We start from the raw sequence: 44,170 nt of genomic DNA, 5'->3' as shown, positions 1-44,170 counted from the left end.
GACCACATGTTCCGCAACTACGACGGTGTCCTGAAGGTGGACGGCGAAGTGGGCAACAAGAAGACCTACGACCCCCGCGTCTGGGGCGCCTCCGCAGAAGCCGGCCTCGCAGCCCGCGTCGTGGAAGCCACCAGGCAGCTCGGCTCGGCCGGAAAGAAGCTGTGACACATGGGCCACCATCACCGGAATAATCTGCTCGAGACCGAGGTAAACCTCCTCGCGGAGTTGGAGCCATGCGCTGCGAAGCGTCAAAAAATAGTGCCACGGATTGACCTGCCTGTGGAGCTGGATGAAGGCGCCGCCTCCACACGAAAGCCCGAGCCGGCCGGCGAGGGGGAGGTATACGGCAAACGGCTGATTGACGGTTTTGACGGGGTACTCGCGGACCTGGACGGCGTCGTCTATACCGGGCCGCAGGCGATCGACGGCGCCACTGAAGCACTCGACAGGCTCGCCGGTGAGGGCAAGAGCCTGGCATACGTGACCAATAACGCTTCGCGCTCATCCGAGGAGGTTGCTGCCCATCTGCGCGAACTAGGAGCACCTGCCACCGCTGAGCAGGTGTTCGGGTCTGCCTTGGCCGGTGCAGAGCTGCTCGCCGGCACGGTTGAGGCCGGCGCGTCTGTACTCGTCGTCGGCAGTCGGATCCTCGCGGACTCCGTCCGGTCACAAGGTCTCGTCGTCGTACCCAGTTCGGATGACCGGCCAGACGCAGTCATTCAGGGATTTTCGCCCGAACTCGGCTGGAAAGACCTGGCAGAGGCTGCCTACGCGATCACGGCGGGCGCTACGTGGGTAGCTACGAATCTGGACATGACACTTCCGCAGGAGCGGGGGTTCGCTCCCGGAAACGGATCACTGGTGGCAGCGGTTGCCGCCGCCACCGGAAAAGCGCCTCTGGTGGCAGGAAAACCAGAAGCAGCCCTGTTCGAGACGGCCGCGCGCCACTCAAGCGTCAAGCGCCCTGTGGTTGTTGGCGATCGACTGGACACCGACATTTTGGGTGGAAACCGCGCAGGGATGGCCACAGTCCTCGTCCTCACGGGCGTGGATTCGGTCCAAACGGCACTCGTTGCCCCCGTAGACGAGCGCCCAAGCTACGTGATCCGTTCCCTGCGCGAACTCTACGAGGAGTACCCGGCAGTTACAGCCGAGGACGGTGCCTACTCCTGTGCCGGGGCAGTGGCCAGGGTGTTGGGTTCCGTGCTGAGCATCAACGGCCCTGAAGATGACCTCAACAGCTGGCGGGCAGCCTGCGCCGCATGGTGGGCGGCCCACGCTGATACGGCACCGGCCGCTAAACCGGAGATCGTGTTCACTCCGGTTCTTCGACAGCCAGGCTGAGCCGGTCCACCCCGTGCATGGCGTCGGCCGCCCTGACGAGGGTCAAGTGTGAGAATGCCTGGGGAAAGTTACCGGCCATCCGACCTTCATCGCTTGCGTACTCTTCGCTCAGCAGGCCGAGCTCGTTTGCGAGCCCCACGAGTTTGTCCATCAAGGTCTTTGCCTCGCCGTGCCGACCTGTGCGTGCGTATTGTTCCACCAGCCAGAATGAGCATGCGAGGAAAGGGTGTTCGCCCGGCTCCAAACCGTCAACGCCGCTCTCTGTCCGGTAGCGGAGCAAAAGGCCGTCGCCGGTAAGGAGTTCCTGCTCCAACCGTGCGACCGTGCCGAGCATGTGTTCGTCGTTGTACGGGAGGAAACCGACCTGGGGCATCACCAGTAACGCTGCGTCTGTTTGAGTTCCACCGTAGGTTTGCGTGAATGAGCCGATGCTCCTGTTGAATCCCTGGCGCATGATCTCCTCACGCAACCGGTCACGAAGGTGCTCCCACTTCTCAACATCGCCGGTCAGCCCGTGCAGCCGCACCGCCCGGACCGCGCTGTTGAAGGCGGCCCACATCATGACCCGGGAGTGGGTGAAGTATTGTGCTTCGCCGCGCATCTCCCAAAGCCCGAAGTCCCTGTCATCGATATGCTTTTCGACGAAGCCCAAGAGTGCCTGCTGAAGTGCCCAGGAGAAATGGTCCTCTTTTCCTCCGGCCATACGCAGTCTCTCCAGGGCCACCATCACTTCACCAACAACATCCGCTTGGAACTGCGATACGGCGGCGTTGCCAATGCGCACTGGCTTAGAGTCGGCGTAGCCAGGAAGGTGGGTGAGTTCGCGTTCCGGAAGTTCCCGCTCGCCCCCGACCCCGTACATGATCTGCATTTGCTCAGGGTCACCGGCGAGGGCGCGAAGGAGCCAGTTGCGCCACTGAAGGGCCTCTGTTTCATAGCCGTGGGTCAGCATCGACTCCAATGTCAGGGCTGCGTCGCGCAACCAGCAGTACCGGTAGTCCCAATTCCGCGGTCCACCGAAGTCCTCCGGAAGGGACGTGGTAGGCGCTGCGACGATGCCGCCGGTTTCCATGTGCGTGAGGGCGCGAAGTACCAACAATGACCGCTTAACGGCGCCTCCATAGGCGCCGTCTTGCCTGCAGTGGCTTCCCCACCGGCTCCAATACTCGGTAGCTACTTCGAGGGCGGCGTCAACGTCCGTCGCAGCCGGCACGGGGCGGTGTGAAGGGAACCACGCTAGTTCGAAATCCACCGTCTCGCCTTCGGAGACGAGGAAGGTTCCTTCATGTCCGTGCGCATGGGCTTGTGGCAGATGGGGTCCTCGCAGTGCGAAAGCATCCGGACCCGCCATTGCCAACAGAACCAACGATGCTGTCGGCCCACTGTCGATAACACGGCTCATCCACGGCAGGACAGTGGAATATCCTGGCCGGATCCGGAGTTCCTGCCGCATTTCCATGCTGCCGGCCAAACCTGTGACACGACGGACCAGGGAGGAACTGCTGTCTCCCAGGGGCATGAAATCCGTCACCAGGATGCGCCCGCCGGAAGCTTCCCAGACCGTTTGCAGCACAAACGTGGATTCGACGTAATGCCGGTCGACAACGGCTGCACCTGGATCGCTCGGGGCTAACAGCCAGTGACCGTGTTCATCAGAACCTACAAGGCGGCTGAACACAGACGGTGAATCGAAGCGCGGGAAACAAAGCCAGTCCACGCTGCCTTCACGGGAGATGAGAGGACCGGTCTGAAGATCCGAAAGCAACGCGTAATCCTCGATGAGTGCAGCCATGTCCACACTTTTTCACATTTCAGCATTGCCTCGCAGTAAGAAGGTGAATCCAGCCGTTCCCGCCGCTGAAGCGGACGTCACCGCGGCAATCAGTGCACCGCCATTTGCCCTGGAACCACTGCCGCCCAGCTGTACTGCGGCAAGGGCTTATTTCCCGACTATCAGCTTCAGCACTGGACTGCACCATTGCAGTCAACATGCCCCTGATGTCGGTTTCGTAGTTGTCCAACGCGTGGAAGTCGCGAAGTTCGCATAGGCGCCCGTAAAGGCATGCCGCGTCGTGCAATCGAAGGGCAATCGTAAGAACTGCCTCGTCGTTGACCGAAACAGTCAAGACTGGGGAAGTGGAGTCCGCTGCCGGGCAGGCCAGGGGCGTTGGGAGGTCTTCGAACGAGCCCTCGGCCATGTCGTTGATGGTGGCGGTCATCGGTGCTCCTTTGCGCCGTTTGTTGCTTTGCTTTTAATTGTGTGGCGGCCGGGGCAGGCACCTGAAAAAATCGGGCTGCTCAACGGGCACAAGCGGGACTACGAGCCACTGGCCACCGTAAAATTCGACGTACGAATCCGAGGGGCATCGTGCGTAAGCTTCTTCTCGTGTCATGCCGTGTCTGCCTTTCTTGCTGGAAGTTCCTGGAATGTCTTGGTCACCGGATACATACGCGAACTGCCGCACGAATCAAGCAGTCCAGATGTGATTCCTGTCACCCTTTTTATGTACTAGCAACTGTACGGCACTATAAAACCTATAGTCCAGCTTTTTTTATCGATTAATCGTGTTGTCTTGCCCGCATGGCTTCGGGTATGTGGCGCTAGGGGACACAGTCAAAGGAATCGCCCCGAATGGGTCGATTCAGGCTTCAACGCAAGCGAGCAATGAAGTCTTCACGGGAGGTTATGGCGGCACTGCTGCCCCTCGGGACCGGCCAGCCCTTCTATGGGGCGCGGCCAGAGGGCGGGCGCAGGCAGGCGCGCGGCCGTCTGGGCCTTTGGCCCGGAGTCCGCGCGAATAATCAGAGGGTGGCTGCCTTGGCGAGAAGAACCGCTTTTTGTTGTTCGTTGGCGGTGAGCGCGGCGGCCTGCAACAGTTCGGTTTTGGCTTCGTCGGTTCTTCCGAGTTTGGAGAGCAGCTCTCCGCGGATGCTTGGCAGCAGGTGTGAGTGGCGGAGGGTGCCTCCGGCAACGAGGCGGTCCACGATCTTCAAGGCGGCTGCAGGGCCGGTGGCCATGGACACTGCTACGGCGTGGTTCAGTTCGACGATGGGGCTGGGTGCCAGCCGTCCCAGGGCCTCGTAGAGCAGCACTATTTTGTTCCAGTCGGTTTCTTCGAAGCTGCGGGCGGTCGCGTGGCATTGCGCGATGGCCGCCTGAAGGCAGTAGTTGCCCCTTCCGCGGCCGAGCGCATCGGCACGTGCCAGTGATGCCAGGCCACGTCCTATTTGCGTCCTGTCCCAGCGTGACCTGTCCTGGTCAGCGAGCAGGATCGGGGTGCCGTCGTGCTTGACGCGAGCGGCGAACCGGGACGCCTGGAACTCCATCAACGCCACGAGGCCGTGGACTTCGGGCACCTGCGGAAGCAGGCCGGCAAGCACACGCCCAAGGCGCAGCGCTTCGTTGGCGAGGTCGGTCCGGATCCACTGGTGACCTGCTGTGGCGGCATAACCTTCGGTGAAGATGAGGTACAGCACCGCCAGCACCGAGCCCAGCCGCGCGTTCCACTCGTTCGGCTTGGGGGTGTCAAAGGGCACACGGGCGGCCGACAGGGTCTTCTTTGCCCGTACGATGCGCTGCTGGACGGTGGCGACGGGAACCAGCAGCATCCGGGCAATCTCCCCGGTGGTCAGCCCGCCCACGGTGCGAAGGGTCAGGGCGACCTGCCCCTCACGGGAGAGCACCGGGTGGCAGGCGATGAAGACCAGCCTGAGCACATCATCGGGGATGGGCTGCCACTGGTCCTCGGTCATCTCCGTAAGGTCGTGCGCGATTGCACGGTAGCGTTCGTCGAGCCGGTCCCGGCGGCGCCAGTTATCTATTGCCTTGCGTTTTGCCACGGCCGTAAGCCAGGCGCCCGGGTTATCCGGGACGCCTGACCCGGGCCACTGCGTGAGGGCGTCGATCAGGGCTTCCTGGGCGAGATCTTCCGCGAGGCCGACGTCGCCGGTCATCCTGGCAAGCGTTGCGATGATCCGCGCGCTTTCGATCCGCCACACGGCGTCCAGCGTGCGCTGGATCGCCGGTGTGGAGGTGCTTGAGGGTGTGTCGGCCACGCGGCTAGGGCTGGTTGAGTTCCTCGCGCCAGCCGGCTTCCTTTTGGAGGAATTCGTTGTCCGAGAAGTCTTCAAAGTCGCTCATATCGGTGACGCGGCGAACTTCGAGCTTGTTGCCCGGGCCCAGCGGGCAGCGGCTGGCCCACTGCACAGCTTCTTCCTTACTGGCGGTCTGGATGATCCAGAAACCATTGAACATTTCATGGGTCTCCCCGTAGGGGCCGTCGGTAACAATGGGGTTCTCGCCTGAAAAATCAACAACGAAAGCCTCGCTCATATCGTCGGCGAGCCCTTCACCGGCGAGCAGCACTCCCGCCTTCATGAGCGATTCGTTGTAGGCGCCCATGGCATTGATGATCTGTTCAATGTCCGCCGCTTCGTAGGCCTTTTTTGCCTCTTCGGTAGCGCGCATAATCAGCATGAACTTCACGGTTCTTCTCCTTCGTACTGAGAACGCCTGATGCGTCCTTCTACTATCGCGTCGAACGGGCCGGCATCAGATCGACAAGACAGGAAAAATTTTTTAGTCCGTCGGCTGCTCCGAAGGGGTCGTGCAGTCGGATCGGTCATTCTCTCGGGCAACCCGATCGTGGTGGATGCGCTTCGGTGCCCCGACCAGATCGGCGGGTACAGGAGGATCCTTCTCGTCATCAGATGTCATGAGGGTCATCCTAGGGGTTATCCATAAATGAACGCAGTACGTGTAGCCGTTCCCGCCACACAGGCGCGTCCACCTCAACAAGGACGCCACCACGGCAGGCGGGACTCCCGTTAAGCTCTACGTATGGAGGTTCGAGATTCTCCGGGAGATGCGACCAGGGACATTAATCAGGAGCTTAGCCAGCGGCGCGGCTGGCTTCTGACAGTCGCCGTCGGATTCGCCCTGCACATCCTCAGTTTTGTTATCGGGCTGAAGACGGTGGGGCCGCTGTGCGGCAGTCCTCTGCTTCCGAACAGCACCGCAGCCGAAATGGCCGACGTGCAGATGCGGACTACCGGGTTGGCGGCAGAGTGCTACCGGAATATCGATGCCGCTACGGTACCGGTCTGGATTCTGATGACGCTGGGAATCAGCCTCGTCCTTGTGGGGGTCGCCGTCCGGATAGTTGGTATCCGCCGGTCAGTTGACCGGTCCGAGAAGCCGGCCGCCGCGGGGCAGGACTAGGCGGCCTGCCGTTGGGGAGCAGGTGAAGCTACGCTGCGCGGGGCGCGTCAATAATGGCCATTTGGCCGGTCTCCGGGACGCCAGGGAACTGCGCCTGCGGTGCTTCGCCCCCAGTAGCCGCAGCCTCGTCCCCGGAGCGCATGCGGAACAGCGCTACAGCTGAGATGAGGAACCACGCAATGTTCGTGACCACGGACGGCCATGCCTCATGAAATGCACCGTTCACGATAAAGGCGCAGGAACCGAGGAGGTTCGCGATCTGGAAGCCCTTGCCGGCTTTGAGCCAACCCATGGATACGGCGAGGTACGCGCTGAGTATTGCAACCGCGCCTGCCCAGCCCGCAATTTCCCACAGCAGTTCCATGATGTCCCTTCACAGTTGATGCCCAGCCGATAATCACCCGGCGTAACTAGCCCTTTAGCAGCAATTATGAGCAGGCCCAAGCTTTAGATCAATTGCATTCCTCTGAAGACATGGTTTAGAACTGCTTAACATGGATATCGATCCGCGCCGGCTCCGTGTGCTCCTTGCGATTGCCCGTACCGGCGGCGTGCTCGCCGCCGCTGATGAGCTGGGAATTACGGCCTCTGCGGTCTCCCAGCAGCTCAACAAACTGGAGGAGGAAACAGGGCACTCGCTGGTCCTGCGCACACCCAAAGGGTCGGTGCTGACACCCGCCGGTCTGGCGATAGCCGAAGCCGGAGAAGAGATTGAACGCGCCCTCAGCGTCGCCCGCGCCCGGATCGAAGGCGGCGCCACCATTGCAGGCGTGGTGCGCGTCGGCGGCTTCACCAGCTTTGTCCGCACCGTGGTGATCCCGCGCCTCCCTGAGTGGCGAGTCCAGTACCCGCAATTGCAGATCCGGATGATTGAGGACGACTTCCCCGCCCTCATGCGGCTCCTCCGGCAGCGTGCCCTGGACGCCGTGGTGGTGGAACTCGATTCGACGACGTCCGGTGAACGTTCGCTGTCCGCCGGAATGACCGAGGAGCCCCTGCTGGACGAGCCCTGGAAACTGGTGGTTCCCGCCGGCGCCCTCCTTACCACCGAGAACATTGACCTTGGCCGCCTGCCATTTCCGTGGCTCGGCGTCGAGCCGTCAGCCGCCAACGCCTCGGTGCTCGGCCGGCTCCGCCAGTCAACGGGTGTCCCGATGGAAACCGTGCATCAGTATCAGGACACGCTGACCGCGCTGGCACTGGTGGCTGCCGGCGAGGGCGCAGCCATCGTGCCCACCCTGGCGCTGACGGGCGTTGTCCAGGACGGGGTTGACGTCCTGGACGTCCCCGGGCTGGGTACGCGGCGCATCGTCCTTCGGCGCTTCGACAGGCGGCGGTCCGCCGGCACGCCCGTGGACACGGTGGCCCGCCTTCTGCGGGAATCGGCCGCGGCCTTCGACACGCGCTCTACATCTTCCTAGCGGCGTCCCTACTTCTTCGTCAGCCGGTACCGTTCGATCTGTTTGAGCCGCCGCAGGAGGCTGTCCCGCCGCGGGTGCGGGACGGCGTCGGCCGGTTCTGCGGTGAGGTCGATGTGCTTGGTGCCGTACTGCCACAGCAGCAGGTCATCCAGCAGCCGGTCCGGGCCGGGGGAGTAGCGGTGGTCCAGCGCCTTGCGGACCTCGGTGATGCGGTTGGCACTGAGCAGCCCGGCCAGCTGCATGGTCTGGTTGAGGCCGTGGGCGGCGAGGAGCTCGGCAGCCCAGCCCCAGTCGTCGTCCACTTTCCGGTCCACGTGCGGCAGCAGGGTGCGCCACACGTCGCGGATCCGGTTGGGGGTCAACGGCGCCGCTCCCTCGCCGTCCGTGTCCCAGAAACTGCGCACTTCCTCGTACCGTTCGTGCAGGTCGGCGAACGCAGTTTCCACGGTTTCCAGCATGGCCGCCGTCGCGGTGAACTGGCGGTCGAAATGCGGGGTCCACGCCCTTGGGTCCTCCGCCTTGAACCGGATGTCGTGCTCGATCTCGCTCCAGGCGTGCGCGAAGATCGTGCGGATCTGGCATTCAAAAAAGTAGCTGCCGTTAGGCGCGATGTCCGGGTTGAAGACCTGCTGGTACTCCTTGACCGCCTCGTTCTGGATGGTCCGGAGGATCAGGTGGCGGCTGGAATACCCGTAGGTGCCGGACTCGATGGATCCGATGTCCTTCTCCCGGTCCCCCCGGCAGTCAAACAGTTGGCGCTGGCGCTTGATGATGTTGGCCACCGCGGCATTTTCCGCCGGCAGTTTGGTGATGACGCGGATCCCCACCATGTCGTTCAGGGTGCGGAACGGGTCCGGGAACTTCAGCACGGGAGGTCCGCCCGGCTCGAGCGGTTCTTCCGTCCGGGAAATCTTTTCCTTGAACGATTCCACGGTTTTGGTCCGGCCGGTCACGAACAGCGGGGTAACTTCGGAGTCCTTCAGCATGTCCCGCAGGATCAGCAGGACATCGCGCGTGACCAGCTTCAGGGCAGGGCGGACGCGCTCGTAAATCTCCACGTTGTGCTGCACGGATTCGCGCAGCGGCGCGTCCAGGCTTTCCCAGTGACTCGGCATGCTCCCAGCTTACGGCCGGGCTGTGACAGAACGACGGCGGCAGTAACCTTCAGCGTCCCGCGAGCGTTGAACCCCGCACCACCAGGGAACTTTCCAGGGTCAGGTCCGTCGGCTCCAGCGCCCGTCCTTCCATCAGCCGGCGCAGCTGTTCACCGGCCTTCAGGCCCAGGGGAGTGGCGGGCAGGTGCACGCTGGTGAGGCCGGGGCTGCTGGTGGCGGAGTAGGGAAGGTCGTCGAAGCCGGCCACGGCCAGCTCCTCCGGGATTTTCACCCCTGCCACGCGCGCTTCCTGCAGCACACCGTAGGCGTGCGTATCGGTGGCGCAGACGACGGCGGTGATCCCCTTCCGCTGCCAGTCCGGCCAGGCGTCGGCGAAGGCAGCCGCTGCCGCGCCGACGTCGATGGTTGTGCTCCGCACGTCGGCGGAATCCACCGTCATGCCGCGCGCCGCCGCCTCGGCCAGGAATGCATCGCGGCGGATGGCGAAGGTTGTGGTCCCGGTAACGCTGTCTAGGTAGGCCACCCGACGATGCCCGGCGTCGGCAAGATGCGCGGCCAGTTCCCGCGCTCCAGAGGCCACGTCCAGGTTCACGGCCGGCGCGAACGACTCCATCCCGGGTGCGTCCAGCAGCACCAGCGGCCCGGCGACGGACAGGTCCTCAAGGAAGTCGGCGTTCGGCGCATCCACCAGGAGCCCGGCCGGCCGTAGGGACATCAGCTTGCGGACGTCGGCTGCCTTCGGAAACTCGCCCGAGTCGGTGACGGACAGCAGCAGCTGGTAGCTGGGGCCCAGCGATTCGCGGACCCCGGCGATGACCTTGGCGAAGAACGGGTTGGAAATGTCCGGGGCCACCAGGATCACAATGGAACTGACGCCCCTGGCCAGGGAGCTGCCGATGCCGTCCACCACGTAGCCCAGCTCGGCAATGGCGTCCCGCACCCGGGAAATGTTGTCCTCGGAAACGCGGCCCGCGGTCTTGCCGTTGGCCACCAGTGACACAGTGGCCACCGAGACCCCGGCGCGCTCGGCAACCATGGCGGCCGTGATCCGCCGGTGGCGCGCCGGCTGCTGCACCTGTTCCACGGATTCCATACTTCGATGCTAGTAGCTAAACGGCTGTCCCGCGCAACCCATGGCATCAAGCGTTTGACGTGCGCGACGTTAAGCGTTTGACGTGACGGCCGAAACAGTGCCATGATCACTCCGGAATGCTGAGCCTCCTGCCACCCCAGGCAGGACCCCAATGACGTGGAGAACCATCGTGGAACCAAATCCCCAGCCCGCAAGCCAGCCCGGACGCACCAAAATCATCCTGGACTGCGACCCCGGGCACGACGATGCCGTGGCGCTGCTGCTCGCGCACGGCAACCCCGCCATCGACCTGCTGGCCGTCACCACGGTGGTGGGCAACCAGACCCTGGAAAAGGTCACCCGCAACGCCCTGGCCGTCGGCACCATCGCCGGCATCACCGGCGTCCCCTTCGCCGCCGGCTGCGGCCGCCCCTTGGTCCGCAGCATCGAAACCGCGCCGGACATCCACGGCGAGTCCGGCATGGACGGCCCCGCCCTCCCCGAGTCCACCATCGAACTGGACCCCCGCCACGCCGTCGACCTCATCATCGACACAGTGATGGCGCACGAGCCGGGCACCGTCACCCTGGTTCCCACAGCGGGCCTCACCAACATCGCCCTGGCCGCCCGCAAGGAACCGCGCATCGTGGAGCGCGTCAAGGAAGTTGTCCTTATGGGCGGCGGCTACCACGTGGGCAACTGGAGCGCGGTGGCCGAGTTCAACATCATCATTGACCCCGAGGCCGCCCACATCGTCTTCAACGAAAAATGGCCCGTGGTGATGGTGGGCCTCGACCTGACCCACCAGGCGCTGGCCACCCCGGACGTCGTCGAAAAGATCGCGGCCATCGGCACCAAACCCGCGAAGTTCGTCACGGAACTGATGGACTTCTTCGCCCACACCTACAAGGACGCGCAGGGCTTTGACTTCCCGCCCGTGCATGATCCGTGCGCCGTGGCCTACGTCATCGATCCCAGCATCGTCAGCACCCGCAAGGTGCCGGTGAACATCGAACTGCAGGGCACCTTGACCCTGGGCATGACCGTGGCGGACTTCCGTGCCCCGGCCCCGGCTGACTGCCACACCAGCGTTGCGGTGGACCTGGACCACACGAAGTTCTGGGACCTGGTCACCGACGCGCTGGTCCGCATCGGCGAGCCGTCCGACGCCGTCCGCCGCGAAGGCACGGCCCTCACCGCCGGAGGGGTCAAGTAAATGACTGCCACGATCACCGAACCCAAGACCGGCCGCGGCAACGTCACCGCGCTGATGATCGCCCTGCTGGCGGCCTGCGTGGCCTTCCAGCTCAACGCCTCCATGCTCAGCCCCGCCCTGGTCACCATGGGCGAAGAACTTAAAACGGACCAGGCCGTCATCGGGTTGTCGCAGACCTGGTTCTTCACGGCGGCCGCCCTGTTCTCCCTGTTCCTGCCCCGCCTGAGCGACATCATCGGCCGCAAGAAGGTCCTGCTGGGCATGATGCTGCTGATGGCCGCCGGCTCCGTCATCGCAGCCCTGGCACCGGATGTGACCTGGCTGTTCGTGGGCCGCATCATCCAGGGCGTCAGCGGGCCCACCGTCCCGCTCTGCCTGATCATGCTGCGTTCCGCCGTCAGCAACCCCCGCAAATACGGCACCCTGATGGGCCTTATCACCGCCGTGAACGGCGGCGTGGCCGGCGTCGATTCCTTTGTGGGCGGCTACTTCGCGGAGCACTACGGCTTCCGCAGCATCTTCTGGCTGATGGTGGTCCTTGCTGTTGTGGCCACTGCGCTGATCGCCTTCCTCGCCGCCGAGAGCAAGCCGGCGGCCGGCACCACCATGGACTGGCGCGGTGTGTTCTTCATCGTGGTGGCCGTGGGCGCCCTGCTGACAGCGCTTAACGAAGGCTCCAAGCTGGTGGGCGCCTTCTCCTCCGGAACCCTCGTACTGAGCCTCGCACTTGTGGCCGTCTCCGCCGTCGCGTTCCTCGCCTTCTGGCGGACGGAAAAGCGGGCCAGCCAGCCGATGGTTGAAACGGTGCACCTGCGCCAGCGTGCCACCTGGGCGCCGCTGCTCACCACCACCCTCACCATGACAGGCATCTTCGCCGTGATCAACGGCATCGTCCCCGCCTACGTCCAGGCCGCCGAGCCCGGCTTCGGCATCGGCCCCACGGAGATGTCGCTGATTATCCTCACACCGTACGCGCTGCTCGGCTGGCTCGTCGGCCCGCTGAGCGGCAAGCTGGCACCCGTCCTCGGCTACACCAAAGTGCTGCGCATCGGACTCCTCGGGAGTGTTGCCGCGCTCGCCATCATCGCGTTCCTTGGTCTCAACAGCCTGCCCCTGATGATCGCCGGCACGGTCTTGCTGGGCATCATGTACGCCGGTACGGTCAACATCATGCTCAATGGACTCGGCGTTGTCCTCTCGCCCGCAGGCAACCCCGGCTTCCTGCCCGGCATGAACGCCGGTGCCTTCAACCTCGGCGCGGGCCTGAGCTTCCTCATCCTGCCCGCCGTGCTGGTGGCGACGTCTGCACTCGGCGATGCGCAGGCGTCCTACCTGACCGTTGTGGTGGTGGGCCTGGCCCTGACCGTGGCCGCGTTCGCCGCCTCGTTGCTGATCCCCAAGCCGGTCGAGGCCGAGGTGGCCGAATGAGCGGCGGAACCACCGGCGCCGGAAAGACCGGCCGGATCGTCGTCGTCGGCTCCCTGAACGCGGACCTGACCATCTACTGCGAACGCCTCCCGCTGCCCGGCGAGACGGTGCACGGCAACGGCTTCGCCGTGAACCCGGGCGGCAAGAGCGCCAACCAGGCCGTCGCCGCGGGCCGGCTGGGCGGCCGGGTCAGCCTCGTCGGTGCTGTGGGGGAGGACCCCAACGGCGACATGCTGCTCGCCTCGGTTGCCGGGGCGGGCGTGGACGTGGGGCACGTCCGGACGTCCAGCGAGCCCACGGGCGTCGCGGTCATCGCCGTGGATTCGCACGGCGAGAACAACATCATCATCTCGGCCGGCGCCAACGGCACCCTCTCCCCGGCCGACGTCGCCGAGGCAGGCGACGTCCTGGACGGCGCCGCCGTCGTCAGCCTCTGCCTTGAAGTCGCCATGGAAACGGTGGTGGCAGCCGCGCAGGCAGGGCACGACGCCGGCGCAACAGTCCTGTTGAACCTCTCGCCGTACGCGGAGGTCCCCGCCGGCCTGGCCGTCCTCGCCGATGTCCTGCTGGTGAATGCGCACGAGGCCGCGCTGTTCCTGGGCGCCGGCGCGTCGGTGCCGGGCGCTGAGGCCGCCGCCGCAGAGTGGGACGCCGTGCGGCAGCGGTTCACGGAGCGGGGGATCCGGCAGGTGCTGGTGACGCTGGGTTCGCAGGGCTCCGTGGTGCTGGACTCGCTGGCCCGGCCTGGCGCCCGCGTGACGTTCATCAAGCCCACCAAGGTGGACGCTGTGGACACCACGGGGGCCGGAGATGCCTTCACTGGCGCGGTTGCCGTGCGGCTGGCCGCAGGGGATGCGCTCGCCGATGCTGCCGCGTTCGCTTCGGTGGCCGCGGCCCTGGCCACCACCCGGAAAGGCACGCAGGCGGCGTACCCGGAAGTAACCGACGTCCAACGGCGCCTGCTGGGGAGTCACGGCCCTTAACAGTTACAGGCCGGGCAAGTAATTAAGATAGCCTTACCTTGCCAAATTGCCGCGCGGTCCCGGAGCCGCCCCCTGAGAAGAGCCCCAACGTGCCCACTCGACGCTTACTCGCTGCCGCCGCAGGCCTGACAGTACTGGCATCCGCCCTGACCGGTTGCGGCATCATCGGTGGACAGCCTGCCGACCTGCAGATCTACTCAGCCCGCCACTATGACCTGGAGGGTGCGTTCGGGCAGTTCACGGACGAAACGGGCATCACCGTGGAGTTCATCAGCGGTGACGACGCGGAGCTTCTCGAGCGCCTGAAGGCCGAGGGGGAAGACTCTCCGGCTGACGTCTTCATGACGGTGGACGCCGGCAACCTGTGGAATGCGGCACGCCAGGATGAGCTCGCCGCCATTGATTCAGCGGCCCTCAACGAAGCAGTCCCGGAGGACCTCCGTGACGCGCAGGGGCGCTGGTTCGGGCTGGCCATGCGGGCACGCACCGTCACCTATAACCCCCAGAACGTGGATCCCGCTGACTTCGACGCGGCGGACACCTACGCCGGGCTGACGGACCCGAAGTGGAAGGGGCGGCTGTGCATGCGTGACGCCACCTCGTCCTACACCCAGTCCCTCGTCGCGAGCCTGATCGACCTGCACGGCCGGGAGAAGGCCCTGGAGATTGCCAAGGGCTGGGTGGCCAACGACGTTCAGATCATGAGCAACGACGTACTGCTGCTTGAGGCGATCGACGCCGGCACCTGCGACGTGGGGATCAACAACCACTACTACCTGGCCCGGACGCTGGAGGACAAACCCGATTTCAAGGTGGACCTCTACTGGGCAAGCCAGGAAGGCGCCGGGACGCACGTCAACATTTCCGGTGCTGGCGTGGTGGAGGGCTCCGACAACGCCGGGGACGCGCAGCGGCTCATCGAGTGGCTCGCCACGAAGGGCCAGAACGCCTTCGTCGACGCCAACCACGAATTCCCGGTCAACCCGGCAGCCAAACCCGAGCCGGTGATTGCGGGCTTTGGTGACTTCAAGCGGATGCCGCTGAACGCCGAAGCCTACGGCGACCTCAACGCCGCGGCCGTGGACCTGCTCGCCGAGGCCGGATACAAGTGACCGAAACGGCGGTCCTCGCTGAAGCGGGGACGCCGAAACGCCGTCCCCGCCGGACGGCCGGTGCCGGGCGCCCGGCGTGGTCCGCACTCGTGGTCCTGGTGGCCGTGGTGGTTGCCACCCCCGTGTTCGCCGTGGTTGTTGATGGCCTGGGCAGCGTGGGCGACACCGCACCGCCGCGGGGACTTTCCGGCATGGTGCTCACCACCCTGCTCCTGATGCTGGGAGTGGCAGCGGGCTCCCTCCTGGTGGGCGGCGGCCTGGCATGGCTCGTCACCGCCTACCGCTTTCCGCTGCGCAATGTCTTCGCCTGGCTGCTGGTCCTGCCCCTGGCCGTACCCGCCTACATCCTGGGCTTCGTCTTCCTCTCCGTCTTCGACGTGTCCGGGCCGGTGCAGACCGCCCTGCGTGCCGTACTGGGAACGGACGTCTGGGTCCCCGACGTCCGGTCGCTGCCGGGCGCGGTGCTGGTGATGTCGCTGTCCCTCTACCCCTACGTCTACCTCCTGGCGCGCACCGCGCTCAGTGAGCACGCATCCGGCACGTATGACGCAGCCCGGACCCTCGGTGCAGGGCGGGGACGCGCACTCCGGCGGGTCCTGCTGCCGCTCGCCAGGCCGTCGCTGGCCGCCGGCATGGCCCTGGTGATGATGGAGACGCTCACCGACTTCGCGACGGTGCAGTACTTCAACGTCCAGACCGTTTCCGTGGGTGTCTACCTGGTCTGGAAGGGCACCTTCAACTTCCACGCCGCAACCCAGCTGGCCGTCCTGGTCCTGCTGTTCGCCGTCGCCGTCCTGGCGGGGGAGCGGGTTCTGCGCGGCCGGGCACGCTATCACCGGCAGGGCGGAAGGGGACAGGGCCTGCAGCCGACAACGCTGCACGGTGGCCGCGGCTGGGCTGCCGCCGCTCTGTGCACGGCTGCCGTCAGCACAGGCTTCCTGATCCCCGTCCTCCAGCTGCTGGGATGGGCCGTGGGCGGGGCCGTCAAAAACCCCGGCTTCCTCGCGGATCCGCGCTTCGGAGAGTACATCCTCAACACCCTCCTGGTCGCGGCAGTCACCGCTGCGGCCTGCGTGTTCCTCTCCGTGGCAGTAGCGCACGGCGTCCGCCTCAGCGGGGGCAGGTTCGTCTCCTCCGCGGCGCAGCTGACAACCTTCGGTTACGCCGTACCGGGCGCAGTGGTGGGCATCGGCGTCCTCATCTCCTTCGCGGCACTGGATGATGCCCTCGAGGCTGCAGGAGTTCCCGGCGGTACCGGGCTGTTGGTCACGGGTTCGGTCCTGGGCATCCTTTACGCCTACGTGATCCGTTTCCTCGCCCCCGCCTACCAGGCCGTGGACGCCAGCTTCGCGAAAATCCCGGCAACCCTCACCTTCTCGGCGCTCAGCCTGGGCGCCGGGCCACGGCGCATCCTGGCGCGGGTCCATGTTCCCCTGGCACGGTCCGGGATTGCCGTGGCGTTGATGCTGGTGGCAATCGACGCCGTCAAGGAACTGCCCATCGTGTTGCTGCTCCGGCCCTTCGGCTTCACCACGGCGTCCGTCTGGGTCTACGAACTTGCCCGCGAAAACTTCTGGGAAAAGGCGTCGCTGCCCGCACTCGTGATCGTCGCAGCCGCCGTCCTCCCCGTCCTGGTCCTCGTCAGGCAAGCCCGCCGCAATGAAACACCTGGAAAGGCCCCGGCATGACCATTCGTGTGGCACGTGGAAAGCATCCTGCCGGCACGGACGGTGCTCCTGCAGCGCTCGTCTTCGAAGGCGTCAGCAAAAACTACGGCTCGGCCGTGGGCGTCGATACGCTGGAACTGTCAGTTCCGGCCGGTGAGCTGGTGACCGTCATCGGGCCGTCCGGCTGCGGCAAGTCGACCACCCTCCGCCTCGCCGCAGGGTTGGAACGGCCGGACAAGGGCACCATCAGGGTGGCCGGGGACGTCGTGGCGGACAAGCGCCGCTTCGTGGAACCCGAGCGGCGCCGGGTGGGGCTCGTCTTCCAGGACTACGCACTGTTTCCGCACATGACCGTGGCGCAGAACGTGGAGTTCGGGCTGGACCGGCTGAGCCGTGGTGAGCGCAAAGCCCGGGCCGGGGAAGTCCTGGACCTGGTGCGCCTTGCCCACTTTGCGGGCCGGTACCCGCACGAGCTTTCCGGCGGCGAACAGCAGCGCGTGGCGCTCGCCCGCGCATTGGCGCCCCGCCCCGCCGTCGTCCTCCTGGATGAGCCGTTCTCAAGCCTGGATGAGTCGCTGCGCGCGCAGGTGCGCCGGGACACCGTGGCAACGCTGCGTGAGGCCGGCACCACCGGCGTCCTCGTCACCCACGACCAGACAGAGGCGCTCTCCGTCGGCACCCGGGTGGTGGTGATGCGCGGCGGCGTCATCGAACAGGCGGACACCCCGGAGAAGGTCTTCGAGCAGCCCGCCACCAGATTTGTGGCCTCTTTCATGGGCGACGCGGACTTCCTCCCCGCCCATGTGCACCGCGCCCTCCTGACCTGCGAAATCGGCGTCGTTTCCACCGTGCCGGGGTGGGCCAACAGCGAGGCGGACGTGGACGTGGTGCTGCGGCCGCACGAGGTGGCGCTGCGCCCGGACCCCGATTCCCCGGCGCGCGTCTCGGCCGTCGAGTACCACGGCGCCTTTGTCCTTCACTACGTCAGGCTGGCCTCGGGACGCACCGTGCGCTCCTGGCAGCCCCACACCGTCCGCCACCCCGTGGGAACAGCGGTGGCCGTGACCGTAGCGGCAGGGACCACGCCCACGCTGCTGCTGGGCGACCACGCCATCACTTCCCCGCCCCCGGGCAGCTCCCTGCATCAACGGTCGCCCGAGCCCGTCCAGCTAAGTTAGGCCAGCTTTATGTCCACATATACCGCCCCGGTGACGCAATGACCGCGCAGCCAGACCTCGCCCGGGCCGCTTTCACCGACCTCGCCCGCCACGGCGACCGTCCGGCAGTGCTCAGTGCTGACGGCGTCCTGTCCTACCGGGAGCTTGCCTCCCGCGTTGACGACGCCGCCGCCCGCCTGGGAACGGCACGCCGGCTGGTGGTGCTGGCAGCGCAGAACGACCTGGACTCGCTGGTGGCCTACCTCGCAGCCCTGTCCGCCGGCCACGTCCTGTTGCTGGCCCCGGCCGACAAACCGGAGGCCCTCGCGTCCCTCATGCACGCCTATGACCCGGACGTGCTGCTGCGCTCCGGCGACGGCCACGGGGTGCCCGTGCTCGAGGAGCGGCGCAACGGCTCCCGGCACCACCTGCATCCTGAACTGGCGCTGCTGCTCAGCACCTCGGGCTCGACGGGCTCGCCGAAACTGGTGCGCCTCTCCCACACCAACCTCACGGCCAACGCCGAGGCCATCGCCGAGTACCTGGGCATTGGGGCCGATGACAGGGCCGCCACCACGCTGCCCCTGCATTACTGCTACGGCCTGTCAGTTGTGAACAGCCACCTGATCCGCGGGGCAGGGCTGGTGCTCACGGACCTCTCGGTGGTAGACCCCTGTTTCTGGGATCTCTTCCGGGATCGGCAGGCCACCTCCTTCGCGGCCGTTCCCTACACCTTCGACCTCCTGGACCGGGTCGGCTTCGCGGACGCGGACCTGCCGCACCTGCGCTACGTCACCCAGGCCGGCGGGCGGCTGGCACCGGAGAAGGTGCGCGCCTGGGCGGAAACCGGGCAGCGCCGCGGCTGGGACCTCTACGTGATGTACGGGGCAACGGAGGCCACCGCCCGGATGGCCTACCTGCCGCCGGACCTGGCCGCCGACCATGCCGAAACCATCGGCGTCCCCGTGCCGGGCGGATCCTTCCGCATCGACCCGGTGGAGGACCTGGCAGACGGGGAACTGGTCTACAGCGGCCCCAACGTTATGCTCGGGTACGCCGAGCACCCCTCAGACCTCGCGCTCGGCCGGGAAGTCCACGAACTGCGCACCGGCGACCTCGCCCGCCGGCAGCCCAACGGGCTGTACGAGGTGGTGGGGCGGCGCAGCCGGTTCGTGAAGATCGTGGGCCTGCGCGTGGACCTCGGGCAGGTGGAGCGGATCCTTGCCGACATGGGGATCACCGCGGCCGCCGCCGGCACGGACGACCGCCTGGTAATTGCCGTCGAAGGCGGGCACGACGGGGGAATCCTCGCCAAAACCCTGGCCGGCACGCTGGGGCTGCCCCGCGCCGCCGTCGTGATCCATGCTGTGGAAGCCCTGCCGCGCCTGGCCACCGGCAAGGTGGACTACCCGGGGGTCCTTGCCCTTGCCGCTCCGGAGCCCGCTGCTGCGGGTGCCGCCGGTGCAACCAGCGCCGCCGTTGCGGATGACGCGGCAACAGGCACGGCCGCTCCCGCAGGTCCGCCCCCCGCCGGCCGCGCCGACGACATCCGGATCATTTTCGCCGAAGCCCTGGAGTGTCCCGTTGTGGGGGACGATGACACGTTCGTCTCCCTTGACGGCGACTCGCTGTCCTACGTGGCAGTCTCCGTGCAGCTGGAACGCGTCCTGGGACAGCTTCCCGCCGACTGGCACCTCTTGCCGGTGCGGGAACTGGAGCGCCGCAGGAAGCCCCGGCGGCGGAGCCCCTTCTCGTTCCTGGAGACCTCGATTGTGCTCCGGGCCGTCGCCATCGTGTGCATCGTGGCCACGCACGTGGAGCTGATCATGTTCCAGACCGCACACCTGCTCTTCGCGGTGGCCGGCTACAACTTCGCACGGTTCCAGCTGGCCGACCAGCGGGTTACCCGGCTGCGCCGCCAGCTCCGCGGCGTTGCCAGGATAGTGGTGCCGTCCACGGCCTTCATCGCCGTGGCCTACCTCCTCACGGACCACTACACGGTGGCCAACATTTTCCTGCTCAACGCCATGGTGGGGCCCGAGGCGGTGACCACGCAGTGGCATTTCTGGTTCGTGGAGCTGCTGGTGTACATCCTGCTGGCCGTGGCAGCGCTCATGGCCGTGCCCTGGGTTGACCGGCTGGAGCGCCGGGCGCCCTTTGCCTTCGCACTGGGCCTGGTGGCCATCGCGCTGCTGAGCCGGTACGACATCGTGGATCCCGGCCTGCCCAAGCCGCCGCCCGTCTTCTGGATCTTCGCGCTCGGCTGGGCACTCGCGCGGGCCCGCACGCACCTCCACAGGATCACTGTCTCCGCCATCACCCTGGTGACCCTGCCGGGCTTCTTTGGCAGCAGCGTCAGGGATGTCACCGTCGCCGCAGGCATCCTGCTGCTGGTGTGGGTGCCGGCGCTGCCGGTGCCCGCGTTCCTGCGCCGGGTCATCGGCTGGCTGGCCGCGGCGTCGCTGTACATCTACCTCACCCACTGGCTGGTCTACCCGCTGCTGCTTCCCGTCAACCCGGTCCTGGCCGTCGTCGGGTCCCTCGTGCTGGGGGTGGGCTACTGGGCCCTGTGCCGGTGGCTGCCCGCTGCAGCCGGGCGGCTCTGGGCCAGGCGGTTCAGTTCAACAGCCAGGCCGCGCCAAGCAGCAGGGGCACCGCAAGCACCGAGGTGATCACCGCCGTCGACTGCGCAAGGCTCTGCCCCACGCGGTAACGGACGGCGTACAGGACGACGTTCTGGCCGGTGGGGAGGATGGCGCAGGCCGTGACGACGAACGTGCTGAACGCATCCAGGCGGAACACGAACACGGCCAGCACCCACGCCAGGGCGGGCTGGACGGCTGATTTGAGGATCACGGCCACCGTGGTTGGCGCACCGTCGCCGTTGGTGCCGCGGGGCGACAGGCCGTGCAGCGACATGCCGAAAATGATCAACATGAGGGGGACGGTCACCTGGGCGATCAGCGACAGCGGATCCAGGATCAGTTCAGGAACCGGGATACCGACGGCGCTGACGATGATTCCAAGGATGGCCGCCACCGTCACGGGGTTGCGGAAGGGCGTGGCCAGGATGCGCCCGATGGAGGGCTTTTCCGCGTCGGGATCGCTGAGGTCCAGGATGGTCAGGGCGATCGGGGTGATCACGGCGAGCTGGAACAGCATGATGGGCGTGACGTAGGTGGCGCTGCCCAGCACGTAGGACGACAGCGGGACGCCGAGGTTGGTGGAGTTCACGATGCCGGTGGCCAGTGCTCCGATGGTTGTCCTGCGGACGCCCCATCTGGCGATGGCGCCGATGATGGCGAACACGGCCATCATGGCTGCCGCCGTGGCCACGGAGATCAGGCCTGTTGTGCTGAGGACGTCGGAGATGTGCCGGGAGGCGATCAGGGAGAACATCAGGCTGGGCAGCCCCACCAGGAACGTCAGGGTGGAGAGCACCTTTGTGCCGTGCGGGCCCAGGGCGTTGGTTTTGCCCAGGATGTAGCCCACCAGCATGACCGCGCCCACCACAAAGAAGCCCTTTAAGACTCCATCCAAGATACTGTCCTCAATGTCGGTCCGCCGTCAGTGCGGTGGTTCGTCCCGCCGGGCGACCGAATGGGGAGCCCGCTCCATCAGATGCTATCGGTGGGGGCGGCGCGGTGATCAATCCGGGCGGTCAGTCCGTCGATCCGGTCAAGCGCGGTGCTGAGGCGTTCCACGGCGGACCACAGGTCCTGGTGCTGTTCACGGATCTGCTCAAGGGTGGCGCCCGCGGACCGCAGCGACGCAAGGTCGAAGCTGACGTTGGTCCGCGCTCCGGCCACCGCCGCACGCAGTGCCCCGAACGCGACGACGACATCGGCAATGAGCGCAGGGTTGCCGTTGGTCGCCAGCCAGGCCAGGTCATCGACGGCTTCGATGGCGCGCTCGCCGAGCACGGCCGATGACTTGGCGGCGTCGAGTGACGCGCTGTGGATGGCTTCCTCCCGGTCCGGACCCGGATCCAGGCGGAAGGCGGCACCAAAGGCCTGGGACGCCGTCGCATCCTCATCGGCGAGCTGCAGGGCCTCCCGCCGGAGGGCCTGGGCCCGCTCCCGGATCTCCGCCACTTCCGCGGCCTCGTGCTCTTTCGGTTCCGTGTAGCCGGCAACCATGGACGTCAGTGACGCCGCCACGGCAAGCATCAGCCCGGACCCGGCGCCACCGCCAGGGGAACCGGTGGACTGGGCCAGGGCCTCCGTCCATTCATCGACCGTCGAGTCTTGGGTAGTAATAGTTTCCGCAGCATCCATGACAACACCGTGCCCAGAAACGGTCCCGGCCAAACGGGGAGGTCCATTCCGGGGCCTTCGGCGATGCTTACATGATGCCTGTGGGCACCAGCAGGACCCATGCCAGTGCCGGGGCGGTCAGCACCACGGCTCCGGCGTAGATCATCAGCTGCTTGTAGACGCGCTGCCTGTCGTTTTCGCGGGCGTTGGCCACTACAAGGGCACCGTCGGTGGAGAACGGGGAAACGTCGACGACGGTGGCGGCAATGGCGAGTGCTGCCACCGTTCCGGAGGCGCTGAGGGTGCTGGTGGCCAGGAGCGGGCCGGCCAGGGGGATGAAGGCGGTGAGCAGCGCCGTCGAGGAGGCGAAGGCCGAGCCGACGCCTATCACGTAGCAAAGGACGAGTGCGATGAGCAGCGGTGCTCCCAGTGCCAGGGCCTGCTCGGCGAGGGTGTCGATGACTCCGACGTGCTGGAGCAGGGAGACGTAGGTGATCATGCCGGCCACCAGCAGGACTGTGGACCAGGAAATGCCGCCGATGAACGTCTGGTGTTCCTTGATGTTGATGAGGGCCAGCAGGAGGCCCGCGGAGAGGGCAACAAATCCAATCGGCATGCGGAAGCCCAACGTGCAGACAAGCATCGCAACGATCAGCACCAGGGTGAGGATCTGCTGGCCGTGCGGCCTGATGGTGACCGGTACTACCAGGTCGGCGTGCTGGCCCTTTTCGCCGTCCCGAAGGCGCCCCAGGAGGGCGAAAATGACGATTGTCAGGACGGACAGGATGAGGTTGAGGGCGAAACTGGCCGTGAAGAGGGCACCCTGGGAGATGGGGAAGCCGTTGTCCAGCGCGATGTCATGGACCAGCACGCCCGCCACGGACAGCGGGGAGAAGCCGCCCGCGTGCGCTCCGTTGATGATGAAGGCGCCCATCAGGACGGGATGGATGCGCGACTCGTAGGCGAATCCGATTGCCGCGGGTGCCAGCAGTGCGACGGCGGCAGGGGAGAAGGTGCCCAGCGCCGTCAGCGCCGCGGCCAGCAGGAAGAAGACCCAGGGAAGCACCAGAGTCTTGCCCCGCACGAGGCGGACGCAGCTCTGGACGATGATGTCGATGGTGCCGTTCCGCTGCGCCATGCTGAAGAAGTAGGTGACACCGATGATGGTCAGGACGATGCTGGCAGGGAATTCCGCAAGGATTTCCCGGTCCGTCATTCCGAGCATGAAGTAGCCGATGCCGAAGGATGCCACCAGGCCCATCACACCGATGTTCAGCGGCCATTTCGTGGCCACGATGAACATCACCACGAGGACGACGAGCGGGACGATCTGGGTCGCGGTCATGGTCGGCTCCGAATCCGTGGTGGCCGCCGGGGTGAAGAGGTTCCCTCCCAGCACGATGGCCACCAGACTCAGAAGCGCGAAACCGGCAGCCGCAATCAGTAGGATACGGCGGCGGGGCCGGGGCCCGGGACTGTGCTCCCGGGAATCGCCCTCCGGGGCGGCGGTCTGTTGCTCGGTGCTAATCATGTGGTCTCCTCATGGATCGGGTCCCCGTATGCAGGGTGCTGGGGCGTGCGAAGGAGGCAGGGTGACTGGTTGGTCCCCCTGCCTCCTTCTGATGCTGTCCCGCGCCGCGCCCGTCCTTCGGGGTTCCTGTTGCGATGGAATGCGGGGTGGGACATGCCTGCCGGGCGTTACCGGCAGCCAGTGGGGGACCGGATGGAGGCGGTCCCGCCGGATGGTTGGTTGAACAGTGCGGTCAGTTGAGCCGGTCTGCGCGGACGGCGAGTACGGGGCAGGTGGCGTCCAGCAGGATGCGCTGGACTGTGCTTCCCAGGATGAGTTTCCCCACCATGGAGCGGTGCCGCAGGCCGATGACGATCATGTCCACGTTCCGGTCCTGGGCGATCTGGATGACTGCGTCGCCGGGGTCTGCGAGGACCGAGGATTCGAGATGCAGTGCCTGCCCTGCTGCCTGCAGCCGGTCTTCGATGTCCTTCAGGTCTTTGGCCTCCAGGCCGTGATGGCCGCGGCCAACATGGACCACAAGGAGGTCTGCTTTCCTGAGTACTGCTTCGGCGATGCCCTGGGTGAGGGCTTCGCGGCCCTCAGGCGCGGGGGCGTAGGCAACGAGAACCGTCATGGTTTTTCTCTTCCGTCGTTTTCGGTGGTGGACATGCTGGTTCCTAGACGAGTGTGTTGAGCCAGCCCTGGGGCAGGTCGATGGGAAGGAGCGACGGGAGTGCGAGGAGCACCACGTACAGCACCGCTGTGTAGACCACCGCCGTCTTGAGCCGGGCCCTTGCGACTATCAGGAGGAAGGCCGGGATGAAGATCGTGACTGCGATCAGGTATCCGAAGGCGGCCGTGAGGGCCAGGAACCCTGTCATCCATAGGAAGGTCTTGAACGCGAACTTCGCGTCAAGGGTCCAGCCTGCCTTCGCGGGCTGTGTGGCAAGGATCCCCTCTGCCTCCTCGGCGATGGTCTGACCTGCCTTAGGGGTCCTGCCGCGAAGCCTTGTCCGGATCTCAATGAAGAGCAGGATGCCGGAGAAGACCAGGCCTCCGATGCTGACCAGTTGGGGCACCAGCCGGGCCTCGGGCGAGAACGACGCCGAGGAAATCAGTGCTGCGGCGAAGGCGGCGGCGAAGATGCCTGCGGCAGCGAGGGACCAGGTGGAGTCCTTCAGCGGGCTTTCGTCATCTTCCGGGCGCTCGTCCCGGTGTCCGTCGTCCAGGTTGGTGTTCCTGCGGGCGCGGATGAACTTGATGAAGGCCCAGAGGATGGGCAGGATCAGGATGGCGAGGAAGACCAGCACGCCGGGGCGGGCCATCCAGTCCAGTCCGTTGTAGAGGCTGTCGGTGAGGAAGTAGTAGCGTTCCAGCGGGATTGCCAGGACGAACCCGATGAGGAACGGCGCCCTGGGGAATCCGGTGGACTTCAGCAGCCAGCCGAAAACGCCGAGGATGATCATCACCCAGAGGTCGCCGAGCTGGCCGCCCTCCTGGAAGGAGCCGAGCAGCATAACGGCCACGAGGCCTGCAGCCAGGACGGCGAAGGGGACCTTGGTGAGCTTGGCGAGCTGCTTGACGCTGAGGAAGCAGAACAGGGCCCCGAGGATGGAAGCAATCGCGAAGGACCACACGATGAGGTACATCAGGTCCAGGTGTTCGGTGATGATGGACGGGCCCGGCTGGATTCCGTACGTGAGCAGCATGCCCAGGAGCATTGCCGAGGGGACGCCGCCGGGGATGCCGAACAGAAGGGTGGGGATGAGGTCGCCGGCTTCGACGGAGTTGTTGGCGCTTTCGGGGCCGACGATGCCGCGGGGGTCGCCCTTGCCGAACTGGCGCTTGTCCTTGGCGGTTGCAACGGCCTGGCCGTAGGCCAGCCATGTTCCGGCGGTGGCGCCGACGCCGGGCAGCACGCCTGCCCAGATGCCGATGAGGGCGCCTCGAATGACCTGTGTCCAGTGGGACAGCCATTCCCGGATGCCCTTGCCCCAGCCTCCGCCAACGGTGATGTTCTCCGTCTGGCCGCGGCGCTGGCTCGCCCGTGAGGCGATTTCGGCCAGGCCGAAGATGCCCAGGGCCACGGCTACCAGTGACAGTCCGTCGCCGAGGAACAGGCTGCCGAAGGTGAAGCGTTCCTCGGCCGTTGTGGGTGAGGTGCCCACCATGCCGAGGACCAGGCCGAGGAGGCCTGCGGAGATGCCCTTGATGATGTTGCCGCGGGAGAGAACGGCGGCGAGGGCTACACCGAGGACTGTCAGCATGAACAGTTCCGGGCTTGCGAAGGACAGCACGAGGGGCCGGGCGAGGGGTATGGCGAGCGTGAGGCCGACGGCGCCGATGATGCCGCCTGCCATGGAGGACAGGAACGCAAGCGTCAGTGCCCTGGCGGCCTGCCCTTTTTTCGCCATGGAGTAGCCGTCGAGCATTGTCACGCTGGCTGAGGCGGAGCCGGGGGCACCAAGCAGCACGGCCGAGACCGTGTCTGACGTGTGGACCACGGCGAGTGCGCCGATGAGGAGTGCCAGGGCCTGTGGCGGTTCCATGCCGAAGGTGATGGGCAGGAGGATGGCGACGGCGCCTGTGCCGCCGAGGCCGGGGATGAGGCCCATGATGAGGCCGGCGACTGTGCCGATCAGGAGCATGATGAGCAGGGACGGGTCAGCGAGTGATGCCAGCGCTGCCATAGCGGAGTCAAGCATGATGGTCCTTATTCAACGTGGATGTTGTAGGTGCTCTCGAGCAAGTCCTTGACGTAGGACCTGACGGAGCTGCTGACGGTGTAGGCGTCCCTGACGCGGTTGGCCATGTCCGCGTCCGCTACCAGGGGGTAGCCGCCCAGGACTTTCGCTGCCTTTGCCTGGAAGCCCTGGTCGGCGCCGAGCTTTTCGTTTGATTCACGCAGCAGCGTGATGGCCTTCTCGGGCGTGTCCTTGGGGACCCAAAGGCCCTTTTGGTAGGTGTACGTCAGGCCGAGCAGGGTCTTGTACGCCTCGAACTTTTCCCCTGAGGGCTTCTTGCCGTGCAGCTGCTCGTACGCTTCGACGACCGTGGGCACATCCGGGAAGTTGGGGTCCCGGATGACGTCGCCGGAGCCGTCCAGCTGCCCGAAGGACATCAGCACGGTGGCTTTGCCCTCCTTGGCGATGCCCTCCACGGCGGAGCCGTAGGCGGAGGTGGTCTGGTAATCCAGGTCGATCTCTCCGCGCTGCAGCGCCAGGTTGACCGGGCCGCGGCCTTCGAAGCCGAAGGTGGAGGTCACGTCCGCTTCGAGCAGATCGAAGGCGACGAGGGTGGTGATGTCCAGCCCGGTGGCGCTGATGCCTCCGAATTCTAGGGGCTTGTCCCTGTTGATGAGGTCGCCGATGCCGTTGACGCCGGCTTCGGTCCGGGCGTAGATGACGCCGCCGGTGCCGTTGACCACCACGGGTTTCAGGTCCTCGAACGAGTACTTCACGGCCGAGCGGCCCAGGACCCACGGAACCACGGTGGACGCGGTGCCCACCAGGATCTCGGTACCGTCGGTCTTTGCCGAGCGGGCGAACTTGTTGGTGCCCGAGATGCCCTCGCCGCCGGGTTCGTTGACGGGCGCGAATCCGGGGCGGCCGGGGATGTAGTTGGTCAGTTCCGTACCGATGAAGCGGGCCCAGGTGTCGGTGCCGCCGCCGGAGGCCAGGGGAATCAGGAATTCAACGGTTTCGCCGCTGTAGTTCCCGTCTTCGGTGCTGGAGGGCGGGTTCAGGAGCCCTTCGCCCAGCACGGTTGTTGCCAGGCCAAGAACGGCGAAGGAGGCTACTGCTCCCAGCACCATGCGGCGGCTGTGCTTGGCCGGTTCGGGCTGTTCCGTGGCCGCTGTTTCCTGGAGGCCTTCGGGAGGTTCCAGGGAAGACTTTTGACTCGTCATTGAGGGGTCCTTAATCATGTGCCGTGCCAGCTGTGGGGGCAGCCGGAGGGGGCGTGCTTGTAATGGGGCGCTTTACCAGGTGTCCGGCAGCAGGAGTTCCGCGTCGGCAAGCCGCCGGGCACTGCGCAGCGCACCGACAACGGGGACCCCGTCCCTGGCTTCAGACCAGGTCTGGACCAGGCCGGCAGGGGTCCGCAGGGTGACGCCCTGTGAAACGTCACTGGTGATGAGGTTCGCCGCCACGGTTCCGGTGTGCTGGGCCGCCATGGTCAGAGCAACGCTGCCCGTGATGGCAAGGGCCGGGTGGAGGCGGCCCATGGACAGCATGCGGACCACCAGGTCCGCTTCGTCGGACTGCCCGGCCCTGGCCACGAGGGCCAGTTTGGGAATGGCGCGTTCGGCTTCCGCCCGGCTTCCGGCCAGTCCCATCTGCACCGCAGCGTCTCGGCGCATGTCATCGAGATGCACCAGCAGTTCGGTCCGCGAGTCGATCTCTGCTGCCGTTTCGTGGCCGGTCAGGCCCACGGATTCGGCTTCCACGATGACAACGGGAGCGCCGGCGTCGATAAGCGTTGCCGGCACCTGCCTGCCGTCAAAGGTGACCTTGTCCATTGGCTCCCCGGAGGGGAAGAGCTTTCCCGTTGTCCGTCCGGCGGGGTCGAAGAAGCCCATTCCCACCGGCATGCCTGGGAACGGTACACCGGGGATGACCTGGTCGCCGGAGTAACCCAGTTCGCCGCCGGGTGTATCGACCTTTTGCAGGATGAGTTGGTTGGTGTTGGTGTTCAGGGTGCGGACCAGCGTGGTCTCAGGACCCGCTTCCACCCAGCCGCGTTCGATGGCATACGGGGCGACGACGGCCGAGCAGTTGCCGCAGTTGCTGCCCCAGTCGACGCGCTGTTCCTCGATGCCCACCTGGGCGAAGGTGTAATCCACATCCGCTTCATCGGAGAGCGAGCGGGACAGGATGACGGCCTTGCTGGTGGTCGATGTACCGCCGCCAACACCATCGATCTGGCGGTTGTCCGGACTCCCGTAGAGCCGCAGGAGGACCTCATCCACGGTCTTCCCCGGGACCTGCAGGCTGTCCCATTCGAAGACCCAGCACTTGCTGGTTCCGCCACGCATCCAAGCGGCAGGGATCTTTACCATGATTGCTTTCACACCTTCCCGGCGCCGGAATACGGGCGATCTGCCCTGTCGGCTAACCCAGTGTGATGCCCATCCCAGATGAATTACAAACGCTAAAAACTGCATATCCCTGCACTTTTACTTCATTCGTAGCACCCTGAAGCCACGCGTCAGGAACGTGGACTGGGTCTTTTGGGGCGGGGACCGCGACGGCACCCCGCGCCGCGCCGCACTGGATGAAGTAAGTGGCTAAAATTGTTAGGGGGGTATAACGAAAACTTCAAGGAAGGCCGCCATGCTGAACGTTCGGAGACTGGAACTGTTGCTGGATGTTGTGGAGCTCGGTTCGATCACTGCCGCGGCAGAGAAGCACGTCTATTCCCCCTCCGGCGTTTCGCAGCAGCTCCGGCGCCTCGAGGCCGAAGTGGGGCAGCCCCTCCTGCAGCGGCAGGCCAGGGGAATGGTGCCCACGGACGCAGGCCATGTCCTGACGGCGCACACACGAAGGATCCTCCGCCAGATGGCAGCGGCGGAAGCGGACCTTGCCGAGATCGCGGGGCTGAACCGGGGCAGCCTCACCATGGGGACGTTTCCCACCCTGGGTGGTTCGTTCCTGCCGTTGGTCATCAGCAGGTTCAAGGCGCAGTACCCGGCGATCACCCTGCACGTACGCAGCAGCCGCTTTGATGACCTCATTGAGATGCTGGAAAACGGGCAAGTGGGGATGTCCCTGCTCTGGGACTACGAATGGAACCGCCTGAGCCCGGAAAACTTCGCCCTGACAACCGTCTTCGAGGATGCCACGGCCCTCATCGTGGGCAAGGACCACAGGCTCGCCCGCCGCAAGCAGGTGGACATGGCGGACCTGGCGAATGAGGAGTGGATTGTCCGGGAAGAGGAGCACCCGGTGGTCGAGGTGCTCCACCGCAGCGCCCAGGCTGCAGGATTTTCACCGCGGATTTCCTTCCATGCCAATGACTACCAGGAGGCCCAGGCTATGGTCAGCGTGGGCCTGGGCATAGCCCTTGCCCCCCGGACGGCTGTGGTGAACAAGCACCCAGGTGTCAGCATCGTCTCGCTGGGCTCGAGTGCCCCCTCCCGCCGGGTGCTCCTGGCACACCGGCATGACAGGGTCAGGGCCGCGGCCGAGATCGCCTTCCAGACGACGCTGCTGGAGGTAGCCAAAGACAAGAGTGTCGACTTCCGGTGACGGAACCAATGTGGCTGGGGCTATAAGGCATCACGGGCGCGCCCGGTGAACTGGTCCATGGTCCGGTTGATGCCCAGGACATCCATCAGGCGGTCGAACGCTCCGACGGGAAGCATCCGCGCTGCCGGAACCAAGTTCACGAGCGGCGGCAGCACCAGTTTCTGCCGTCCGCTTTCTATGGCGTCCAGGATCCCCGCCGCTACTTCTTCTTCCTTCAGGATGGGAAGCAGCCTGGGAAACCGGGTGCGCACGCCGTCGAACATTCCCGTGTCGATGTAGTACGGGCAGACCACCAAGGTTGACACTCCGGTCCTTCCGTTCCGCAGCTCGGCGCGCAAGGATTCGTTGAAGCCGAAGGCCGCGAACTTGCTGGCGGAGTAGTCGGTCTGTTTGGCCACCCCCACCAGGCCCGCCGCGCTTGCGACAGTAACTACAGTGCCCCGTCCCCGGTCCACCATTCCGGGCAGGAATGCGCGCGTCACCCAGTAGAGGGCCAGGACATTGACGTCGAACGTCCGTCTGATGTCCTCGTCGGTCGCGTCGAGGAGCTGCCGGCCGCTGACCACCCCCGCATTGTTGACCAGCACATCCACCTGCCCGGCAGCCGCTGCTGCTTGCTTGACAGCATCCTTGTCCGCCACGTTTACGGTTTGCGCTTCTGCAAGGTTGCCCGCGGCGCGGATTTCGTCCCGGACGGAGCTGCCGCTTTCGGCGGAGACGTCCCAGATGACCACGCGGGCACCCCGCCGGGCGGCGCCGAAGGCCATCCGCCGGCCCAGGCCGCTGCCTCCCCCTGTGACCAGCACGGTCCTGCCGGACAGGGAAGTGCCGCGGCCCATCAGCCGGGTCCCATCAGGAGAACCGGCCCATCAGACGTATCGCGCCCTTGACCAGCCGGGTGTACCGCTTGTTTGTCATTCCCGGCGCCGGGCCAATGGGGAAGATCCGCTGAATTGCGACGGTCTGCGCCTCGGTGTACTTCAGGATTCCCGCCCGGCCGTGGCGCCGCCCGGCACCGGAGTCCTTCATCCCGCCCATCGGCGCATCGTGGGAGGCCCATGCAGCCGAGTACCCGTCATTCACGTTGACGGTCCCGGCCAGCAGCCGCCGCCCCACTTTCTGTCCGTGGCGGGCGGACCAGACGCTGGCGTTCAGTCCGTAGCGGGAGTCATTGGCCAAGGCGACGGCTTCGTCGTCGTCCTTCACCTGGTACACGGCGACGACGGGCCCAAACGTTTCCTCACGCGCGACGGCCATGTCCTCCGTCACGCCGGTGAGGATGGTGGGTTCGTAGAAGAACGGGCCAAGGTCCGGCCTGCCGTGGCCGCCCGTGACAATCCTGGCACCCTTCGAGACGGCGTCCTGGACGTGGGCGGTGACCCGGTCCAGCTGCCGCTGGCCGGTAAGTGAACCCATGTCGATGTCCCAGCCGGGACCAGTACCCAGGCGAATCGCCTCCACCTCCTTCGTGAAGGCAGCCAGGAATTCCGCGAAGACTCCGTGGTGCACGTAGATCCGCTCCATGCTGATGCACAGCTGCCCTGAATTGGAGAAGCAGCCCTGCGCGGCACCCCGGGCGGCCTTTTCCAGGTCCGCGTCCGCGAGCACCAGCATGGCATTCTTCCCGCCCAGCTCCGCGGAGAAACCAATGAGGCGCTCGCCGCACTGCTTTGCCACCAGTTTCCCGGTTTCCGACGAGCCGGTGAACATCAGGAAATCAATCCCGGCGATGAGCGCCGGTCCCAATAGGGGTCCGTCCCCGGTGACAATGTGGAACAGGTCATGCGGAAGCCCGGCCTCCCGCAGCAGTTCCAGGGCCAGCAGCGCGGTGAAAGGGGTCTGCGAATCAGGTTTGAGGACAACCCCGTTGCCGGCCAGCAGGGCGGGGATTGCGTCCGAGACGGCGAGGGTCAGCGGATAATTCCAGGGGCTGATGATGCCCACCACGCCCTTGGGAGTTCGGTATTCCACGGCCCTTGTCAGGCCCGGGGCGGCACCCCTCCGACGGGCGGGGCGCAGGTACCGTTCGGCTGTGCGCCCGTAGTAGGCCGCGGTGAGGGCTGCGTCGGCGAGTTCCTCGAACGCATTGAGCCGGCACTTGCCGCTCTCGGCCTGGACCAGGTCCAGGATCTGCGCCTCCCGTTCGAGCAGCAGCTGGTGGAAACGCCGGACGACGGCGCTGCGCTCCCTCATGGAAACAGCGGCCCACTTCCGCTGGGCTGCCCGCGCGCCGGCAACGGTGTTTTCGACGTCCCCGGAAGTGCAGACAGGCACTTCACCCACAGCGCCGCCGTCGAAAGGAGAAAAGGACACCTGCCCCGGCCGCCCGGGGGCGGCGGCCACGAGCGCGGAAAGACGGGAATGACCTCCGGGTGCGGATGGCTTCCGGCCGGCTGTTGCCGGCGTCCGGGCGGGGCCGGTCCTGCTGCTCATGCTGCGTCTCCTTTGCCTGCAGTTTCCTCCTGAGCCTAACCCTGCCGTCCGGCGGGGGCACCTGCTTCGGCGGTAATGCAGCAAAGCCCTCCCTGTAGGCTCGGCACGTGGAGGACGCAGTGCAGCGGCACAGTTATGGCTACGGCGATGACCCCAGCCAGTGGGGCGAGCTTTTCCTGCCGGAGTTGCCCGGGGGCGGGACGCGCCAGGGTGTGGTGGTGGTGATCCATGGCGGGTACTGGCGGCCGACGTACGGTGCGGAACTGGGGGAGCCGCTTGCCCTGGACCTTGCCAGCCACGGCATGACGGCCTGGAACCTGGAGTACCGGCGGGCAGGCAACGGCGGGGGCTGGCCGCACACCTTCCAGGACGTGCTGGCGGGGATCGACAAACTCCGCGACCTGGCCGGCCGGCACGCGCTGGACCTGCGAAAGGTTGTCGCCCTGGGGCACTCCGCCGGCGGCCACCTGGCGGTGTGGGCGGCAGGCCGGGACCGGCTGGGCACGCTGGGGCTGGAGGCCGAACAGCGCGAGGCCGGGGCCACAGCCGACGGCGTCCGCCTCACCGGAGTGGTGAGCCAGTCCGGTGTCCTTAATCTGGCGGAAGCTGAAAGGCTCAACCTCAGCAACGGTGCCGTGGCCAACTTGCTGGGCGGGCCGTCGTCGGACGTTCCGGAACGGCACCGGTACGCGGATCCGATGGCTGCGCTGCCGCTGGATGTCCCCGTCTATGCCGTCCACACGACGGAGGACGAGGACGTACCGTTCGGCATGTCCGCAACGTACGTTGAGGCAAGCCGTGGCGGAAAGGTGCCCGCGCAGCTGGTCCCGGTACCGGGGGACCACTTCGCGCTCATCAACCCCGACGATGCGGCCTACGTGAAGTGCCGGGAGCTGGTCGAGGAGTTGCTGGCGCCATAGCGGGTCAGAGCATCAGTCAGCCCGGCCAGTCGGCTGGGATTACCGTCATCGTGCTTAGCAACGTGCCGGCCAGCCGCTCCTCTGGCAGAGTATGAGCATGCTCACAGTTATTGGCGAAGGCCTCGTCGACGTTGTCCAGCGCGCCTCCGGAATCGAAGCGCACGTGGGCGGCAGCCCCCTCAACGTGGCGGTGGGCCTGGCCCGCCTGGACCACCCCGTGCAGTTCATCGGCCGGTACGGCCGCGACGCGTACGGCGACTCGGTGGCGGCGCACCTGCGCGCCAGTTCCGTGATGCTGCCGCTGGGCCCGGACGAACTGCCCACCAGCGTGGCCACCGCCCTGATCGACGACGACGGCGCCGCCACCTACACATTCGACCTCACCTGGCAGCTTCCCGGCATCGCTGACCGGCTCGCCTTTATGCTGCAGGGCACCACCCTGCTGCACACCGGCTCCATCGCCACAATGCTGGCGCCGGGCGCCACCGACGTGCTCGCCGCCGTCGAATATGCCCACCCGCGCGCCACCATCAGCTTCGACCCCAACTGCCGGCCCAGCATCATCACCGATGTGGCCTACGCGCGGCGCCACGCGGAGAAGTTCGTGTCCCTGGCGGACGTGGTGAAGGCGTCCGACGAGGACCTGGCCTGGCTGTACCCGGACATGGACGTGCTGGACGCCGCGCGCCGCTGGCTGACCCTGGGCGGCGCGGAAGGGCCGGCCATGGTGGTGGTCACGCGCGGCGCGGACGGGCCGTGGGGAATCACCCGGGCCGGCGAGGCCAAGGCGGATGCGCCAAAGGTTGAGGTGGCGGACACCGTGGGTGCCGGGGATTCGTTTATGGCGGCGCTCCTGTCCGGCCTGGTGGACCGCGGCCTGGACGGTGCGCAGAACCGCAAGGACCTCCGGGAACTTCCCGCCGAAGGCCTCGCCGAACTCCTGGCCCACGCGGCGCGGGCTGCTGCTGTCACGGTCTCGCGTCCCGGTGCCAACCCGCCCACGCGGGCCGAGCTGAACGGGGCGCCCGGGGAGGGTTAGGCAGAATACTCACAAACTTAGGTGTGAAACCGACATAATGCTGTTACGCTGGTTTTGCACCTAGAGAGAGTGAGCAACGATGCTTCTCGAAAGAGACCTCATCCAGTCCGTCGGCTTCCGCAACGTCACCGAGGGCGGACGCGTGACCGGCTTCCAGTTCCGGGTCCGGATGCCTTCATACCGCGGCATGGCCGCGTCCCTCATCGACGGCATCGCCGTCCGGGTAGGCAACCTCGCCGACGTCGGACCCGACGTTCCGCTGTGGACCCTGGGCGGGCGGACCTACACCCTGCAGCAGCTCTGGGAGAGCGACGGCGTCCGCTGGCCCCTTGAGGGGGCGGCAGTGGTCACCGTTCCGCTCGACGGCGGCCTGCCCCAGGGCGTCCACGAGATCAGCATCGAATTGCGGCTGCGGATGTCCTACATCCCGGTTGAGCACCAGCCCACCACCCACCGGGTCAGCCGGAAAGTAACGCTGGCGCCGGAAGGCGGCGACGGTACCTTCCGCTACGGCGTTTCCCTTTACAGCTTCATGGGCGATTACGGCACCGTGATGGACCTGGAAACCGCGTTGGCGGCCGTGGCGGACGTGGGCGCCACCGGCGTCGAGATCCTGGGCGAAGGCCACGTGCCCGGCTACCCCGAACCCACCCCGGCATGGATCGACAACTGGTTCAGCCTGCTCGAGAAGTACTCCCTGGAGCCCACGAACTACGGCTCCTGGATAGATACCCGGCTGCACCCGGGGCGGAGCATGACGGCTGCCGAGGGTGCCGAGGCACTGCAGCGTGACCTGCGGCTTGCCTCCCGGCTGGGTTTCGGCTTTGTGCGGCCCAAGATCGGCGTGGTATCCAGCGACCTGGTTCCGGACCCGATCTGGACCGAGTCCGTGGAACGCTCCCTCGACCTGGCGCACGAGCTGGGGATCATCATCTGCCCCGAGATCCACTCACCCACGCCCATCAAGCACCCCGTCGTGGACGACTACATTGGCCTCATCGAACGGACCGGAACCAAGAACTTCGGCCTGCTCATCGACACCGGAATCTTCCAGGACCGGCCCATCCCGCTGCGTGAAGGCGAGACCCGCGCAACCCGGCCCGCCTTCCTGGACGGCATCGGCGTCGACCCCGCCGACTTCGCGGCAATCGCCCAGTACGTGGTGTTCATCCAGGCCAAGTTCCACGACATCAACGAGCAACTCGAAGACCAGCAGATTCCCTGGCTGCCGGTGCTCAAGGCGATCAAGGACGCCGGCTACACCGGCTACCTCTCCAGTGAATACGAAGGCGAACGCACACCCTGGCGGGCCATCGAACAGGTGCGGCGACAGCACGCGCTGATCCGCCGCATCACCGCCGGACTTCAATAAAAACCCAATCCTCCTCCCAGCAAAGAGACCAGCCATGCCCAACGGACTTCTTGACGATTCAAGCCTCCGCACCCACCCCGAAGGCCTTGCCCTTGCCCTGACGCTGCCGTGGTACCGGAGCCTGTGGCTCTCCTCGGTCTCCAGCCTGCGGCTCACCATCGACGGACAGGACGTTCCTGCCGATGACCTGGCCCTGGAACTCGGCGGCGTCCGCTACGCACTCGCCGACCTGCCGGCGCAGAGCGAAACCCTCTGGTACCTGCAGGAACACCCCCTGCTGATCGCCAAGCGGGATACCCCGGTGGCCCTGGGCGGGCAGCACACGGTCCAGCTCATTGGGGAGCTGCGCCTGCCTTACATGCAGATCGCCCCGGGCCAGGACGGCGGCCCCGGCATGTACGTCCCCAACTTCGTGAACCAGACACTCGAGCTGACCGTCACGGACAGGGCGGCTGCTGCTCCTGCATTGACGACGGCGGTGGCCCCGCCTCCGCCGAAGGCTGAGGACGATCCCTTCTCGCTCGGGCTCACCCTGTACTCCGCCAGCGCCGAGTTCAGGGCCGGCTGGTACGACTTCGATGGCCTGCTGAACCGCGTGGCCGGGCTGGGCATCGGCCCCGGCATCGAGATCGTCGCCTCCCAGGTCCTGCCCACCTACCCGCACGTGACGGATGGCTTCGCCCGTTCCTGGCAGGAGGCCTTCGACAAGCACGGCTTCACCGCCAGCTCCTTCGGCGCCAACCTGGACATGGGCCGCCGACGGGACCGCGACATGACTCCGGACGAGGAGTATGAGTTCACCGGGACGCTCTTTCATGGCGCCAAGAAACTCGGCTTCCCGCTGGTCCGCATCCAGAGCGCCAAACCGGAGCTGCTGCGCCGGCTCCTGCCGCTCGCCGAGGACCTCGAACTCAAGCTCGCCTACGAGATCCACGCACCGCTGGGCCCCAACTCGCCGGAAATCATGAAGGTCCGCGACGTCTACGCGGAACTCGATTCGCCGCTGCTGGGCTTCGTGGCGGACTTCTCCTCCACCATGCACAGCATGTCCCCGACGCTCCTGCGGGCCGTCCGCCGCGCCGGGCTCGACGACGAAGCCATCCACACGCTGCAGGCCATCTGGGCTACCGACGCCCCAATGCGGGCCCGGCAGGAGGAGTTCATCGGCTACCTCCGTGGACGGGACTTCGATCCGGCCCGCCTAGGTTCCTTCGCGCACCTGGCCTTCAACATGCACGGCCACGTCAGCCCGAAGGAGTGGGCGGACATCATGCCGCAGATCATGCACGTCCACGCGAAGTTCTACGACATCGACGAGCAAGGAAACGAACCGGCCATCGACTACCCGGAACTCGTCCGGGTATTCGTCGAGGGCGGGTACCGCGGCTACTGGTCCAGCGAGTGGGAGGGCCACGCCTTCGCCGAGCTCGGCGAAGTGGATCCGCTGCTGCTGGTCCGCAAGCAGCACGACCTCATCCGCAATAGCATGCGGTCTGTCCTGGCATCCGCCTGACCCTGCAATCCCGAATGCTTTGGTGCCCGCCGGTCCATCCGGCCGGGCACCGAGGCATTTAAGCGCGCGTTTGTTTACGGGGCTTCCTGGGCCGCAGCCGCCGCAACAATGCCGGCAGCCTCCGTGAAGAGCTCCCGCATCCACTCATGCTCCGAATCGCGGTTATGGACGGGATGCCACCACAGGGCGTTCACCAGCGGCGTGGCGTCGAAGGGCAGCGGCAGGATCCGCACCCCGCCGACGCGCAGCGCGAACGGCACCAGCGCCGCCTGGATGAGCGCGATCCGGTTTGTACCCACCACGAAGTGCGGCAGGGACTGGAAGCTCTCCACCACCACATCCACACGCGGCTCAACACCGAGCTGCATGATCTGGCGTTCTGCCGACGTTGACGCCGAACGGGTCTGGTAGGTCATCACCCAGGGGAGTTCGGCGATATTCTCCATGGTGATGTTCTCGCCAACGGCGTCATTGGACGACGAGACGACGGCGACCCAGCCGTCCCGCCACAGGTCCAGGTAGGGGAGCCCGGTCAGGAAGCCGTGCGGAATCACCATGCCGTCCACCGAACGCAGGCGGTTTGCGGCATCCTCCACCACCATCGGGTTATGCAGCATGAACCGGAACCGGACCCCGGGGGCGCGCTCGGCCGCAAGCTCCGAAACCACCCGTCCGATGGTGGTAAAGCCGTAGTCCGAGCCGTAAATGGAGAACTCGCGCTCTGATTCGCTCGGCTCCCAGGTCGCCTGGCTTTCGAAGACACGGCGGGCGGCCTCCAGCGCCGTGGTGGTGTGCTCTGCCAGCCGCAGCGCGAAGGGCGTGAGCTCATAGGCATTGCCCCGGCGGGCAAGGATGGGATCCCCGAAATGGGACCGGAGCCGCGCCAGCGACGCGCTCAGCGCCGGCTGGCTCAGGTGGAGCCGCTCGGCCGCCCTCGTCACGCTCCGCTCGGTAATCAGGGCATCCAGCGAGATCAGCAGGTTGAGGTCGAGCCGGGAAAGCAGGACATTATTCGTCACGGCACGTCGATCTTTCAACGGTGAACTTTCGTCCCGCCAGTGTATCAGCGGCATCAATAGGTTCTGCGGTGTGCATCACATCCTCCGATGCGGATTGCTTCTGCAGACCCCCGTTCAACTTATGTCTGCCATCGGCAACACTTATGTGCTTTTTCTGCACATCTCCCGCATACTGGTGAGTGACCGGGGTCACGGCTCCCGGATAATTTCGACAACGAAGTCAGAAAGGCTGGACATGACACAGCACCGTCGCTATTCGGGCCTGAAGGCCGGCGCCCTCGCCGTCCCCACCATCGCAGCCCTTGTCCTTACCGGCTGCTCGGCCTCCACCGGCAGCAACGCCTCTTCAAGCGGCTCGCAGGAATTCTCCCTGTCATTCGCCACCTCCAACACCATCGAGAGCCCCTTCCAGGTACTCGCCGAGAAGTATATGGAGACCAACCCGAACGTCAAGATCACGTTCAACCCCCAGCCCAACGACTCCTATGACCAGACCCTGCGGACCCAGCTCCAGGCCGGCAACGCCTCGGACATTGTGGTGACCTCGCCGGGCAGCGGCCAGGGACGCAGCATCCTTCCGCTGGCGGAGGCCGGGTTCCTTGAGCCCCTGGACGATTCCGCCAAAGAGCTCCTGCCTGAGGGGAGCGCCAGCAGCTTCGGCCCGGAGGGCAAGATCTTCGGCCAGGCAACGGCCATTACTGTGTCCGCCCTGGTCGCGAACGAGGTTGCGGTTAAGGAAGCAGGCGAGTTCCCCGCGGACTTTGCGGCTCTTGAACAGCAGTGCAAGTCCCTCGAATCGTCCGGGAAATCCCTCTTCGCCCTTGCCGGCGCGGCGCCTCCCAACACGGGCCTTACCGCGATGTCCCTGGCGGCCTCCCGCGTTTACGCGGAAGACCCCCAGTGGAACGACAAGCGCGCGGCCAATGAGGTCACCTTCGCGGGCTCGGATGGCTGGAAGTCGGCACTCGAAGCAGTCAACACCCTGAAGGACGCAGGCTGCTTCCAGAAGGGCGCCGCCGGCGCCGGTTTCGACGCCATTACCAAGGGCCTTGCCAGCGGTACGTCACTGGCAGGGTTCATTCCGGCCACGAGCTGGAAGCAGCTGCAGTCCGCCGCTGCCGGTTCCGAATTCGGCGTGCGGGCACTGCCGGCTGAAAAGGGCTCCGGTAACGACTACGTCTACGCCAGCGCCAACTACGCCTTCTCCATCAACGCCGCCTCCAAGAACAAGGACGCCGCCAAGGCGTTCCTCGCCTGGGCTGCCGAACCGGAGCAGACCAAGGCGTTCGCAGAGATCGACGGCGCCCTGCCGGTGAGTGGCATCGACAGCTACGACTTCGAGGGCGGCGCGTACAAGAACGTCGGCGACCTGATCAAGGACGGAAAATACGGGCCGTTGCCGAACAGCCAGTGGCCGAACTCCGCCGTCTACGACGCCCTCGCAACCGGCGTGCAGGGAATTATCACCGGCCAGAAGACCCCTGACCAGGTCCTGCAGGCCATGGACGCCGCCTGGGGACAGTAGCCGTTCTTCACTATCAACGTTCCGACCACTCAAAGGGACAAGCAAGGAATACCATGACTGCGACGATGCAACCGAAAAGCGAAGCAGCAGAAGCACCCCGGCGAGGCAGGCGCACTCCGGGGGCGGGACAGAACGCCCGCCCCCGGGGCCGCGGCCTGGAGTTCGGACACTGGTGGTGGGCCCTGCCGGGAATCGCACTGGTGGTTGCCATCCACTACGTGGCAACCGGAATCGGCGGATTCTTCGCCTTCACCAACTGGACGGGCATCGGCTCGTTCAAAATCACGGGCTGGGCCAACTTCGAGGCCATCTTCAAGGACACCACAAAAGTCGGAGCCCTCTCCAACACCCTTTTCCTGGCCTTCGGCTCGGTTCTCCTGGGCAATATCGCAGGACTGGTCATTGCGTTGGGCCTGAACCGGGTCCTCAAGACTCGCTACATCCTCCGGACCCTCTTCTTTATGCCGGTGGTGCTCAGCCCGCTGGCCACGGCCTACATCTGGAAATACATTTTCGACTTCGACGGTCCGCTCAACGCCCTCCTGACGGCAATAGGCGCCGGCGACCAGGCCAAGCCGTGGCTGGCCGACCCGCAGTGGGCCATCTGGACCGTCCTGGTGGTACTGGTCTGGTCGTCAACCGGCTTTGCCATGGTGATTTTCATGGCCGGACTGGCCGGCGTCCCGGTGGAAGTCGAGGAAGCGGCCGCCATTGACGGCGCCAACCTGTGGCAGCGGTTCCGGAACGTTACCCTGCCCGCCATCCGACCCGCCGTCGCCATCGCCACCACGCTGGGAATCGTCCAGGGACTGCGCGTCTTCGACCCCATCATGGCGCTCACCGGCGGCGGACCCGCGGGAGCCACGGAAACGCTGGCCACCCAGGTCTACAAGCAGGCCTTTGCGCTCGGGAACTTCGGGGGCGGTGCCGCCCTGGCCCTGGTGCTCGCCGCCATCATCCTGATCTTCGCCGTACTCCAGCAGCGGCTGACGCGTTCGAACCCCGAGGACTAAGCCATGTTCCGCTACACCAAACTCACCCTGCTACGCGAAGTCGGCCTGTGGGCACTCGCCCTGCTGTTCCTCGCGCCGTTCTACTTCCTGGTGACCACCGCCCTGAAGCCGGACACCGAGTTGTTCACCACCTCGGCCCTGGCTCCGCCAACAAGCCCTGACTTCAGCAACTTCGTGGACGTCCTGACCGCCACCGGCAACTCCAACGTGGTGTTGGGCCTGCTCAACAGCCTCATCATCACCGCCGGCAGCATTGTGGGACTCATTGCCCTCGGCTCCGTCACCGGATACGTCATCTCGCGGAGCACTCGCCGCTGGAGCAAGGGCGCGTACTACCTCTTCCTGGTCGCCATCATCCTGCCCGGCCAACTCGGCGCCGTCCCCCTCTACATGGGTGCACGCGCCCTTGGACTTACCGGGTCGGCCTGGGGCCTGATCGTCCTCTACACCGGCATGCTCCTGCCGCTGTCGATCTTCCTCTACGCAAACTTCTTCCGCGGCCTCGGCACGGACTATGAAGAAGCGGCAACCATCGACGGTGCCAGCAAGTCCCAAGTTTTCTCCAAGGTGGTGTTCCCCATGATGGCTCCCGCCACCGGCACGGTGACCATCTTTGCCGGGCTCATCGTGTGGAACGACTTCTTCACATCGCTGATCTTCCTGGGCGGCTCCGCCAACCAGACGCTGCCGGTGGCCATGTACTACTACATCGGCTCCCTGGTCTCCCAGTGGAACTCGATCTTCGCCATTGTCATCGTGTCCATGATCCCCATCCTTGCCCTGTTCCTGTTCGCGCAGAAGCGCTTCATCCAGGGATTCTCCGGCGGCCTGAAGGGCTGACCCGCAACGGTTGACCACCGCGCAGCGTCCCGAACGCCGCGCGGCGGCCTTTCACACCCAAAAACCGGTGGATCCGGGCGCTGACGGCCCACAATCCAGCTCACCTTTCTTACTTCAAGGAGAAATCCATGTACCAACTTGCGCCCAATATCGACCTCCTGTTCTCAGAAGCAGGCGACAGCGCCGCAGACCGGGTCCGCGCAGCAGCCGCCGCCGGCTTCGACGCCGTGGAAATGTGGGGCCCCACCGGCAAGGACATTCCCGCCCTCAAGGAAGCCCTTGAGGACACCGGAGTCCAGCTCACCGCCCAACTGGCCGAACCGCGCATGCAGTTCATGATCCCGCCCAAGGACCACGCACCCTTCTACACCGGCCTCGACGCCGGCGTCGAGGTGGCACGGCAGCTCGGCTGCCCACGGATTGTGGTGGGCAGCGGCACCGGCTTTGGCGGCCGCAAGCGGCAGGACCAGCTGGACGAACTGATCGAGATCTTCACCCGCGGCGTGGCGCACATCGAGGGTTCGGGCATCACCCTGGTCCTCGAACCGGTGAACATCCGTGTTGACCACCCCGGAGCCCTTCTGGACCGGACTTCGGAAGCCGTCTACGTCGCCAAAGGCGTCAACTCGCCGAACTTCGGCGTCCTCTACGACCTCTACCACTCCACGGTCGAGGGCGAGGACGTGGTTGCCGAACTGGCCAACGCCGGGGATTTCATCAAGTACGTGCAGATCGCCGATGCCCCGGGACGCGGGGAGCCCGGGTCGGGTTCCATCGACTGGCCTGCCAGGATCGGGGACCTGCAGAACAGCGGTTACACGGGCCCGATCGGGCTGGAGTACTACCCGACCATTGATTCGGCAAAGTCCGTCCGGCGCATCCAGGAACTGGTGGCGGGCCATGGCCGGTAACCGCTATCCCGCACGCGTCGACGTCGCCATCGTTGGCAGCGGGCCCACAGCATCCGCGTATGCGCGGATCCTCAGCGAGGAAGCCCCCGGCACCACCATCGCCATGTTCGAAGTGGGCCCCACCGTCAGCAATCCGCCAGGTGCGCACGTCAAGAACATCGCCGATCCCGACCGCCGCAGCATTGCCCAGCGCGCTTCCGAGGGACCTGGGGCAGGGGCCGAAACGATCACCTCCCCCGGCGCAGCCAAGAGCGGGGAGCGCCGGGCCAGGGCAGGCACATATCTCCTGCCGGACGGTTACGCCTTCCCGGGAGAGGACGGCATGCCCGTCGCGGCCATGTCCAGCAACGTGGGCGGCATGGCGGCGCACTGGACCGCCGCATGCCCGCGTCCCGGAGGAACGGAGCGCATACCGTTCCTGCCGGACCTGGAGCAGCTTCTTGACGAGGCCGACCGCCTGCTGGGCGTCACCACCCACGCCTTCGACGACGCACCCTTCTCGGACCTCGTCATCAACCGCCTGTCGGCCGTCCTGGACGAGGGCCGCGACCCTGCATTCCGCGTCCAGCCCATGCCGCTTGCTGTCCACCGGCGGGAGGACGGCGGCCTCGTCTGGTCAGGCTCCGACGTCGTGATGGGTGACGTGACCCGCGAGAACCCGCACTTTGAACTCTTCGACGAGTCGCTGGTGAGCCGGGTGCTGGCGGAGGACGGAATTGCCTCCGGCATCGAGGTCCAGGACCGCCGCAGCGGCGAAACACATCACGTCGCCGCCCGCTATGTTGTGGTGGGAGGTGACGCGCTGCGCACGCCGCAGCTGCTGTGGGCTTCCGGCATCAGGCCCGACGCCCTGGGCCGCTACCTCAACGACCAGGCCCAGGTGGTGTTCGCAAGCAGGCTGCGCGGCGTCTCGGCCGAACATGTAACGCGGGCAGCTGACGGTGCCCTGAGCGAGCAGAGCGGCGTGGCGTGGGTGCCCTACATGGACGAGGCACCCTTCCACGGCCAGATCATGCAGCTGGATGCGTCCCCGGTCCCGCTGGCCGACGATGATCCCATTGTTCCGGGATCGATCGTGGGGCTGGGCCTGTTCTGCGCCAAGGACCTGCAGCGCGAGGACCGGGTGGCGTTCGACGACGACGCGCGTGACGCCTACGGAATGCCCGCCATGCGCATCCACTACCGCCTCACAGAGCGGGACCACGAGGTGGTGGAGCGCGCGAAGCAGGAAATCGTCCGCCTGGGCAAGGCGGTGGGTGAACCGCTCGACGAGCGTCCATTCGTGATGCCGCCCGGAGCGTCCCTGCATTACCAAGGCACCACGCGGATGGGAGAAACAGACGACGGCGGGAGCGTCTGTTCGCCCGACAGCCAGGTGTGGCAGGTCCCCGGCCTTTTCGTGGCCGGCAACGGCGTCATTCCCACCGCCACGGCATGCAATCCGACGCTGACGGCGGTTGCGCTCGCCGTGCGCGGAGCCCGAAAAATCGCAAAAGAACTGAACGACGCTTTACTTATGTCTGAATCAGACAATAGAATGGCTAAATAATGAATAAGTGGCAGGATGCCGCGTTTTCGTTCACTCACAGGCATTTCATTCACCGGCAAGGCATGCCGCAGACAAGGAGGTCTCGATGATCGCCGACCGCATAATCGAGCAGGGAACACTCAGTACCCAGGACGGCCGTACCGCCGTCGAAGTTCGCATCCCCTGGTACCGGGCCCTTCCGGGCTCATGCATCGCCGGCGCAGCACTGACCATAGACGGCGTTGCCGCTCCCGAGGACAGCCTGCGCTGGACCATGAACAACCGGACGTTCAGGTTCGAGGAG

The 44,170-nt window shown here is 65.9% G+C and carries 38 protein-coding genes and 1 pseudogene (1 of these 39 running past the window's edge); 22 read left to right on the top strand and 17 right to left on the bottom strand.

The features are described 5' to 3' along the window. Window positions 1–165, top strand: a pseudogene (locus B5520_RS22405) (class II fructose-bisphosphate aldolase); the annotation flags it as partial. 189 nt (window positions 166–354) lie between these two features. Beyond that, entirely contained in the window at window positions 355–1,344 is a 990-nt protein-coding gene (locus B5520_RS10495; protein ID WP_079597022.1) for an HAD-IIA family hydrolase, read from the top strand. On the opposite strand, the gene B5520_RS10490 is transcribed toward B5520_RS10495, so the two are convergent. The 4 genes from B5520_RS10490 to B5520_RS10475 form a co-directional block, all read right to left on the bottom strand. Further along, window positions 1,316–3,136 (bottom strand): glycoside hydrolase family 15 protein, encoded by a 1,821-nt coding sequence (locus tag B5520_RS10490; RefSeq protein WP_079597021.1) that lies wholly within the window; start codon window positions 3,134–3,136, stop codon window positions 1,316–1,318. The genes B5520_RS10495 and B5520_RS10490 overlap by 29 nt on opposite strands. A 19-nt stretch (window positions 3,137–3,155) precedes the next feature. Beyond that, window positions 3,156–3,563: a hypothetical protein gene (locus tag B5520_RS10485; RefSeq protein WP_079597001.1), complete on the bottom strand. Its 408-nt coding sequence runs from the start codon at window positions 3,561–3,563 to the stop codon at window positions 3,156–3,158. A 583-nt stretch (window positions 3,564–4,146) separates the two neighbouring features. Continuing rightward, window positions 4,147–5,400 (bottom strand): RNA polymerase sigma factor, encoded by a 1,254-nt coding sequence (locus B5520_RS10480; RefSeq protein WP_254865540.1) that lies wholly within the window; start codon window positions 5,398–5,400, stop codon window positions 4,147–4,149. A gap of 4 nt (window positions 5,401–5,404) precedes the next feature. Further along, window positions 5,405–5,830 carry a YciI family protein gene (locus B5520_RS10475; RefSeq protein WP_079596999.1) on the bottom strand — a complete coding sequence of 142 codons (426 nt, stop codon included), beginning with the start codon at window positions 5,828–5,830 and terminating at the stop codon, window positions 5,405–5,407. Window positions 5,831–6,184: 354 nt separating this feature from the next. On the opposite strand from B5520_RS10475, the gene B5520_RS10470 reads away from it, so the two are divergent. Then, window positions 6,185–6,565 carry a hypothetical protein gene (locus tag B5520_RS10470; protein WP_079596998.1) on the top strand — a complete coding sequence of 127 codons (381 nt, stop codon included), beginning with the start codon at window positions 6,185–6,187 and terminating at the stop codon, window positions 6,563–6,565. 28 nt (window positions 6,566–6,593) lie between these two features. Here B5520_RS10470 and B5520_RS10465 read toward each other — a convergent pair whose 3' ends face one another. Beyond that, complete coding sequence (locus tag B5520_RS10465) at window positions 6,594–6,929, bottom strand: CBU_0592 family membrane protein (RefSeq protein WP_079596997.1); 336 nt, start codon at window positions 6,927–6,929, stop codon at window positions 6,594–6,596. Between the two features lie 130 nt (window positions 6,930–7,059). On the opposite strand from B5520_RS10465, the gene B5520_RS10460 reads away from it, so the two are divergent. Then, a complete protein-coding gene (locus B5520_RS10460; protein ID WP_079596996.1) occupies window positions 7,060–7,986 on the top strand; it encodes a LysR family transcriptional regulator in 927 nt (308 codons plus the stop codon). Window positions 7,987–7,994: 8 nt separating this feature from the next. Here B5520_RS10460 and B5520_RS10455 read toward each other — a convergent pair whose 3' ends face one another. Both B5520_RS10455 and B5520_RS10450 read right to left on the bottom strand, forming a co-directional pair. Continuing rightward, complete coding sequence (locus B5520_RS10455) at window positions 7,995–9,101, bottom strand: GTP pyrophosphokinase (RefSeq protein WP_079596995.1); 1,107 nt, start codon at window positions 9,099–9,101, stop codon at window positions 7,995–7,997. A 49-nt stretch (window positions 9,102–9,150) separates the two neighbouring features. After that, window positions 9,151–10,194: a LacI family DNA-binding transcriptional regulator gene (locus tag B5520_RS10450; protein ID WP_079596994.1), complete on the bottom strand. Its 1,044-nt coding sequence runs from the start codon at window positions 10,192–10,194 to the stop codon at window positions 9,151–9,153. A gap of 151 nt (window positions 10,195–10,345) precedes the next feature. Here B5520_RS10450 and B5520_RS10445 point away from each other — a divergent pair, with 151 nt between their 5' ends. The 7 genes from B5520_RS10445 (at window position 10,346) to B5520_RS10415 (ending at window position 20,408) form a co-directional block, all read left to right on the top strand. Next, window positions 10,346–11,389 (top strand): uridine-preferring nucleoside hydrolase UriH, encoded by a 1,044-nt coding sequence (locus tag B5520_RS10445; protein WP_079596993.1) that lies wholly within the window; start codon window positions 10,346–10,348, stop codon window positions 11,387–11,389. After that, on the top strand, window positions 11,390–12,817 hold the full coding sequence (locus B5520_RS10440) for a uridine transporter UriT (RefSeq protein ID WP_079596992.1): 1,428 nt from the start codon (window positions 11,390–11,392) through the stop codon (window positions 12,815–12,817). It begins immediately after the preceding gene. Next, window positions 12,814–13,800, top strand: a complete 987-nt coding sequence (locus B5520_RS10435; protein ID WP_079596991.1) for a ribokinase — start codon at window positions 12,814–12,816, stop codon at window positions 13,798–13,800. Before B5520_RS10440 ends, B5520_RS10435 begins: the two co-directional genes overlap by 4 nt. Before the next feature lie 89 nt (window positions 13,801–13,889). Next, window positions 13,890–14,912: an extracellular solute-binding protein gene (locus tag B5520_RS10430; RefSeq protein ID WP_079596990.1), complete on the top strand. Its 1,023-nt coding sequence runs from the start codon at window positions 13,890–13,892 to the stop codon at window positions 14,910–14,912. Continuing rightward, window positions 14,909–16,600 (top strand): ABC transporter permease, encoded by a 1,692-nt coding sequence (locus B5520_RS10425; RefSeq protein ID WP_079596989.1) that lies wholly within the window; start codon window positions 14,909–14,911, stop codon window positions 16,598–16,600. The genes B5520_RS10430 and B5520_RS10425 overlap by 4 nt, the downstream gene beginning before the upstream one ends. Next, the gene (locus tag B5520_RS10420) at window positions 16,597–17,757 is read left to right on the top strand and encodes an ABC transporter ATP-binding protein (protein WP_079596988.1); all 1,161 of its coding nucleotides are present in this window, start codon (window positions 16,597–16,599) and stop codon (window positions 17,755–17,757) included. The genes B5520_RS10425 and B5520_RS10420 overlap by 4 nt, the downstream gene beginning before the upstream one ends. A 38-nt stretch (window positions 17,758–17,795) precedes the next feature. Continuing rightward, window positions 17,796–20,408 (top strand): AMP-binding protein, encoded by a 2,613-nt coding sequence (locus tag B5520_RS10415; protein WP_079596987.1) that lies wholly within the window; start codon window positions 17,796–17,798, stop codon window positions 20,406–20,408. Here the strand turns inward: B5520_RS10415 and B5520_RS10410 are convergent. From B5520_RS10410 to B5520_RS10380, 7 genes are all read right to left on the bottom strand, one after another. Further along, window positions 20,353–21,276, bottom strand: coding sequence for an AEC family transporter (locus B5520_RS10410; RefSeq protein WP_079596986.1), 924 nt, complete (start codon window positions 21,274–21,276; stop codon window positions 20,353–20,355). The two genes, B5520_RS10415 and B5520_RS10410, sit on opposite strands and share 56 nt — an antisense overlap. A 77-nt stretch (window positions 21,277–21,353) precedes the next feature. Continuing rightward, window positions 21,354–22,013, bottom strand: a complete 660-nt coding sequence (locus B5520_RS10405; RefSeq protein WP_079596985.1) for a cyclodeaminase/cyclohydrolase family protein — start codon at window positions 22,011–22,013, stop codon at window positions 21,354–21,356. Window positions 22,014–22,080: 67 nt separating this feature from the next. Next, window positions 22,081–23,523 (bottom strand): SLC13 family permease, encoded by a 1,443-nt coding sequence (locus B5520_RS10400; protein ID WP_079596984.1) that lies wholly within the window; start codon window positions 23,521–23,523, stop codon window positions 22,081–22,083. A 232-nt stretch (window positions 23,524–23,755) separates the two neighbouring features. Then, window positions 23,756–24,139 (bottom strand): universal stress protein, encoded by a 384-nt coding sequence (locus B5520_RS10395; protein ID WP_079596983.1) that lies wholly within the window; start codon window positions 24,137–24,139, stop codon window positions 23,756–23,758. Window positions 24,140–24,182: 43 nt separating this feature from the next. Continuing rightward, window positions 24,183–26,210 (bottom strand): tripartite tricarboxylate transporter permease, encoded by a 2,028-nt coding sequence (locus B5520_RS10390; protein WP_079596982.1) that lies wholly within the window; start codon window positions 26,208–26,210, stop codon window positions 24,183–24,185. A gap of 8 nt (window positions 26,211–26,218) precedes the next feature. Beyond that, a complete protein-coding gene (locus tag B5520_RS10385; protein WP_079596981.1) occupies window positions 26,219–27,412 on the bottom strand; it encodes a hypothetical protein in 1,194 nt (397 codons plus the stop codon). A 72-nt stretch (window positions 27,413–27,484) separates the two neighbouring features. Continuing rightward, window positions 27,485–28,564, bottom strand: a complete 1,080-nt coding sequence (locus B5520_RS10380) for a PrpF domain-containing protein (RefSeq protein WP_079596980.1) — start codon at window positions 28,562–28,564, stop codon at window positions 27,485–27,487. 274 nt (window positions 28,565–28,838) lie between these two features. On the opposite strand from B5520_RS10380, the gene B5520_RS10375 reads away from it, so the two are divergent. After that, on the top strand, window positions 28,839–29,753 hold the full coding sequence (locus tag B5520_RS10375) for a LysR family transcriptional regulator (protein WP_079596979.1): 915 nt from the start codon (window positions 28,839–28,841) through the stop codon (window positions 29,751–29,753). A 20-nt stretch (window positions 29,754–29,773) separates the two neighbouring features. On the opposite strand, the gene B5520_RS10370 is transcribed toward B5520_RS10375, so the two are convergent. Both B5520_RS10370 and B5520_RS10365 read right to left on the bottom strand, forming a co-directional pair. Next, the gene (locus tag B5520_RS10370; protein ID WP_079596978.1) at window positions 29,774–30,592 is read right to left on the bottom strand and encodes an SDR family oxidoreductase; all 819 of its coding nucleotides are present in this window, start codon (window positions 30,590–30,592) and stop codon (window positions 29,774–29,776) included. 13 nt (window positions 30,593–30,605) lie between these two features. After that, window positions 30,606–32,186 (bottom strand): succinic semialdehyde dehydrogenase, encoded by a 1,581-nt coding sequence (locus B5520_RS10365; protein WP_079596977.1) that lies wholly within the window; start codon window positions 32,184–32,186, stop codon window positions 30,606–30,608. 119 nt (window positions 32,187–32,305) lie between these two features. Between B5520_RS10365 and B5520_RS10360 the strand changes: the two genes are divergently transcribed. From B5520_RS10360 to B5520_RS10345, 4 genes are all read left to right on the top strand, one after another. Next, window positions 32,306–33,106, top strand: coding sequence for an alpha/beta hydrolase (locus B5520_RS10360; protein WP_079596976.1), 801 nt, complete (start codon window positions 32,306–32,308; stop codon window positions 33,104–33,106). Between the two features lie 97 nt (window positions 33,107–33,203). Beyond that, entirely contained in the window at window positions 33,204–34,145 is a 942-nt protein-coding gene (locus tag B5520_RS10355; RefSeq protein WP_079597020.1) for a carbohydrate kinase family protein, read from the top strand. Between the two features lie 79 nt (window positions 34,146–34,224). Beyond that, complete coding sequence (locus tag B5520_RS10350; protein WP_079596975.1) at window positions 34,225–35,517, top strand: C-glycoside deglycosidase beta subunit domain-containing protein; 1,293 nt, start codon at window positions 34,225–34,227, stop codon at window positions 35,515–35,517. 34 nt (window positions 35,518–35,551) lie between these two features. After that, window positions 35,552–37,030 (top strand): C-glycoside deglycosidase beta subunit domain-containing protein, encoded by a 1,479-nt coding sequence (locus B5520_RS10345; protein ID WP_079596974.1) that lies wholly within the window; start codon window positions 35,552–35,554, stop codon window positions 37,028–37,030. 74 nt (window positions 37,031–37,104) lie between these two features. Here B5520_RS10345 and B5520_RS10340 read toward each other — a convergent pair whose 3' ends face one another. Then, entirely contained in the window at window positions 37,105–38,049 is a 945-nt protein-coding gene (locus tag B5520_RS10340; protein WP_079596973.1) for a LysR family transcriptional regulator, read from the bottom strand. A gap of 235 nt (window positions 38,050–38,284) precedes the next feature. Between B5520_RS10340 and B5520_RS10335 the strand changes: the two genes are divergently transcribed. The 6 genes from B5520_RS10335 to B5520_RS10310 all read left to right on the top strand — a co-directional run. Continuing rightward, window positions 38,285–39,574, top strand: a complete 1,290-nt coding sequence (locus B5520_RS10335) for an ABC transporter substrate-binding protein (RefSeq protein WP_079596972.1) — start codon at window positions 38,285–38,287, stop codon at window positions 39,572–39,574. Window positions 39,575–39,627: 53 nt separating this feature from the next. Beyond that, window positions 39,628–40,587, top strand: coding sequence for a carbohydrate ABC transporter permease (locus B5520_RS10330; RefSeq protein WP_079596971.1), 960 nt, complete (start codon window positions 39,628–39,630; stop codon window positions 40,585–40,587). A gap of 3 nt (window positions 40,588–40,590) precedes the next feature. Further along, window positions 40,591–41,427: a carbohydrate ABC transporter permease gene (locus B5520_RS10325; protein WP_079596970.1), complete on the top strand. Its 837-nt coding sequence runs from the start codon at window positions 40,591–40,593 to the stop codon at window positions 41,425–41,427. Between the two features lie 128 nt (window positions 41,428–41,555). Further along, complete coding sequence (locus B5520_RS10320) at window positions 41,556–42,338, top strand: TIM barrel protein (protein ID WP_079596969.1); 783 nt, start codon at window positions 41,556–41,558, stop codon at window positions 42,336–42,338. After that, window positions 42,328–43,887: a GMC oxidoreductase gene (locus B5520_RS10315; protein ID WP_079596968.1), complete on the top strand. Its 1,560-nt coding sequence runs from the start codon at window positions 42,328–42,330 to the stop codon at window positions 43,885–43,887. Before B5520_RS10320 ends, B5520_RS10315 begins: the two co-directional genes overlap by 11 nt. 85 nt (window positions 43,888–43,972) lie before the next feature. Beyond that, window positions 43,973–44,170, top strand: the beginning of a protein-coding gene (locus tag B5520_RS10310; protein WP_079596967.1) for a C-glycoside deglycosidase beta subunit domain-containing protein. Its footprint extends 198 nt past the window's final position; the window shows 198 of its 396 coding nt (coding positions 1–198); it begins with the start codon at window positions 43,973–43,975; its stop codon lies beyond the right edge, outside the window.

It is taken from the genome of Arthrobacter sp. P2b (genome assembly GCF_900168295.1).
GTDB lineage: Bacteria > Actinomycetota > Actinomycetes > Actinomycetales > Micrococcaceae > Arthrobacter.
The sequence above is the reverse complement of the archived record's forward strand: the minus strand, read 5'-3'. Positions and strand labels throughout refer to the sequence as shown.

Bases quoted from the DNA above. Each gene is read 5' to 3' on its own strand.
- B5520_RS10315 (WP_079596968.1), top strand. From the start codon at position 42,328: ATGGCCGGTAACCGCTATCCCGCACGCGTCGACGTCGCCATCGTTGGC.
- B5520_RS10385 (WP_079596981.1), bottom strand. From the start codon at position 27,412: ATGACGAGTCAAAAGTCTTCCCTGGAACCTCCCGAAGGCCTCCAGGAA.
- B5520_RS10345 (WP_079596974.1), top strand. From the start codon at position 35,552: ATGCCCAACGGACTTCTTGACGATTCAAGCCTCCGCACCCACCCCGAA.
- B5520_RS10420 (WP_079596988.1), top strand. From the start codon at position 16,597: ATGACCATTCGTGTGGCACGTGGAAAGCATCCTGCCGGCACGGACGGT.
- B5520_RS10485 (WP_079597001.1), bottom strand. From the start codon at position 3,563: ATGACCGCCACCATCAACGACATGGCCGAGGGCTCGTTCGAAGACCTC.
- B5520_RS10390 (WP_079596982.1), bottom strand. From the start codon at position 26,210: ATGCTTGACTCCGCTATGGCAGCGCTGGCATCACTCGCTGACCCGTCC.
- B5520_RS10330 (WP_079596971.1), top strand. From the start codon at position 39,628: ATGACTGCGACGATGCAACCGAAAAGCGAAGCAGCAGAAGCACCCCGG.
- B5520_RS10450 (WP_079596994.1), bottom strand. From the start codon at position 10,194: ATGGAATCCGTGGAACAGGTGCAGCAGCCGGCGCGCCACCGGCGGATC.
- B5520_RS10395 (WP_079596983.1), bottom strand. From the start codon at position 24,139: ATGACGGTTCTCGTTGCCTACGCCCCCGCGCCTGAGGGCCGCGAAGCC.
- B5520_RS10465 (WP_079596997.1), bottom strand. From the start codon at position 6,929: ATGGAACTGCTGTGGGAAATTGCGGGCTGGGCAGGCGCGGTTGCAATA.
- B5520_RS10380 (WP_079596980.1), bottom strand. From the start codon at position 28,564: ATGGTAAAGATCCCTGCCGCTTGGATGCGTGGCGGAACCAGCAAGTGC.
- B5520_RS10335 (WP_079596972.1), top strand. From the start codon at position 38,285: ATGACACAGCACCGTCGCTATTCGGGCCTGAAGGCCGGCGCCCTCGCC.
- B5520_RS10325 (WP_079596970.1), top strand. From the start codon at position 40,591: ATGTTCCGCTACACCAAACTCACCCTGCTACGCGAAGTCGGCCTGTGG.
- B5520_RS10405 (WP_079596985.1), bottom strand. From the start codon at position 22,013: ATGGATGCTGCGGAAACTATTACTACCCAAGACTCGACGGTCGATGAA.
- B5520_RS10375 (WP_079596979.1), top strand. From the start codon at position 28,839: ATGCTGAACGTTCGGAGACTGGAACTGTTGCTGGATGTTGTGGAGCTC.
- B5520_RS10370 (WP_079596978.1), bottom strand. From the start codon at position 30,592: ATGGGCCGCGGCACTTCCCTGTCCGGCAGGACCGTGCTGGTCACAGGG.
- B5520_RS10440 (WP_079596992.1), top strand. From the start codon at position 11,390: ATGACTGCCACGATCACCGAACCCAAGACCGGCCGCGGCAACGTCACC.
- B5520_RS10490 (WP_079597021.1), bottom strand. From the start codon at position 3,136: ATGGCTGCACTCATCGAGGATTACGCGTTGCTTTCGGATCTTCAGACC.
- B5520_RS10320 (WP_079596969.1), top strand. From the start codon at position 41,556: ATGTACCAACTTGCGCCCAATATCGACCTCCTGTTCTCAGAAGCAGGC.
- B5520_RS10460 (WP_079596996.1), top strand. From the start codon at position 7,060: ATGGATATCGATCCGCGCCGGCTCCGTGTGCTCCTTGCGATTGCCCGT.
- B5520_RS10445 (WP_079596993.1), top strand. From the start codon at position 10,346: ATGACGTGGAGAACCATCGTGGAACCAAATCCCCAGCCCGCAAGCCAG.
- B5520_RS10350 (WP_079596975.1), top strand. From the start codon at position 34,225: ATGCTTCTCGAAAGAGACCTCATCCAGTCCGTCGGCTTCCGCAACGTC.
- B5520_RS10400 (WP_079596984.1), bottom strand. From the start codon at position 23,523: ATGATTAGCACCGAGCAACAGACCGCCGCCCCGGAGGGCGATTCCCGG.
- B5520_RS10355 (WP_079597020.1), top strand. From the start codon at position 33,204: ATGCTCACAGTTATTGGCGAAGGCCTCGTCGACGTTGTCCAGCGCGCC.
- B5520_RS10455 (WP_079596995.1), bottom strand. From the start codon at position 9,101: ATGCCGAGTCACTGGGAAAGCCTGGACGCGCCGCTGCGCGAATCCGTG.
- B5520_RS10470 (WP_079596998.1), top strand. From the start codon at position 6,185: ATGGAGGTTCGAGATTCTCCGGGAGATGCGACCAGGGACATTAATCAG.
- B5520_RS10435 (WP_079596991.1), top strand. From the start codon at position 12,814: ATGAGCGGCGGAACCACCGGCGCCGGAAAGACCGGCCGGATCGTCGTC.
- B5520_RS10415 (WP_079596987.1), top strand. From the start codon at position 17,796: ATGACCGCGCAGCCAGACCTCGCCCGGGCCGCTTTCACCGACCTCGCC.
- B5520_RS10365 (WP_079596977.1), bottom strand. From the start codon at position 32,186: ATGAGCAGCAGGACCGGCCCCGCCCGGACGCCGGCAACAGCCGGCCGG.